Source organism: Streptomyces sp. NPDC007905, assembly GCF_042959345.1.
GTDB lineage: Bacteria > Actinomycetota > Actinomycetes > Streptomycetales > Streptomycetaceae > Streptomyces.
Window position 1 is genome coordinate 1 of sequence record NZ_JBIBKS010000039.1, and the last position, 52,847, is coordinate 52,847.

44 protein-coding genes and 7 pseudogenes are annotated in these 52,847 nt (G+C 69.8%); 25 read left to right on the forward strand and 26 right to left on the reverse strand.

Annotated elements, in window-relative coordinates:
* Positions 1–142: 142 nt before the first annotated feature.
* Positions 143–237: pseudogene (locus tag ACFZDC_RS39005) on the reverse strand (SAM-dependent methyltransferase); the annotation flags it as partial.
* Positions 238–547: 310 nt separating this feature from the next.
* Here ACFZDC_RS39005 and ACFZDC_RS39010 point away from each other — a divergent pair.
* A complete protein-coding gene (locus ACFZDC_RS39010) occupies positions 548–2,713 on the forward strand; it encodes an NACHT domain-containing protein (RefSeq protein ID WP_391331474.1) in 2,166 nt (721 codons plus the stop codon).
* 85 nt (positions 2,714–2,798) lie between these two features.
* Here ACFZDC_RS39010 and ACFZDC_RS39015 read toward each other — a convergent pair.
* Positions 2,799–2,942, reverse strand: a pseudogene (locus ACFZDC_RS39015) (low temperature requirement protein A); the annotation flags it as partial.
* 372 nt (positions 2,943–3,314) lie between these two features.
* Positions 3,315–5,284, reverse strand: a pseudogene (locus ACFZDC_RS39020) (acyl-CoA dehydrogenase).
* Positions 5,285–5,540: 256 nt separating this feature from the next.
* On the opposite strand from ACFZDC_RS39020, the gene ACFZDC_RS39025 reads away from it, so the two are divergent.
* Complete coding sequence (locus ACFZDC_RS39025; protein WP_391331475.1) at positions 5,541–5,903, forward strand: PRC-barrel domain containing protein; 363 nt, start codon at positions 5,541–5,543, stop codon at positions 5,901–5,903.
* 456 nt (positions 5,904–6,359) lie between these two features.
* Here the strand turns inward: ACFZDC_RS39025 and ACFZDC_RS39030 are convergent, their stop codons facing one another.
* The 4 genes and pseudogenes from ACFZDC_RS39030 to ACFZDC_RS39045 form a co-directional block, all read right to left on the reverse strand.
* Positions 6,360–6,809, reverse strand: coding sequence for a lamin tail domain-containing protein (locus ACFZDC_RS39030; protein WP_391331477.1), 450 nt, complete (start codon positions 6,807–6,809; stop codon positions 6,360–6,362).
* A 430-nt stretch (positions 6,810–7,239) separates the two neighbouring features.
* A pseudogene (locus ACFZDC_RS39035) lies at positions 7,240–7,334 on the reverse strand.
* A gap of 304 nt (positions 7,335–7,638) precedes the next feature.
* Positions 7,639–8,154 carry a hypothetical protein gene (locus ACFZDC_RS39040; protein WP_391331479.1) on the reverse strand — a complete coding sequence of 172 codons (516 nt, stop codon included), beginning with the start codon at positions 8,152–8,154 and terminating at the stop codon, positions 7,639–7,641.
* A 1,137-nt stretch (positions 8,155–9,291) separates the two neighbouring features.
* Complete coding sequence (locus ACFZDC_RS39045) at positions 9,292–9,492, reverse strand: hypothetical protein (RefSeq protein ID WP_391331481.1); 201 nt, start codon at positions 9,490–9,492, stop codon at positions 9,292–9,294.
* A gap of 96 nt (positions 9,493–9,588) precedes the next feature.
* Between ACFZDC_RS39045 and ACFZDC_RS39050 the strand changes: the two genes are divergently transcribed.
* The 4 genes and pseudogenes from ACFZDC_RS39050 to ACFZDC_RS39065 all read left to right on the forward strand — a co-directional run.
* Positions 9,589–10,575 (forward strand): ATP-dependent DNA ligase, encoded by a 987-nt coding sequence (locus ACFZDC_RS39050; RefSeq protein WP_391331483.1) that lies wholly within the window; start codon positions 9,589–9,591, stop codon positions 10,573–10,575.
* Positions 10,576–10,801: 226 nt separating this feature from the next.
* Positions 10,802–11,176: a hypothetical protein gene (locus ACFZDC_RS39055; protein WP_391331485.1), complete on the forward strand. Its 375-nt coding sequence runs from the start codon at positions 10,802–10,804 to the stop codon at positions 11,174–11,176.
* Positions 11,173–12,651, forward strand: a complete 1,479-nt coding sequence (locus ACFZDC_RS39060) for a hypothetical protein (protein ID WP_391331487.1) — start codon at positions 11,173–11,175, stop codon at positions 12,649–12,651. Before ACFZDC_RS39055 ends, ACFZDC_RS39060 begins: the two co-directional genes overlap by 4 nt.
* Before the next feature lie 112 nt (positions 12,652–12,763).
* Positions 12,764–12,922 (forward strand): annotated as a pseudogene (locus ACFZDC_RS39065) (IS701 family transposase); the annotation flags it as partial.
* 111 nt (positions 12,923–13,033) lie between these two features.
* On the opposite strand, the gene msrA reads toward ACFZDC_RS39065, so the two are convergent.
* The 3 genes from msrA to ACFZDC_RS39080 all read right to left on the reverse strand — a co-directional run bounded on the left by msrA (position 13,034) and on the right by ACFZDC_RS39080 (position 15,002).
* Positions 13,034–13,540 (reverse strand): peptide-methionine (S)-S-oxide reductase MsrA, encoded by a 507-nt coding sequence (gene msrA, locus ACFZDC_RS39070; RefSeq protein WP_391331488.1) that lies wholly within the window; start codon positions 13,538–13,540, stop codon positions 13,034–13,036.
* A 126-nt stretch (positions 13,541–13,666) separates the two neighbouring features.
* A complete protein-coding gene (locus ACFZDC_RS39075; protein WP_391331490.1) occupies positions 13,667–14,593 on the reverse strand; it encodes a hypothetical protein in 927 nt (308 codons plus the stop codon).
* 4 nt (positions 14,594–14,597) lie between these two features.
* A complete protein-coding gene (locus tag ACFZDC_RS39080; protein WP_391331491.1) occupies positions 14,598–15,002 on the reverse strand; it encodes a hypothetical protein in 405 nt (134 codons plus the stop codon).
* 63 nt (positions 15,003–15,065) lie between these two features.
* Between ACFZDC_RS39080 and ACFZDC_RS39085 the strand changes: the two genes are divergently transcribed.
* Positions 15,066–18,533, forward strand: a complete 3,468-nt coding sequence (locus ACFZDC_RS39085) for a CHAT domain-containing protein (RefSeq protein ID WP_391331493.1) — start codon at positions 15,066–15,068, stop codon at positions 18,531–18,533.
* A 5-nt stretch (positions 18,534–18,538) separates the two neighbouring features.
* Entirely contained in the window at positions 18,539–19,984 is a 1,446-nt protein-coding gene (locus tag ACFZDC_RS39090; RefSeq protein WP_391331495.1) for a tetratricopeptide repeat protein, read from the forward strand.
* 497 nt (positions 19,985–20,481) lie between these two features.
* On the opposite strand, the gene ACFZDC_RS39095 is transcribed toward ACFZDC_RS39090, so the two are convergent.
* Positions 20,482–20,829 carry a group II intron maturase-specific domain-containing protein gene (locus ACFZDC_RS39095; protein WP_391331497.1) on the reverse strand — a complete coding sequence of 116 codons (348 nt, stop codon included), beginning with the start codon at positions 20,827–20,829 and terminating at the stop codon, positions 20,482–20,484.
* An 88-nt stretch (positions 20,830–20,917) separates the two neighbouring features.
* Positions 20,918–21,283, reverse strand: a pseudogene (locus ACFZDC_RS39100) (reverse transcriptase domain-containing protein); the annotation flags it as partial.
* Between the two features lie 777 nt (positions 21,284–22,060).
* On the opposite strand from ACFZDC_RS39100, the gene ACFZDC_RS39105 reads away from it, so the two are divergent.
* The 3 genes from ACFZDC_RS39105 to ACFZDC_RS39115 all read left to right on the forward strand — a co-directional run bounded on the left by ACFZDC_RS39105 (position 22,061) and on the right by ACFZDC_RS39115 (position 23,594).
* Positions 22,061–22,585, forward strand: a complete 525-nt coding sequence (locus ACFZDC_RS39105; RefSeq protein ID WP_391331498.1) for a sigma factor-like helix-turn-helix DNA-binding protein — start codon at positions 22,061–22,063, stop codon at positions 22,583–22,585.
* Positions 22,582–23,292, forward strand: coding sequence for a hypothetical protein (locus ACFZDC_RS39110; protein ID WP_363269206.1), 711 nt, complete (start codon positions 22,582–22,584; stop codon positions 23,290–23,292). Before ACFZDC_RS39105 ends, ACFZDC_RS39110 begins: the two co-directional genes overlap by 4 nt.
* A gap of 89 nt (positions 23,293–23,381) precedes the next feature.
* Complete coding sequence (locus ACFZDC_RS39115) at positions 23,382–23,594, forward strand: hypothetical protein (RefSeq protein ID WP_391331500.1); 213 nt, start codon at positions 23,382–23,384, stop codon at positions 23,592–23,594.
* A 70-nt stretch (positions 23,595–23,664) separates the two neighbouring features.
* Here ACFZDC_RS39115 and ACFZDC_RS39120 read toward each other — a convergent pair whose 3' ends face one another.
* Entirely contained in the window at positions 23,665–23,844 is a 180-nt protein-coding gene (locus tag ACFZDC_RS39120; RefSeq protein WP_391331502.1) for a hypothetical protein, read from the reverse strand.
* A gap of 179 nt (positions 23,845–24,023) precedes the next feature.
* On the opposite strand from ACFZDC_RS39120, the gene ACFZDC_RS39125 reads away from it, so the two are divergent.
* The 6 genes from ACFZDC_RS39125 (at position 24,024) to ACFZDC_RS39150 (ending at position 29,969) form a co-directional block, all read left to right on the forward strand.
* On the forward strand, positions 24,024–24,476 hold the full coding sequence (locus ACFZDC_RS39125; protein ID WP_391331503.1) for a hypothetical protein: 453 nt from the start codon (positions 24,024–24,026) through the stop codon (positions 24,474–24,476).
* Positions 24,477–24,534: 58 nt separating this feature from the next.
* A complete protein-coding gene (locus ACFZDC_RS39130) occupies positions 24,535–24,870 on the forward strand; it encodes a hypothetical protein (protein ID WP_391331505.1) in 336 nt (111 codons plus the stop codon).
* A 295-nt stretch (positions 24,871–25,165) separates the two neighbouring features.
* The gene (locus ACFZDC_RS39135) at positions 25,166–25,450 is read left to right on the forward strand and encodes a hypothetical protein (protein ID WP_391331507.1); all 285 of its coding nucleotides are present in this window, start codon (positions 25,166–25,168) and stop codon (positions 25,448–25,450) included.
* A 193-nt stretch (positions 25,451–25,643) separates the two neighbouring features.
* Positions 25,644–25,943, forward strand: a complete 300-nt coding sequence (locus tag ACFZDC_RS39140; RefSeq protein WP_391331509.1) for a DUF1778 domain-containing protein — start codon at positions 25,644–25,646, stop codon at positions 25,941–25,943.
* Positions 25,940–26,326, forward strand: a complete 387-nt coding sequence (locus tag ACFZDC_RS39145; RefSeq protein WP_391331511.1) for a fic family toxin-antitoxin system, toxin component — start codon at positions 25,940–25,942, stop codon at positions 26,324–26,326. The genes ACFZDC_RS39140 and ACFZDC_RS39145 overlap by 4 nt, the downstream gene beginning before the upstream one ends.
* A 628-nt stretch (positions 26,327–26,954) precedes the next feature.
* A complete protein-coding gene (locus tag ACFZDC_RS39150; protein WP_391331513.1) occupies positions 26,955–29,969 on the forward strand; it encodes a sel1 repeat family protein in 3,015 nt (1,004 codons plus the stop codon).
* Here ACFZDC_RS39150 and ACFZDC_RS39155 read toward each other — a convergent pair.
* Positions 29,876–30,220 (reverse strand): hypothetical protein, encoded by a 345-nt coding sequence (locus tag ACFZDC_RS39155; RefSeq protein ID WP_391331514.1) that lies wholly within the window; start codon positions 30,218–30,220, stop codon positions 29,876–29,878. The two genes, ACFZDC_RS39150 and ACFZDC_RS39155, sit on opposite strands and share 94 nt — an antisense overlap.
* Positions 30,220–31,461, reverse strand: a complete 1,242-nt coding sequence (locus tag ACFZDC_RS39160; RefSeq protein WP_391331544.1) for a protein kinase — start codon at positions 31,459–31,461, stop codon at positions 30,220–30,222. The genes ACFZDC_RS39155 and ACFZDC_RS39160 overlap by 1 nt, the downstream gene beginning before the upstream one ends.
* A 286-nt stretch (positions 31,462–31,747) precedes the next feature.
* On the opposite strand from ACFZDC_RS39160, the gene ACFZDC_RS39165 reads away from it, so the two are divergent.
* Complete coding sequence (locus ACFZDC_RS39165; RefSeq protein WP_391331516.1) at positions 31,748–32,506, forward strand: TIGR02391 family protein; 759 nt, start codon at positions 31,748–31,750, stop codon at positions 32,504–32,506.
* Positions 32,507–32,615: 109 nt separating this feature from the next.
* On the opposite strand, the gene ACFZDC_RS39170 is transcribed toward ACFZDC_RS39165, so the two are convergent.
* From ACFZDC_RS39170 to ACFZDC_RS39185, 4 genes are read right to left on the reverse strand one after another with little or no spacing between them, the layout of a single operon-like run.
* Positions 32,616–33,083, reverse strand: a complete 468-nt coding sequence (locus ACFZDC_RS39170; protein WP_391331517.1) for a hypothetical protein — start codon at positions 33,081–33,083, stop codon at positions 32,616–32,618.
* Positions 33,065–34,021, reverse strand: coding sequence for a hypothetical protein (locus ACFZDC_RS39175; RefSeq protein WP_391331518.1), 957 nt, complete (start codon positions 34,019–34,021; stop codon positions 33,065–33,067). The genes ACFZDC_RS39170 and ACFZDC_RS39175 overlap by 19 nt, the downstream gene beginning before the upstream one ends.
* A complete protein-coding gene (locus ACFZDC_RS39180; protein ID WP_391331520.1) occupies positions 33,982–35,073 on the reverse strand; it encodes a hypothetical protein in 1,092 nt (363 codons plus the stop codon). The genes ACFZDC_RS39175 and ACFZDC_RS39180 overlap by 40 nt, the downstream gene beginning before the upstream one ends.
* A complete protein-coding gene (locus ACFZDC_RS39185; protein WP_391331521.1) occupies positions 35,070–35,945 on the reverse strand; it encodes a hypothetical protein in 876 nt (291 codons plus the stop codon). The genes ACFZDC_RS39180 and ACFZDC_RS39185 overlap by 4 nt, the downstream gene beginning before the upstream one ends.
* Before the next feature lie 440 nt (positions 35,946–36,385).
* On the opposite strand from ACFZDC_RS39185, the gene ACFZDC_RS39190 reads away from it, so the two are divergent.
* Complete coding sequence (locus ACFZDC_RS39190; protein ID WP_391331522.1) at positions 36,386–37,213, forward strand: hypothetical protein; 828 nt, start codon at positions 36,386–36,388, stop codon at positions 37,211–37,213.
* 525 nt (positions 37,214–37,738) lie between these two features.
* Complete coding sequence (locus tag ACFZDC_RS39195; RefSeq protein WP_391331524.1) at positions 37,739–38,260, forward strand: hypothetical protein; 522 nt, start codon at positions 37,739–37,741, stop codon at positions 38,258–38,260.
* 280 nt (positions 38,261–38,540) lie between these two features.
* On the opposite strand, the gene ACFZDC_RS39200 is transcribed toward ACFZDC_RS39195, so the two are convergent.
* From ACFZDC_RS39200 to ACFZDC_RS39210, 3 genes are all read right to left on the reverse strand, one after another.
* Positions 38,541–39,305, reverse strand: a complete 765-nt coding sequence (locus ACFZDC_RS39200; protein ID WP_391331525.1) for a hypothetical protein — start codon at positions 39,303–39,305, stop codon at positions 38,541–38,543.
* A gap of 60 nt (positions 39,306–39,365) precedes the next feature.
* The gene (locus tag ACFZDC_RS39205) at positions 39,366–40,808 is read right to left on the reverse strand and encodes a selenium-binding protein SBP56-related protein (RefSeq protein ID WP_391331527.1); all 1,443 of its coding nucleotides are present in this window, start codon (positions 40,806–40,808) and stop codon (positions 39,366–39,368) included.
* 125 nt (positions 40,809–40,933) lie between these two features.
* Positions 40,934–41,062: a hypothetical protein gene (locus tag ACFZDC_RS39210; protein WP_391331529.1), complete on the reverse strand. Its 129-nt coding sequence runs from the start codon at positions 41,060–41,062 to the stop codon at positions 40,934–40,936.
* Positions 41,063–41,243: 181 nt separating this feature from the next.
* Between ACFZDC_RS39210 and ACFZDC_RS39215 the strand changes: the two genes are divergently transcribed.
* Both ACFZDC_RS39215 and ACFZDC_RS39220 read left to right on the forward strand, forming a co-directional pair.
* Entirely contained in the window at positions 41,244–41,555 is a 312-nt protein-coding gene (locus ACFZDC_RS39215; RefSeq protein WP_391331531.1) for a HAMP domain-containing protein, read from the forward strand.
* Between the two features lie 156 nt (positions 41,556–41,711).
* The gene (locus ACFZDC_RS39220; protein ID WP_391331533.1) at positions 41,712–41,909 is read left to right on the forward strand and encodes a hypothetical protein; all 198 of its coding nucleotides are present in this window, start codon (positions 41,712–41,714) and stop codon (positions 41,907–41,909) included.
* Between the two features lie 398 nt (positions 41,910–42,307).
* Here the strand turns inward: ACFZDC_RS39220 and ACFZDC_RS39225 are convergent, their stop codons facing one another.
* Both ACFZDC_RS39225 and ACFZDC_RS39230 read right to left on the reverse strand, forming a co-directional pair.
* The gene (locus ACFZDC_RS39225) at positions 42,308–43,438 is read right to left on the reverse strand and encodes a DUF6236 family protein (protein WP_391331535.1); all 1,131 of its coding nucleotides are present in this window, start codon (positions 43,436–43,438) and stop codon (positions 42,308–42,310) included.
* A 296-nt stretch (positions 43,439–43,734) separates the two neighbouring features.
* Positions 43,735–44,136, reverse strand: a complete 402-nt coding sequence (locus ACFZDC_RS39230) for a 2'-5' RNA ligase family protein (RefSeq protein ID WP_391331546.1) — start codon at positions 44,134–44,136, stop codon at positions 43,735–43,737.
* Between the two features lie 134 nt (positions 44,137–44,270).
* Here ACFZDC_RS39230 and ACFZDC_RS39235 point away from each other — a divergent pair.
* Positions 44,271–44,414 (forward strand): annotated as a pseudogene (locus tag ACFZDC_RS39235) (transposase); the annotation flags it as partial.
* A gap of 755 nt (positions 44,415–45,169) precedes the next feature.
* Positions 45,170–45,853, forward strand: a complete 684-nt coding sequence (locus ACFZDC_RS39240; protein WP_391331537.1) for a DUF6766 family protein — start codon at positions 45,170–45,172, stop codon at positions 45,851–45,853.
* A gap of 602 nt (positions 45,854–46,455) precedes the next feature.
* Here ACFZDC_RS39240 and ACFZDC_RS39245 read toward each other — a convergent pair.
* On the reverse strand, positions 46,456–46,890 hold the full coding sequence (locus ACFZDC_RS39245; protein ID WP_391331539.1) for a hypothetical protein: 435 nt from the start codon (positions 46,888–46,890) through the stop codon (positions 46,456–46,458).
* A gap of 265 nt (positions 46,891–47,155) precedes the next feature.
* Between ACFZDC_RS39245 and ACFZDC_RS39250 the strand changes: the two genes are divergently transcribed.
* Positions 47,156–49,237, forward strand: coding sequence for a hypothetical protein (locus tag ACFZDC_RS39250; protein ID WP_391331541.1), 2,082 nt, complete (start codon positions 47,156–47,158; stop codon positions 49,235–49,237).
* Between the two features lie 563 nt (positions 49,238–49,800).
* Here ACFZDC_RS39250 and ACFZDC_RS39255 read toward each other — a convergent pair.
* Complete coding sequence (locus ACFZDC_RS39255) at positions 49,801–51,924, reverse strand: SpoIIE family protein phosphatase (RefSeq protein WP_391331542.1); 2,124 nt, start codon at positions 51,922–51,924, stop codon at positions 49,801–49,803.
* Positions 51,925–52,847 lie beyond the last annotated feature (923 nt).

A 52,847-nucleotide genomic window follows, 5' to 3' on the forward strand; every position in this document is an offset into this window, starting at 1 on the left:
GACTGGTACAACCACCGAAGACTCCACGGTGAGATAGGCCACGTCCCGCCCGTCGAATACGAAGCCAACTACTACACCGAACTCACGAAACCCCAAGTCACAACCACAGTCTGAGATCTCTACCGAACCCGGGGCGGTTCAGTGTGTAAGCGAGACCGCCCTGCAACTAGCGCGTTCACGGTAGAGGTCTGCGTCGGCGAGTTCCGAACCCATTCCGCCCTCGCCGGCGGCGAAGCAGAAGTCGCAGCTGCCCATGTGGCGTGAGGGGCTTCACTGGTCGGCGCTGTCGGTGGACTACCAGCCCAATCACGCTACTGAGCAACCGATTTGGACACCACGAGCACAACCGCAATCCTGCGACACGGGCCTCCCAGGGCCAGCTCGTTCGGATTTCGACAATCCCGAGCTGGGCAGGAGGCCCCGCCTTCATACCGAGCCACCGCACTCGAGCCGGCGTCCAACAAGATCGGTACGACAACGGCTGCTCAATGCAGAGAATTGGTAACATCCCTGCGATTAACGGGTGGGGCAGGCGATGATCCCGGCCATGGAGACGAGGAGAGCGGTCGGCTGGTACTGCCTGGGAGCCATCGGCGGGCTGGTGTGCGTGGCCGCTGCGTTCTGGACGCTGCGGGCGCTGACCAAGGGACACTTGCAGTACGGCGACGCCGCAGGGGTGCTGTCCTTATTGCCGGGCGTGTTGGGCACCGTCATGGGCGTGTGGGGTGTGCGGCTGGCAGTGGTCGCGCTACGCGAGGCCCGCACAGGTCCAGTGATCGCCGCTGACCTGGCCACGCGCGTGCTGACCACCGAGGGCGCACAGTACAGGCAGCTCTTGGGCGGGGACCGGCAGGCGCTGAACGGCCCAATCGACCTCGCCTTCACCTGTACGGATGCCTATGGCGTGGAGGGCGCCGCCGGCCACGGCACCTTGAAAGACATCGCCGGATATTACCGGCCGGTTCGGCCGGCACGCCTGGTCATCACCGGCCCGCCCGGCAGCCGCGGCAGCCGTGGACGGCGCCGCGAAGCAGGCGACGCAGGAGCAGGAAAGACCGTCCTGGCCATCGCCCTGGTGCTCGGTCTCATCCGCGACCGCGGCGAGAGTGACCCGGTACCGGTTCGGCTCGCAGCCACCGCGTGGCCGGGCACGCCGATCCGTGACTGGCTCACCCATCACCTGGTGCGTACCTATCGTCTCACCCCGAAGGACGCCCGCCGCCTGGTCCGCGAGAACCTGGTGCTCCCGGTAATCGACGGCCTGGACGAAATGGACACCGCTCCCACACCCGGCGGCACCTCCCGCGCCGCGCGACTGCTGCGTGCCGTCGAACTCCACGACCACGCCGGTGAGAAGGCTCCTGTGGTGCTGACCTGTCGTCACGTTGCCTACAATGCTCTCGTCGCCGCGGAGGCCCAGCCGCAGAAGACGGCCCGGGTGCAGATCGCCCGGATCGACCCCGAGCGGATCGTGGAGTATCTCCAAACACGGGTCGGGTACTCCGCACGAAATCTGGCCCGCTGGCAGCCCGTCCTCGACGCGGTCACCCCGCCCACCGGTCAGCCGTCGGCGCGGTCGCCGCTGGCAAGGAAGCTCGACAGCCCCTGGCGCCTGACGTTGGCAGCCGTCGTCTACGAGGAACGCGGCGACGACGGCGGTTTCCTGCGCAACCCGGCTGACCTCCTTACCCTCGCCTGCAGCAGAGATTTCTACTGCCATCTGCTCGACCGGTACATCAAAGCCGCCGTCAATGCGCCCCTCAGCGGCGACGGCGAGCAGGCGGCTCCCCGCGCCCGGACGGTCCGGCTGGACCCGGAGAGGACCTGGCGTCATCTGGCGGCTCTCGCCCACTACCTGCACACCAACGCCCTGCACACTCCCCGTCGGGTGGCTGGCCGGGAGCTGTCCGGCAGCGACATCGTCCTGCACGAACTGTGGCCCTTGGCCGGTGACCGGGCCCGTATCGTCGGCGCCATCGTCACCCACGTCATGGTGTTTCCGTTCTGCATCACGTTCGGCACGCTCTGCGTGCTGCTGCACTGGTCGTTGGTCATTCCCTGTGTCGTCGCCATGCTCGCCCCCTTCGCGGGGATGATGTCTCACAGACGTTCCTGGCCGGTGCCCCGAAGGCTTGACTTCCAGCGACTGCGCAGCCGCCGTGGCCTCGTGGCGTTGTTTCCCGCTGTCACGGCGGGCACCGGCCTTGGAATTGCCATCGGCATCCGTGACGGGGACGCGCCGGGGATCGCCTACGGTGCTGTGACCACGGTCGTCCTCGGCACCATCCTGGGCAGTGGCTTCCAGCAAAGGGGCAGCAGTTCTGTGATCGATCCGCGGGCGCCCCTAAGGGCTGACCTGACCGGCATGCTCATCATGGTGCTCGGGTTCGGCCTCCTGAATGGACTCGCCAGCTCGTTCGGGTTCGGGTTCGCTGGCGGGCTCGGTGTCGCGGTCGGCGCCGTGTGCGGCGTCGCGTGGGGGCTCGCTCTCGCGGTCGCCTTCGGACTCATCGGCGGCCCGGGGGCGGTCGCCATCCGCTACATGGCCTTCCTGGTCTGCGCGCGCCGCCACTTGCCCTGGCGGCTCGGCAGATTCCTGGACCGCTGCCACCAGCTCGGACTGCTCCGCATGGCGGGCATCGCCTATCAGTTCCGCCAGCGCGAACTACAGGACCACCTCGCCAACCGCCCCACGGCACCCATCGGTATCTGAGTCCCCGACCCGGTTGTCTCCCGCTCCGGGACGACCCGGTAGAAGGCAGAAGAGAGACGACAGACGGCGAAGTTCCCTTGACCTGCGCTTGCTCGGGGATGCCCGCGACGCAGACGAGCACGCCGACCATCTGCAGGAAGGTAAGCAGCCGGTAAGGCAGATCGTCGGTGTCGTAGGAGGCGAACCAGGGGAACATCATCCACGACCACCAGATCCCTAAGAACACCATCAGATACGTCGGCGAAGGTGCAGGATGTGGACCGAAAGGCAGCAATGATCACGCCGTCGGTCCGGGCGCTGCAGCGCTAGCTAGGCGAAAGGCGTGGACGCACCCCGCCGCGCGCGTCCCGGCCGGCCCGTGGCTGCTCCCGGTGATAGCGCTCGGCGCCCTCTCCTGGTGCGAGGCCCGCTGGCACAAGCCCTGGTATCAGCTGACCACGGCGTAGCTGCGTGTGTCTCACGCGGTCCGGTGGCTGTCGACTCGCTCGTCCGAATGCACAGCGGCGGACCCGTTCGTGATCTCCGCGAGGATTCCGTCCTGTGCGCTTCGTCCGCACCGCCTCCGCAGCCGTCGTCGTCGCCGCGCTGCTCGTCCCTGCCGTCAGTCGGCGGGGCCGACCAGGTCCGGTGCTCGCAGGACAGGAGCCGGGATGCCCCAGGCGTCGACGAGGTCGACGGCGAGGGGGCGCACCTTGCGGCAGAGGTCGTTCACCTCGCGACTGATCGCTTTGGACCGCTGGACGGTCAGCCGGCCGTGTTCCATGAACCAGGCACGGTCGGCTTCGATGGTCGAGAGCGCGAACAGGTCGCACAGCAGGCCCAGGGCATCCTTCTCTGTGCCTTCAGGAAGAGCCCGCACCTTGTCGACGAAGGCTTCGGTGACCAGCCGTTCGACGTGGGCCCGGGCGAGGGCGATGACGTGGTCCTGGATCAGCGAGAAGACCGCGCCGGGCTCGTCCTGCTGGATGCCGCGCTTCATGCGGCGGGCGAGGCCGGCGAGCATGTGCTCCCTCGCGGAAGCGAACCATGGCGAGGTGGTACTCCGAGTCGAGGAGTCCAGCTTCCCGGTCCCATGCGTCACCGCCGGGCAGCAGGTCACGGACACGTTCGAGGAGTTTGTGCGCCGAGGTCCGCTCGATGACGGTCTCGACGGCGAGGCCGGTGACGTAGCGGACCATACCGAGCTGGTCGAGGTCCTCGAACTCGGTCGCGTGATCGGTGAGCCGGCCCTTGGCCACGAGCTGGAGGAGCACGTGGTTGTCGCCCTCGAAGGTGGTGAAGACGTCGCTGTCCCGTTTGAGGGCGGCGAAACGGTTCCGGGCAAGGTATCCCGCGCCACCGCACGCCTCGCGGCACTCCTGGACGACGCGGGTGGCGTGCCAGGTGGCGAGTGCCTTGATGCCGGCGGCTCGCGACTCAAGGCGGCGCCGTGCCTGCGGGTCGTTTTCGATGCTGGAGAAGACCTCGTGCAGCTGGGCTCGTACGACGTCCTGGGCGAAGTGCAGCGCGTAGGTGCGGGCGAGGAGGGGGAGCAGCCGGCGCTGGTGGAGGCCGTAGTCGAGGAGTACCTGTTCCTCGGTGTCCCGGGACGATTTGAACTGGCGCCGCCGGTCGGCATACTTGGTGGCGACCACTAGTGCGACCTTGGCGACGCTGACTCCGGCTCCGGCAACGCTGACTCGGCCCTGCACGAGGGTGCCGAGCATGGTGAAGAAGCGTCGGTCGGGGCTCTCGATGGCGCCCTCATAGCGACCTTCGGGGGTGACCTGGGCGAAGCGGTCGAGGAGCGCCTCCCGGGGGGACGCGTACCCCGTCGAAGCGGATGCGTCCGTTGTCGACGCCGTTGAGGCCCATCTTCCGGCCGTCGTCCTCTATGGCGACACCGGGCAGGACCCGGCCGTCCGACCGTAGAGGAACGACGAAGGCGTGGACTCCCTCGGTCCGGCCGTCCACCTCCAGCTGGGCGAAGACGACGGCGAGTTCGGCGTGGCGCGCGGCGTTGCCTATGTAGTCCTTGCGACCTTGCTCGTCGGGAGTGGTGAGGACAAACTCCCGGTTCTCGGGGTCGTAGCGGGCGATGGTGCCGAGCGCCTGGACGTTGGAACCGTGACCCACCTCGGTCATGGCGAAGCAGCCCATCAGCTCTCCGGTGACCAGGCGGGGCAGGTATGTCTTGTGGTGGTGGTCGGTGCCGAGATGCAGGATGGCTCCGCCGAAGAGCCCGAACTGGACGCCAACCTTCACGAGGACGGAGAGGTCGCCGAATGCCAGGGTCTCGAAGGCGGCGATCGACGCGCCGACGTCGTCGCCGCCGCCGTACGCGCCGGGGAAGCCCATGCCGGTCTGACCTGTCGCGGCCAACTGGACGACGACATCGCGGACCCTCTCGCGGAACGCGTCGATGCCGAGCGCGTCGGCCTCGTCGAGGACGGCGGCATGGGTGACCAGGTTAGTCCGGACGAGGTCCCGGATCCCGGCGTACTCGCCGTCGAGAACGGCGGTTAGGGCCGGGACGTCGATCTCGAGCTGGAACCGGCCGCCGGCGAAGACGGAGCTGTTCTCGGTTGCCATGCCGCTTCGCTACCCCGAGCCGCGACTATCAACCGACGCGACCCCGGCGCCAAGCGTGGTCGGCGCGGGGCGCGGGACCGGTGCGCGGTTCCGAACGGCTGACGAACGCTGCCGCCGTTGGCCGAGGTGGCCGGCCAGGTAGCGGTGGCAGGCGTCGACAGCCTTGACGGTGTTTACAAGCCCGCTTCACGGACATTTGGAGCCCCCGAGACGGAAACCGAGATGCGCAGGGATCTCTCTAGCGCATCTGTGGAGGATGAGCGTGACTGAGAACATGTGGAACTACGCCCCGACGGCCGGCCACACTCCTGACGCCGATCTGACCGGTTATGCGGTGGAAGCGACGGACGGACACATCGGCAAGGTCGACAAGCACTCCAACGACGTCGGATCGCAGTACATGGTCGTCGACACCGGAAAGTGGATCTTCGGCAAGGAGGTCCTGCTCCCAGCCGCTACGATCACCCTCATCGACCACAATGCGAGCACCATCACTGTCGCTCGCTCCAAAGAGCAGATCAAGCGCGCACCGGAGTTCGACAAGGACAAGCACTTGGGCGACCCCGCCTACCGCGACCAGATCAGCGGCCACTACGGGGCCGGTGGCGCCGGCCACTGATCCCGCCGATTCCCCAACAAGGCGGTCGACCACAACTCCGCTACGCGCTATGGCCTTGAAGCAGACGGAGCGCTGGCGAAGCCGTAGGTGCCTCCGGGCGATGTGACACCTCCCCAACCTGCCTACGAAGCGGTGGGCGGCTCTCGAGGGGCTGGCGCGGGTCCGGCTCCGCCCGCTCATCCCGCCAGGCGGACGTGGTGGTAGCCGCCACCGACTCTGTAGCGTGCCATGGGCCGGTCAACGGCATGCGTGCGCTTCCCGTACGCATGCCGTACGGGAAGCGCACGAGCCCGGCATCGCGCGGCGGCATCGGCATCCGCCTCCAGCCGGGCGCGGGCGGCAGCCAGGATGGGTGTCCTGGGAACGGCAGATGGGCCTCCCCGCGGTACGGGAAAGCCCATCATCGGGCGCCGGCTCACCGGCTGGCGTCACCTACCGCCACTGGCAAAGGGGGGATCAGTGGCGGTGTCCGCGGTGGCAACCCCAGGAGACCTCGTCGACGTACCGGCCGCGGTCGTTGCGCAGCGTCGCGATGTCGTGGTCGTCGTTCCACACGTAGGCGCGGCGGTCCTGGAAGAGGTCAGTGCGGGTGTCGCGGCCGATGCCGGTGTGGACGCGGACCGTGGAGCGGCCGTCGAGGCGGACGTGGCGGAACGTGTAGGAGTGGCCGTCCTCGTCGGCGAGGGTCCAGCTGTCCAGGTTCACCGCCCGGCGGGTGGAGTTGGTGATGTCCACCCACTCCTTGTTCAGCGACCAGTTGGAGCGGTTGTCACGGCCCGGGGAGTCGTACTGCACACCCGAGATGTACACCGCGGCGTGCGCGCGGCCCGGGTGGTGGTCGGCGGCCGAAGCCGGCAGCGCCACCGCGCCCACGGCGGCGGCCGCAACAGCAGCGACGGCGGTCATACGACGGACGGAAGAAGCAACGGACACCAGGGTCCCCCTTAGTGCGCACACCCCGACTCCGGCCCGTGGCGCCAGAAACCCCAGGCCAGCGGAGTGCGTTGTGCTGGTGCGCAGCCAGCCGGCCGCACACCCACACCCTGCAACCCAAACCCCCGCAAGGTGAGGGAAATGCGCACGGCATTACAGATTCACCAGATCTTCGTGACACTCGCATGCAACAACCATCTATGCCGTGAATGCGGCAGATTGACGCTCTGCCAGGCATGGTCACCGTGGAATTGCAGGCCTGAGGCAACCATCCGCCAGGACACGCCACCCCAATTCAGCAGACGCATTCACCCAAAAGTGAGTAACAGACCCAACGGGGACCGCCGGCTCAAGGACCTATGCACCGGGCCTGGCGCACGCAGCCCCCGGAAGGGGGTTACGGCGGAGAGGGCAGGATTCGAACCTGCGTGGGCCCCGAAGGGCCCGACCGTGAGGCGAGCTCGCTGGTCCCCGATCAACCACTCCGGGCACCTCTCCCCGTGTCCGGCCCGGGTGTTGCCCGCTGCCGTTCACAGGACCTACTGTCGCAGGGTCGGCTGACAGCGTGCTGACATGCCCGTCCGGTCCCTCCGGGGACCCATGCCATGCGCGAGCACACGAGGATGGGCGCGGGCTCGTGCCCGTCAGTCCCACCCGTTCCAGCTCATGCCCGGGAGAAGTTCGCCATCCGGGCTGCTCAGCCCCGGATGAACCGGGCAGCCTGATGCTGGGGCAGGCGCCGCTAGGTGTCGGCGCCGGGACGTCCAGCAGGGCCGTCTGGAGGTCCCGGCGGTCATCTCGATCAGCCGATTCCGGTGACCTGCAGGGCTGTGGTCCAGTTGTTCTTGATGGCGCTGCGGGCGGCGGACAGGGTGATGGTGCCGGCGCAGACGGCGTTCTTCAGTTTGGTCTCTACTCCGTCCTTGGAGTGTGCGGTCTGGGAGCCGGAGTAGGGCTCGGGCCACAGGTTGTGGGGGTCGCGGGGTGCGCCGCCGAGTTCGAGGGGGACGAGGTGGTCTTCCTCGTAGTCGGCCCTGTTGGTGTCGGTGTAGCCGTAGTCGGTGATGCCCTGGGCTTTGAGGGGGTTGGTGTAGGAGGTCGGGGGGCGGACGGTGGCGGTCCAGCCGGAGACGCAGATGGTGCTGTGGATGTTCGACTGGGTGACGTCGGGGTTGTAGGCGCCGGGCGTGCACGAGGAGTCGGGTAGCGGGAGGTAGGCGTGGGAGCAGGTCGATGCCTGGGCGGTGCTGGCCGTGGCGGCGATCAGGCCTGCGGACCCGAGGGCCAGGGCGGTGAGGGTGGCGGTGAAGCGACGCATGTGGGGTTCTCCTGCAGGATCGGCCCGGAGGGTGGGGTGCCGGGCGACTGACGGCATGACACCACCGCTCGCTCTATGCGAGTAGATCCTGCGGAGTGAACAAGAAGCGACCTGCGTAACCTTTGCCTCTACCGAACCAAGCCTTTCCGAACCTCTCTGTTTAGTCGCCGAGTTGCGCCGTTAGGACACCGTCAGCCGGTCAGCGGACAGGCCGGTGACTCCCGGAACGGTCCCGCCCAGGCCCTGCGAGAGGCGGCACGGCGCCGTGGTGCTGAAGCGCGCGGGCAGCTTGAGGATGGCCGGCTGCTCCCGGGGCCGGTACGGCGCGCGGCCGCTGATGCAGGCCTAGGACGCCACCCGGGACCAAGCCGTGGACGCCAACGGCAGAACATTCCGCAGTGCACGCAATGTCGGCCGCACACGGAACTGGGCGTGCTCGGCTGACCGCTGGCGGCTCCGCTGCGGCGTCAGCCGCCTGCCGAGGCATCCCTCCTTGCGGTGACCGGCCGCGTGGTGCCACTCGCGGATGCCCCTGGTGCAGCACAGTGATCCGGTGCTCCCCCGCCGGTCATCGTTGGCCCTTCTCCTCTTGGCGCTGCTGGCCGTCACGGGCTGTACCACCGTGACGCCCAGCCTCTCGCCGGACGACGGCCGTACCCTGGGCCTACGGGCTCCCCTCGTACAGGACGGGCCAGCGTCCACGGTGCCGATGGGATCGTTGCCCCCGGCGCGCTCCGCGCTGGTGCGCACCGGGCCCACTCAGGCGCGGCACACAGCTAAGGCACGGCACCTGCGCCGCCACCGGAGCCAGCCACCAGTGACTCACGCGCAGCCGGCGCATAGAACTGCTCCCCGATCTCATCCCGCGCCACGCCGTCGGCCTGCCCCTCCTCCGCGTCCTGGGACGCGGCATCCTGTCGTGCAGGTGCCCCGGGCCCGACCGGTGCCCCGGACGCGGACCTATCCCCAGCGCATGCGACAGCTGTGCCGCAGCGCCGAGAAAGTGGCGGCCCCCGACATCGTGAGCCTGTGCCGGCAGGCCTGGGGGTAGCCCTCCAGGCGCGGCGTGAACCTGCTGATCACGGGCCCGCGGGGGTCACTCTCAACTGGCTCCTCGTCCGTGAGCCGGACCGCCTTCTACGCGGCGTGCTCCAGCTCGTACCGGTTGTCCCCCGCCGCCGCAGCGTGCGCGGTGACGGCCGACTGAGCGGTGTCGATCGCCTCGCGCCAATGGCGCCACTGGGCGTCGTATTCCGTCCCGGTGTGACCCGCGAGCTTCACGCGTTTCTGCTCGGCGGATCGTTCCAGTTCGATCAGTTCCTCGATGGCCTCTGCCACAGGCACGGACCCTAAGCGGCACGTGCCGCGCCTCGCCGATCGGGCCCGCCGACCAACCGGGTAGAGCCACACAGCAACTTGTGGAAGGCATCGCCCATGACCTGGACGCTGCCGGAGCCCATGCTCGCCGCCCCTGTGTCCGACCCCGCCCTGCCCCCGGGGCACGCGGCGGAGCCGAAATGGGACGGCTGGAGAGCACTCCTGTCCTGGGACGCTCACCGCCTGATCCTGCGCTCCCGCAGGGGCACCGACCTCGAACCCTCCTTTCCGGAGCTGCGGGCCGGTGCTGCGCAGCTCCCCGATGCGACCGCCTTGGACGGGGAGCTGGTCGTGTGGGATGCCGCGGGCCGTCTGGCGTTCGAGCGGCTGCAGGGCCGCCTTCAGTGCCGCGGCGCGGGTGCGCTGCGGCTCGCCGAGCAGTGGCCGGCGCACTTCGTGGCCTTCGACCTGCTCCGGCTCTCCGGCACCGACACGGTCGGGTGGACCTACCGCCGCCGCAGGGCCGCCCTGGAAGCCCTCTTCGCCGACCACCGGCTCACCGCACCGTGGGTGCTGTGCCCGTCGACCACCGATCCGGACACCGTGCGCGAGTGGCTGACCAGCTGGACGGCGGTCGGGCTCGAAGGCGTGGTCTACAAGAGGCTGGAGGGAAAGTACGAGCCGTCCGTCCGAGGCTGGAGAAAGTACAAGGCCCGGGAGACCGAGGACGCCATTGTCGGCGCGTTCACCGGCTCCCCGGCGGCTCCCCGCACGCTGCTGCTGGGCCGGTACGACGCCGACGGGCGACTGCGTTACGTCGGACGCAGCACCACTCTCCCGCAGACCGCGGGCCGGGCGGTCGCCGGGCTCCTCACCTCGGCCGGAGACGATCATCCCTGGACGGGCTGGACGTTCAGCGCCGGGTGGGGCTCGCGCGAGAGGCTGCACGTCACTCTCGTGGCGCCGGAGCTGGTGGTGGAGGTCGGTGTCGACGTCGCCCGTGACGGTGCAGGCCGGTGGCGTCACCCCGCGAGCTGGCACCGGGCACGTCCGGACCTGTTCCCGGCCGACGTTCCGGCCTTCGAGCCCGGCCCGGCACGCTGAGCGCGCGTGAGGTTAGACCGCGTGCCCCGCGCGGAGCTCATGCCGGCTGCCCGGCGAGCGCGGCCAGGCGCTCCATCTCGTCCAGGCCGTCGTTGCAGCACCGCCCGCACACCAGGCGGAGCTTGTTCATCTGGGCGAATACGAGGTTTCCGGCTCCTGCTGACGGCGCGTATGCCTACGATTCAAACGTTCGGCGTACTGGAGAGAACAGCACAATAGGAGAGACATGTCCGAAGGACAGATGTCGTCCGACCGCGCGGAGCTGGAGAAGCTGCTCGGCAAGGACATCGACGAACTGCTCGTGCTCCTGGCGCAGTCCGACCCGGAGCATGCCGAGACGATGTTCTCGTCCGACGAGGCGAGGGACGCCGGACGACGCCGCTTCGAACAGTTGTCGGCCCCTCTGCGCCGACGCATCTGCGACGAGTGGCGCTACTGCGAGAAGAAGGCGAATGGCGACCTCACGGACCACGTCGAGATCGCGGTGGCGGTCGCCGACCTCATCACCACGGTGGTGGGCGGTCTGCCGGTGGCGCTCGTCACTGCCCTCGTGATGAAGCGGGGCCTGAACCAGCTCTGCGGATGCGGCGCCTCCAGTTGACCGTTCCCCCCAACCTGAGTGGCAGTTACCAACCGCGTACGGACAATCTGTGCTTCAACGTCCGCATTCCCGATGAGTTCCCCTTCATCGACTACGAGGTGCGGCGGGCCGAGGACCTTTCCGGGCTCGCCGTCATCGTCGAGGAGTTCCTGCATCGGTGCCAATGGGCGGCGACGCCGTTCGGCCTGGTCTACCGGACCGCCGCGCTGGTACAGGCACGTTTGGGACTGCGCCTGCTGTGCACGCTCGCGGCTGATCCCTCGCTCCGCCTGCCCACCCCCTGGACCAAAGTCCGTGTGAAGGACGTCGCGGCGCCGCTCGCCGAGGATCTGCACACCGTCAGTGCTCTGGAAACGCTGATACGTTTCCTGTTCGGCGCGCCGCTGGGCCGTCCGCTGAACGAACTGAATGCCGCACTGGACACGGCCAGGGAGGCACTGACCCACTTCTCCCCGCTGTTGTTCGGAACGTTCCAGTCATGGAACCCACGAGACGTCGTCTACCGGCCGGACGGAACACCCATCACCAACCGCACCACCCGCGAGGTGATGGAGAGCCATGCCTCCGCGTTCGCCGTCGAGTTGCTGAGGTCGCGCTCCGCGGCAGCGGCAGGACCATGGTTCGACGAGCACACTCGGCGCAAGAGGATCGGCATGTACGCCGCGCTCGAAGAGCTGACGAACACGGCCCGGCTGTCGCTGGAGTCCCTTCCGCACCTCGGCACGCAGTGCCTTCTGCAGCTCGCCGACCTCGCGATCGGCGAACAGATCGCCGATGTACCGGGACTGCCACCACCTGCCGACTACATCGAGTCCATGCTGCCGTACGTCCGGTACGGGACGGCGCTGAAGGACGTGGCCCAGTCCGCGGACGCCCTGGCCCTGCTGGAGAGGCAGAGCCCCGAGGAGCACGCCGATCTCGACGACGCCCTGCGGCTGCGCGTGATCATGCGCAACGCACTGACGATCAGGGGCCAGGCGTCGCCAGCGTTCGGTCTTCCGGTCATGTCACGGCGTCCGGTCATGCTCCGCAACGCCGCCGCCGCCCGACAGTGGTGCGTCGAGGAGGTGAGCGCGCTGCAGACGGATGGCGATGTCGGGCTCGTCGAGGAAGCCCTCGTCGGTGCCACTGCCCACGCGGCGATCCGCTTCTTCATGGTTCAGGGAGAAATGCAGACGGACGCGGTCCTGTTCGAACCGACCGTGGAGCGCTTCCTGCTCCTGACCCGCCTCTGCGACTGGCCCGTCGTCGAGTATGACGACGGGCTGGAAGTCTTCCTGTGCGACGCGATGGACGATCCCGGTCCCGTGGTGATCGGCCAGGCGACGGTGTTCGAGGTCTCCAAGACCATCCATGCGCTGTTGAAGCAGTCGTGTACGGGTTTCGACGGCGACGCGTGGCGGATCGGCATCCACCAGCGCTCTCTGACCGAGGTGGTCGGCGTCCGCGCCGGGCAGCTCGTGGGTACGCCCTGACCCGGCCGGCCGGTGCCAGACCGGCCGGGCGTCGGGCTCAGGGCACGAACACCGCTTCCAGGAACGGTTCGATCGCGGCGCGCCAGGCCTCCGGCTGGTCGTAGTGGACTAGCACGACTACCGCGAGATGAAACAGGCCCTGGGACTGGCCCACTTCGAAGGCCGCACCTGGAACGGCTGGCACCACCACGTCACCCTCGTCTCCGCCGCCCACGCCTTCTGCACCCTGCAACGACTGGCACGAGACCCAAAAGACGCGGCGCAGGACTGAGCCTCTACCAAGTCGTCCGAGAACTCCAGACACTCCTCGCCGCCTGGGCCGGCGCCTGCCCCACCTGCCACCGCGACATACCTACACCGATACGCACCTGACCAAGCCCTACTAGGCGTCGGCGCTGCGGGGCAGCTTCCAGCCCGGGCGGGGGAAGTGGCAGGTGTACCCGTTCGGGAACTTCTGCAGGTAGTCCTGGTGCTCGGGCTCGGCCTCCCAGAAGTCTCCGGCGGGGGTGACCTCGGTGACGACCTTGCCCGGCCACAGGCCCGAGGCGTCGACGTCGGCGATGGTGTCCTCGGCGACCCGCTTCTGCTCGTCGGTGAGGTAGAAGATCCCCGAGCGGTAGCTGGTGCCGATGTCGTTGCCCTGGCGGTCCTTGGTGGACGGGTCGTGGACCTGGAAGAAGAACTCCAGCAGGGCTCGGAAGTCCGTCCGGGCGGGGTCGTAGACCACCTCGATGGCCTCGGCGTGGTCGCCGTGGTTGCGGTAGGTGGCGTTCGGCACCTCGCCGCCGGTGTAGCCCACGCGGGTGGACACCACTCCGGGCTGGCGGCGGAAGAGCTCCTCCATACCCCAGAAACAACCCCCGGCGAGGATGGCCTTCTCGGTCGCCATGGTTCCATTCCCTCAGTGACGGACATCGGCTTTCGCTGCTACTGACAACCTACGAGGCCGCCGTATTCCTGTGCACGCGCCGGCCGCTCCTCGTCCGGGTTCCGTAAGGACGCAGGACCGGCCGGTTCAGGGCGTGATCGACGGTCGCGGGCGCAGGACGGCGTTGAGGGAGGTTGCCGCCGTCGCGTCAAACCCGGCCTGGCACGCGACTCCCAGCTGCTCCGCGACCTTGCGGATGTTGAGGTCGACCGTGCTCTCGGCCAGGGTGGCGAGTGCGTCGATCGCGGCGCGTGCCCGCAGGACGGCCGTGCCGACGAGGACGGCGCCGATGAGGGAGGCCGGCCACCAGCCGGTGGAGACGGTGACGAGCAGGTAGGCCGTTCCCCAGGCGGCGAGTCGGCTGGCGTCGGCATAGCTATCCCGAACGCCCTGGATGTCCTTGCGGGCCTCGCCGTCGGCGACCGCCCAGATGTGCGGCCAGATCTCTGCGAGTTCGACGCCGTAGCGTTGCCGGACCCGACCGGTGGCGGTGGCCATGCGCTGGGCCGTCCAGGTCGGCCGGTCCGGTGGGCCGTCCGGGAAGAGCCGCTCCTGCTTCGCGCGAAGTCGGGCTTCGGTCGGACGACGGCGGTTCGGCGGCGTCCCGTGGAGGCGGTCGTGAACGCGCTGGTCACGAGCCTCCTGGAGGGTGCGGGTGAGGGTGGTCCAGCGACGGATGCGCCGATGGGTGAGCACCGTGACGTACCAGTGCGGCCGGTCCGGGATCCAGGCCCGCTCGAAGGTTCGGCCCACAGAGGCCGCAGCTGCCCCGGCGGCAGTTGCGAGGGCGGTCACGAGCAGCAGGGCGGCGAGGAGTTCGGCCGGCTGCTTGTGTGCCTGCGAGCCGGCGAACGCGTTCAGGTAGGTGCGGAGGTACCGGAGGTCCACCGCGTGCCGGAAGCCCGAGTGCCGCGCGATCGCCAGGCACATGACGAAGAGCAGGCCGGGGCCGAGCAGCAGCGCGGCCCAGCGCTCGGCGGCCTTCTTGGAGATTCCCAGGAGCAGTGTGGTCACGGTGTCACGGCAGGAGGGTGAGAGGGCGGTCGACCAGGGCGCAGCTGGCCGCGCTCTCCTCGGCGCGGGTGCACCAGCGGACCGGGCAAACCCGCAGGGGCGGTGCCTCACGAGGGGTTCGGACTCCCGGCAGCGGGCTCCACGTCCGGTCCGGCCGGGTCAGACCGTGAAGACCGCAGGGGGTCGCCGCCGCGTCGAGCCGGTCGAGGAGGTCCGTCATCCTGTCCAACGGGCGGTCGCCCGAGGCCATCAGTTCGATCATTTGTCGGAGGAGGTCGTCTGCGCCAGCCGCCGTCAGCAGGTCGGCTAGTTGATCATTGCGGCCGTACTCCCGGCAGAGCTTCTCCACCCGCTCGGCGAGTTCGGTCACCGCGTCGTTCGAGCGTCGGCCCGTCGGGGTACCTGGCATACCATCAGTTTAGGCTAAAACAGCGGTAGTTGGTGCCCGCTGTGAGGGGCGGGGGGCGGTCGGATGCGTGACGAGTTGGTGGCGAAGGTCTTCGCGAGACTGGGCGCTGCCCGGGGCGGTTCGGGCCGGGAGATACTGCTGTCGATGGACGCGTTGGCTGAGGTGGTGGCACTTCTGGGGCATCGTCGAAAGGGGCAGTTCGATCTGCAGGCCATCGGGCTCTCCGCCGGAATGTTCCTGGAGCGCAGCCTGGTCGGACCTCCCGGACAGGACATGCTGGAGTTGGAGATAGCGGGCCAGTTGTTCGGACCGGTCTACGCCGTGACGCCGGATCTCGTCCCCGAGCAGATGAGCCGCGTCTACCGGGCCGGTCACGACCCCCTAGCCACCTTCTCCCCCCAGACCGGGTTCGTCACCGACCCCACGGTCTGGCTGGAGCTGCACGGCGGGCCGCTCCTGAGCTACACCGACACGGGTGACCTCGCCACCCTGAGGCTCGCCGTCGACATTCTCGAGCTGGCCCTCGTGGCTGCCACTCCGGATCATCCCGAGCTGACCAGGGTGCTCAAGCAACTCCTCGTCGTCCTGAGTGTCCTGCGCGCGGCCACTCACGAGCGGGACGTCTGCATGCGGGCCGTCGACGTGGGCGGCCTCGTACACGTTCGCATGCGCCCCGAGGAGGCCGACCGTCCCTTGATGGACCACCACCATGACACGGCCCTGTATGACTTGGCGGGGCGCGACAGGCTACGCGCGATGGCTTCGGCAGAGGTGGACCATCGCTTCGCCCTGATGAATGCGTTGATGCAGCTCGGCCTGCTGATTGATGAGGTCCAGCCACTGCTCAAGGCACTCGACCTGTACGGAGAGCTTCCGGAGGAGTTGAAGAGCCTGGCGGTCGGGCATCTGTCGGCCGTGCTGACGAGACTTCTGGCCTCCGGGCCGGGCGAGCGGGCCACCGCCGTGGCCCGCTGCCACGACCTCCTGGCCTCGTCGCCGCCGCACCGCCCGACCGAGACCGCGGTGCTCGTGGTCCTCTGCGAGGCGGCACTGGAGGATCTGGCCGAGGAGAGTGACATCGACGGACTCCGACGGGCCGTCGGACTGAGCCGGCGCCTGCTGACCGTGGCGCAGGACGGCGGTACACAGACTTTGGCAAGGATCTACCTGGCGGCCAAGCTGGGCAGGCTCGCCCAGCAGACCCATGACCCGGACCCGGCGCGGGAGGCGGTCGCGCTGGCACGCACCACTGTCGAGTCCCTTCAGCAATCGGATCCGGCGAAGGCGAGACTCGTCAGGACCGCACTTTCGGAGGCTCACCGGATCGTCTACGAGCTGACCGACGACCTGGAAGCACTGCACGAGGCGGTCCATGAGAGCAGGCTCGCGATCGAGGTCGTCAACGACGCCGATGCCGTTGTCGCCTCGGGGGCCTACCTGAGCCATGCGAAGGCCGTTCATTACGACGGCGGCCGCCGCCAGAGCCTGGAGCTGCTGGAGGAAGCACTCACCTCCCTCAAGCGGGCCAATGAGTTCCCGGACCTCCCGGCGGCGCAGCGAATGGCGATCCTGCATCTGCTGACCAGGGTTCTGGGCGACATCTTCCGCCGCTCCCCGCACCGGTCGGTGGCGACGATCGACGAGGCCGTCGAGTACGGCGAACAGGCGCGTGCGCTGGTACCACCCGGGGGCCCGGAGGAGCCGATGGTGCTGTGCGAGCTGGCTCGTGTCCAGGTCCTGCGGGGCGTGGCCACGGGCGACGTCGAGCGGCTCCGGGCGGCGATCGGACTCGCCGAGCAGGTGCTGGCCCGCGCCGACGTCGCCATGCGCGGGACCCTGGTCGCCGCGGAACTGGAACGCGCCACGGCGCTGGGAAACTTGGCAAGGGTCACCAAAGACCCGAGCCATGCCCTGGAGGCGCGCGCCGGGTTCGACCGGGTGATCGACTCGCCGTACGCCCGGCTCGACGTCAGGACGATCGCGGCGGTGCTGCGCAGCCAGCTGCCGGCGCCGACAGCCGGCCGGACCCTGGACGACCTGGCGGAGATGATCGACCTCCGTCGGCTGAACGTCGCTTCCGGCCCGCTTCGGGCCGACCGTGAAAACGTCCTGCGCCGCTACCGCGGGTTCACCGGGCAGCTCATCGAGGCCGGGATCGCGGCCGAGGACCCGGTGCGGACAGTCGAGTTGATCGAGCGAAGCCGCGGCCTGCTGTCGCAGGACGTCATGACCGTCCACCCGGGTGCATCCGTCACAGACTCGTCACAGACCGCCGAACTTCTGCAGCTGACCGCCGCGTTGCGGGCCCTCGATCTCCGCGACAGTGCGACAGGGACGAGTTCCCTGCGTCGCCAGCTAGAACGGGACATTGCGCAGGAACGGCGAAGGCTGATGGACCGCTGGCGGAACCTGCACGCCACGGCCGCACCGGACGCGCAGCACTCGCTCGCCGATACGGCGGCACAGGGCCCGATCGCCCTGATCGCTACCGGCGACGAAAAGGGGTACGCCGTCCTGGTCACCGCCGACGCCGACCGGCCCGTCCGCATTCTAGAACTGCCCGAACTGGCCCACAAGGGGGCCCAGGAACGGGTGCTGACCTTTCTGACGGCCCGGCACTACGCGCTGACGGCCACCTACACCCTGCGGGTTCGCCTCCAGGCACAGGCAGCGGTGCGTGACACGTTGGCCTGGCTCTGGACGGCCGCCGCCGAGCCGATCCTCGCCGAGCTCGGGCTGGAACCCGTGTCCCAGGGCGGCGACTGGCCGCGCATGTGGTGGTGTCCGCTCGGATTCCTGAGCCACCTGCCCTGGCACGCCGCCGGCGACGGGACTGCGGACGGCGTGCTCGACCGAGTGGTCTCCTCCTACACGACGAGTCTGCGCGCCTTGCACTTCGTGCGGCAGATGCCGGAGGGCACCGGCCCGAGCCGGACGGTGATCGTCGCGCAGGTGCAGGCCCCCGCGACCGTCCCGCTGCGCGGCGTCGACACGGAGGTCGCCGCGATCCGGCACTGGCTGCCCAACGCGAGCCTGCTGACTGGGACCGAGGCGACGAAGCAGGCCTTCCTGGCGGCGCTGGAAAGCCACGCGAACGTCCACCTGGCCTGCCACGCGGTGACCGACATCCACTCTCCGGGCATGAGCCGACTCCTGCTCGCCGACCACGGGGAGACCCCGCTGACGATGGCCGAGCTCGCCGCGCTCCAGCTGGCCGGCCGTGAGCTGGCGGTGTTGTCGGCCTGCAGTACCGCCGAGACCGGCTCGGACCTGACCGACGAAGGACTGCACCTGACCGGCGCCCTCCAACTCGCCGGATTCCGCCACGTCATCGGTGCGCTCTGGCCGGTCAGCGATGCGACGGCCGGGGAGATCTTCGACACCTTCTACTCCCACCTCACGGATGCGGGGAGTCGGGAACTCCGGGTCGAGACCTCCGCCCACGCTCTGCACCTCGCCGTCCGCCGGTTGCGCGAGCACTGTCCCGCGACGCCGACGGTCTGGGCCTCGTTCGTGCACACCGGAGCGTAATCGGTATGGGCGACTTCGATTTCGGATCTCTCCCCGGGACGGCGCTCGCCGTCCTCGCGACCACCGCCTGGTTGGCCCCCGACCGCACTCCGGTCGAGCTGCTCCCGTCGACGCCGGATCGCGATGCGGACCTGGCAGCGCTCGTCAGGGCCGGGCTGTTGACGCGAGGTTCGGACGGCACCTGCTCCGTCGCGCCCCGGGTCCAGCAGAAATTCCGCCGATTTCTCGGTGAGCGGTGGCAGTTCACCGCGATCGCAGGCATCGCCGGCTACCTCGGCGCCCCCGGGGCTCCGGGCGAGACCGCGCGCTGCATCACACTCACCCCGCACCTGTCCGCCTGGCTGGGCTTCACCAGGGCCGAGGATCACGGCACGGACATCGCCCTTCTCCTCGAACGCGTGATCGACATGCTGTTCGAAAGCGGGCTGTGGCGTGCAGCCTTGCCCTTGTGCGAGCGCGTCAACGAGGTGATCGAGCTGTGGTTCCCACCGGACTCACCGGCCAGCCGGCAGAGCAGGAGCAGGCTCGCGCGCGCCTGTTGTGAGGTGGGGCAGTACCGGCGTGCCGCCCGGATCTGGGAGGACCTCATCGCCGTCCAGGTGGAGATCAGCGGCGCAGGGCATCAGATGGTGTCGGACCTGGAGACCGGGCTCGGCGAGACCCTCCTGGAGGCAGGTGACCACCAACGGGCACTGGAGGTCGTCGAACGGGTCGTCGCCGACCGGACGGCGAGCCTGGGAGCAGCGCACCGCGACACCCTGAGAGCCCGGAACAACATCGGCGTCGTCCACGACAGAGCGGGTCTCCGGGACGAGGCCGCGCGCGTGTGGACCGCGCTCCTCCCGGAGTTCGAGTCGGCCCTGGGACCGGACGACCCCGACACCGTCCTGTTGAGGACGCGGTTGAAGAGCGCTCAGAGCGCTCAGGGAGGTGCGGACGGTCCGGCGGTCGAACCGGAGGAGCCGGCGCAGGCCCGGTCGGAGGAGGAGCTCACTGCGGAGGCGATCTACGACGAGCTGGGTCGATGGCACGCACTGCTGGTCGAGCGAGACCCGGAACCGGACTCGGACGCGGTCGAACCAGAGGTCCGGCATCTGCTCGAATGCGGCGAGGCCGCCCTCGGCGCCGGCCATCCTGCCGTTGTCGCAACTCGGCGGCTGCTGGCGATCGTCTACTTTCGGCAGGAACGGTGGGACGACGCGGTCGAGGAGGCCAGGGAGACGCTGGACGCAGCAGACCGGTATCTGGGCCGGTCCGACGACCGCACCAAGAAGTCGGTGGCCCTCCTCATGGAGGTGCTGGTCCTGGCCGGGCGCTTCGACGCTCTCGAGCCCCTGCTGGAGGAGAGGCTCGAGGACGTGATCGAGCTCCTCGGCTTCGGCGATCCGCTGGTGCGCGCACTCGCCGCTCGCCGGGCGTTGGGCGACCTGAAGCAGCCGCGGCTGTGGTGACCGCGAGCACCTCCTCGCCGTGCATCGGGGCCGACGCTCAGTAGGGTCGGGGACTGGCGCGGTGGCTACCGCTCCGTTTCCAGCCCCCGCCGCTTCAAACCGTGCATGCAGTTCTCCCGCACACGGCTTTCCGACATCGTTCACCGACTGGCATGCGCCGTCGCCCTGTGCACGTTTCCGGTGAGGCGATAGACCCCGATCCGGGTGATCCATCCGTACGTGAATCGGGTGGTCCAGTTCCGGCCTCGGAGTCTGTGTTTCCGGCTGGCGAAGATGGCCAGCCGTTCGTGGACGTAGACGTCGACCGCGTTGAACTTGATGGCGTCCCGCCGAGTGGTGTAGCCGATCAAGCTGGCGGAATCCGCAGGTCGCGGCCCAAATCGCCTCGCCGGAGGCCCTGTTGGGGATCGCCGAGCTGGGACCAGCGGTGATCGCACGACGGACCGCGGCGGCACGTGCGAGACGCTTCCGAAGCGGAGGCGACGGACCGTGATCGGCTACACCACGACGGGGGACACGACCTTGAACTTCCGCCCGGAGTTCCCGTTGCGGAAGTACGCTGCCCAGCCCCGCAGTACGGGGTTGACGTCGGCGACCACGGCGGACACCGGCCGTTCGGTCTTCGAGCGGGCGGTGGCTGTGCGGACCTTGTCCCGCAGCACCCGCATCGCTCGGGCCGAGGGCCAGCGTTGCAGGTAGAACCTGCCTCGCCATTTCCACGATTCCACTTTCCGGTGGTGGAAGCCGAGAAAATCGAAGCCCTGCCCGCCCCGGGTGAGGCAGGTGATACCGGACTTCTCGGGGTGCAGTCGCATCCCGAGCCGTTCCAGCACTCTCGCCGCCAACTGCTGGACCTGCTCGGTCCGTTGTCTGAATCGGCGACAGGACCACGAAGTCGTCGCAGTACCTCACCAACGCCCCCAGCCGGCGACCCTCGTCCTGCCATGCCTCGTCGAGGACGTGCAGGGCGATGTTGGCCAGCAGCGGGGAAATCGGTGAGCCCTGTGGGGTTCCTGCCCCGGTCGGGGAGATCACCCCGCCCTCCAGGACTCCCATCCGCAGCCAGGTCCGGATCAACTTCAGCATCGGCCGGTCCACGACATGCCGGGCCACCTGGGACATGAGCGCGTCGTGGTCGATCGTGCCGAAGCAGTCCCGGATGTCGGCCTCGAAGACCCACTCCCGCCGCTGGTTTGCCGCGACGCGCACGGCTTCGCACGCGTCGATCGCGGACCGCTTGGGCCGGAATCCGTAGCTCGCCTCGGTGAACTGGGCCTCGAAGACCGCCCCGTCCTTCAAGCCACGCGGGCACCGGCAGCACTGCCCGGATGACCTGCCATTCCGCGTCCGTCATGTCCCAGCCGTAACTCCGGACGCGCTCCGGCCCGTCGCCCGCGTTGCCGAACCTGTGCGCGAGACAGTCACACGACAGGGACGGCGAGTTGGACTCCACACAGGTGAGCGCGAAAGACTGCGGCAACAGGGCCTCCTGGTGATCGGTTTGGTTCGCACCCCCGACCTACCAAGAGGCCCTGCTGTCATGCGTCGGCCCTCGCGCGATCACCCGAACAGGAACCCTGTTCGACCGGACCAGCCCCGTCATCGATAAGCGGATGGCGTCTAAGGCCAGCCGCCAGGTCGTGCCGACGCGCCTGGAGCAGACGGCGTGACCGCGGGGCGGAGCTGGCTGCTCGCGCCGCGACGGCGTCGGGTTCGGAGGGCCGCCGGGCCGAAGAGCGGGGGCGGACCTCCCGAACTTAACTTGTCCATCAGCGTGCGGAGTTTGGCGAGATTCACTCGATGGTGGCAGGAAGTCACTAACGCGTCGGGAGCGTCCTTCTGTGATGTCGATCACGCAACGCGCATGCGCCGCGCCTTTGAGCGACTGTCGGTGCAGGTCAGAGAGGGGCCTCAAGCACCCCACTGATCACATTGAGCACCGAGTCGACCGCACCGCGTGAAATTCGTGAGGCCGCGCATGCGTGTTCGGCCGATTGGGCCGCTTGAGTGATCCCCAGCGGTGCCCCGGGAGCCGCTCTTTCCATCAGCCCTCAACGAAGAGGACCGAAACACCCCATGACTGACGACGTTCGTGAGGACGGCCGCATGCCGGTGGCCGAGGAGGCCCCGCTCCAGCTCCCTCTGGAGTTCGAGGCCCACTACCTCACCAACCAGGAGGCGTTCCACGACTTCGCGCTGAAGATCCTGCTGACCAACGAACGGGCCGAGAAGGCCGTCCACCTCGCCTACGTGGAGGTCCGCACCCGCTGGGACACCCTGCTTACCGAGCCGGACCTGCAGGCGCAGACCTGGCAGATCCTGCGCCGTGCCATCATCGACGAACTGATCGGCGGCTGCCGCGAGGAACTCGCCGCGCGCGACAGCGGCATCGGCCTGTACCCCGCCCTCGCCAAGCTCCCTCCGCGCCAGTTCGACGCGATCGTCCTGCGCTTCATCGGCCGGTACGACACCAAGCAGATCGCCTGGTACATGGGCCTCACTCCCGGCACCGTCACTCACCACATCCGCAAGGCCCAGGAGCGCCTCGCCCCCATCCACCGCCGCGCCACGCGGCCGATCAAGAAGGAGGACGCCCAGTGAGCGACACCTGGGAACAGCTCTTCGCCGACGCCGACAACGCCGTCTGCGAGCCCCGCCGCGCCTTCGACGTCGGCGCCGGACTGCGCCGCATCGCCCGCGACACCGCCCACCTCCCGTCTCCCGACCCGGCACCCATCGGCGGCCACCCCAGCGCCCGGCGCCGGCTCGGCGTCATGACCCGGGTGGTGGTGACCCAGGCCGGGGCGGCCGCCCACATGGAGGAGCTGACCGCGCTGCTCGGCGGCGACGACACCGTCGCACAGTTCGACGGCTGGACCGACGGCGTCGACATCGAGGGCGTCCAGGTCTTCGCCTGCATGCTTTACCTCGCCCACCACCCCGAAAGCGCCCGCTTCTGGTGGCGCTTCGCCGCCGGCGCCGGATCCAGCGGCGCAGCGTACTGCCTCTACCTCGACCACCTTGCTCTCGGCGACGAGCGTGAGGCGAAGTTCTGGAAGCGGCAGGTGACCGCTCTGTTCTGCCCGGACACGCCCCGAGATCGCGAAGTCGACACCCAGGCGTTCCTCAAGGCACTGGAGCACTTCACCAACGACTCCGCCCGCCGCGACGCCAGCCGGGCAGTCCTGACCGGCGGACTGGAAGCCGACGTCGACCAACTGGCCGACCATCACACCGCCGACGGCCTGGTCTGCCGCCCCGACGCCCGCCTGGCCGACCGCATCCACGAACTCGCCGGCCGCCCCTGAAACGCAGGAGTCCGGCGTGGGGCCGAAGGTTCCTAGGCCGCCAAGCCCCCGCCGGACCACACAGCGCCCCGAAGAACGGAGCACCTACCGTGAAGACTAGCCGCCACACCCGCACCGCGGACGAGGCCCCGCGAATCCGCCGCACCCGCACCACGCGGAAGCCCTCCCGAATCCGCCGCGGCCGCCGCTGGATCGCCCGCCGACGCACCGCCCTCCTCTACAACGCCCTGCGCGGCGCCGCCTACGCCACCGGCGCCGGCATCGTCGGTCTCGGCTTCTACCTGATCCAGCAGCACATCTGACTGCAGTGAACCAGGCACTCGGCGGGCCGCAACCTCTCGGTGCGGCCCGCCGCCCGTCTGCAGGCGTCTACTACGGTGCTGCGACGCCGCGCATCTTCTTCGCGATCGTCGTCAACGCGCTGGGCGCGGACGACGCAGCGCAGTGGTTCGAGGCGAGGCCGAGATGCCGTACGGCGGTCTGGCTGCGCGCCGGGCCGAGGCCGAGCGGCTTCTGCGCGAGGAGACTGGCCTCAAGGAGCAGCGAGCGCACGTCCGCCGGGCCCGGCCGAGTGTGAGGTTAAGCAGCGTCGACGGGCGATCGCGCGGCGCCATGTCCTCGAGGAGGAAGTGGAGCTAGCCCGTAGGCAGGCACCGTGTGCGGACTGCGGGCTGCCCGAATCCGCCGGTCTGTGCCCTGTGTGCTCCTACCGGCGGCGTACCGAGGAACTGGTGCGGGAGGCCGTCGACCTGGCCGTCGCCGTTCGGGCCGACCTGTCGGACGCGGCCGCGGTTGCCGCGCTCACCCAGCAGTGCGAGACGGACACCCGCGCCCTGCTAGCGGAGGCGTGCGAGCGATCCTGCGGTCGGGACGCCGATCCGGCCTGGGCAGCGTTCACTGCGCCCCAGGTCGCGCAGCGGATTCGAGACGAGCGGCGCGCGGCCGCGCTGCGTCGGCTACTCGGGGCGCAGGAGGTGGTGGCGGAGGCCGACGCCGCGTATGACGTGTGCCTTCGGCGTCGCGGCCGCGGTGCCGAAGGGGCTGCTGAGCAGGCTGCGGAGGAGGCTGGCCGCCGTACCGCCGAGTTCCTCCTCCGCCGGCGCCTGAGCGAATTGCACGCTGTCCGCCAGCGCACGGACGTGACGCATTCGGTCGCATGCGGGGTGGCGGTGGACGCTGCGTGACCGAGGTCGCTGCGTCGATGACTGACGACGAGAGGCATCAACTTCAGTGGAGCGTGAGATGACCACCCGAGTCGGCGAGTACGGCCTGCCACTGGCCTTCGACGCGACAGCGATCGACGTGTCCCAGACGTACTGGGGCCTGCGGGAGCGACTGTTCAACACCGCCACCCCGGCCGGCGCCCGGGAGCTCCACGGCAGGGGCCACCCCGGTTACTCCTACGAGCTGGACGAGCGCACCCGCGACGGCGACACCGACAACGTTATGCACTTCAAGCCCAGCGAATCGGGGCTGACCCTCACATCGACCCGCGCCTGTCTGAAGGGCAAGTACCGGGCACCGGGCGGCCAGGTATACACCTATCTGGGCTGCGACTCCGTGAGGGTGGTGAACTGATGCCCGGCGCGGACCGGACATGACGCAGGGCCCCACCTCCTGGTGGCGGCCCTGCGGCCGGTCGCCGACGGCCCCGCCACCGGACACCATCACCCCGGCCCGGGTCGCTGGCCGGGCAACGCGTTCTGCCGCGCCGACTGAACCGTTCCCGGTTCGGTAGGGACTCCCAGTCGGCACGTCGCTGCGCCCGCACTGGGGCCGTCGGGGGCCGCTGGGCGGTGCCGCGCAGCTCCCGGACGACCCATCGGCTGGTGCACTGTCCGCACAGGACATCGCCGGCCGGGCCGGGCTGTCCGTGACCCTGGTCCGCCGCGTCCTGCGCACCCCGCCCGACGGCCAGACCGTCCGGGACATCGCCCGCACCTCCGCCGACGCCATCCTCGGCATCCCGCTCCCCCACCGCTACACCCCCGACGCCCCCGGCCTGACCGACTCCACCGAGGCATCACGGCTGCTGGCCGGCCTGGCACGCGCCGGATGGCCCGCCACCACACGCCCCCGTACCGTCCCGTCGTCGCCGCTGCTGGCGAGCCAGGCGCCTTCCGGGGCGATCACCACCGATTGCCCCCAGTCGGTGTAGACGGCGCCTGTGATCCATCCACCAGATTCGCGTTGACTCGTCGCTCCTCCCCGTGGCAAACCATTTGCTGTCCGGGGCGATCCCCATCGCTCGGGGCCGGCGCAGAGTCTGGGGGTCCGGCGCCGGGGAGGTCCGCGCTGCGGGTTGGGCGTGGGGCTGCCGGGCCCACGGTATCAGCGGTACCATTGGTACCATGACTCATCCGAAAGCCATGAACCTGCGTTTTCCCGATCCGGCCCAGCGGGCCGCGATCGAGGCCGCCGCGCGGCAGGAGGGCGTCAGCCTGCAGGAGTACATCCTCTCCGCGGCCTACGCCCGTGCCACCGCGGTCGAAGAGCGCTTCCTGGAGGCGTTCAAGGCGTCGGTGGCCCGCAGCGGTGACGCGTTCGCAGAGGACGGCGACGCGGCCGATCCCAATGCGGAGCAGCGAGCGGCGGAGTTTGAGGCGCGCCGTGATCTTGAGGAGCAACAGGATCGGGGTCACGCCGCGTGACCCAGAACGATCCGCTGCACCCGCTCGATGTGACCTTCCTTCTGCACGCGGCCGAGCTGCTGCCCGGTGACCCCCAGGTGGACGACTACGGCCCGCTCTACGCGGCGGTCGCCCGGGTCAACGCCAGGGCGTTGGAGCGGGACATCTACGGCTCCGTGTATCTCAAGGCGGCAGCCCTGCTCCAGACGCTGGCGAAGCTGCCGTCCCTGGAGCACTCGAACGAGGCCTTCGCCTGGCACTCGACCGAGGCATACCTCGCCCTGAACGGACACCAGCTCGACTACCCGCCCAAAGAGGCGGTCACTCTGGTGCGCGACGCTGCCTCCGGCGCCTTGGGAGTCGGCCTGATCGGCCGTCAACTACGTGCATGGAGCGTCTCGTGACGCGGCTTCAAGCCAACCGCCCGCAGCCACAGCGACGCGGTCGCCTTGGAGCGTGCGCACCGGCGGACCCACATGCGAGGCGGGTATGGACGACGTCACCCTCGCAGCCGGCACTCGTACCCCTACCCTGGAGCGCCATCGAACAGTTGCTGTCCACCGAGGACTGTGACCCCTTGATCACACCGCCGAGCGGGGCGGGCTCGGGCTCGACACGTCGTTGCGGCATGTGTGGGCCCGGTGTGGTCAGTGGTAGGCGCTGACGGCCGTCAGGTACAGGGCGCAGGCGGTGCCGGTGGCGCTGGCGCCAATCAGGAGGGCGGTGGCGGGGTGGGTGTCGGCGCGCCAGGCGGTGAAGGCGGCGGCGCTGCCGATGTGCAGGGCCGCCGACAGTGCCAGCAGCAGGCTCAGCGTCTGGAGCGTAGACGTCGCGGTCTCCTTGGATGAGTGGTCCCTCCGTTGTGGGGACCAGATGGGAGCGACGCTGCCTGTCCGGGGGTATGTCCTGCCGCTATCTGCCCCAGAGTTGGACAGATCCGCTGCCCGGCTGCTGGTAGCGGGCCTTGGGTTTTCAGTGTCCGGCGGTGTCCTGAACGGACACCACCGGACACCGGCACGTACGGGGCGGGGGATGGGCAGGACGCCGAACTTCTTCGAGGACCTGCGGCGGGTGGGCGCACTCAAGCGGGATCGGCTGGGCGGGCACCCGGCGGACAATGCCCTGTCGAAGGTCCCGCAGCCGGCCGTGTCCCGGGACACGGTCGGCGCGTGGCTGCGCGGGGAACGCTTCCCGCAGCAGGTGGAATCGCTGCTCGCCGTCTTGAGGGAGATCCGCGCGGAGGCGTCCCGCCGCGGCTTCCTGGGCACCCCGGCCGACGGATTCTCGGGTGAGAGCGTTGCCGACCTGCTGGCTGAGGACCGCTGGCTGCGGTCGTGGAGAGCCGAGCAACTGCGCCGGACGCAGTCGAACCAGGAGGGTGTGGAACGCCGGCAGGCCCGCCGAGCCTTGGAGGACGAGGAGCGGCGGGCTCGTCAAGCAGCGCTGGCGGACCGTCCCCGACCGGTTCGGTCCTGGACCCCGAAGCGGCTCGGGGTCCACCCGGCCATCCCCGGGTACCCCGCCACCCCGGACGGCGCCGACTTCGTGCTGCCCGTGTACGTGCCCCGTCCCCACGACGACCTGCTGCGGACACGTCTGGCCGCCGCAGTGACGGACAGCGCCTCGCTGCTGGTGGTGGTGCGCGGGGAGTCGTGCACGGGTAAGACCCGCACCGCTGTTGAGGCCCTCAAGGCGGTTCCGGACGACTTCCAGTTGCTCTTTCCCGCGGACGCCGACAGCCTCCTGGCCATGCTGGCCGCAGATGCCCTTGGCCCGCGCACCGTGCTGTGGCTGAACGAGGCGCAGCACTACCTGGGCGGCCCCGCCGGTGATGCCGTCGCGGCCGCACTGCTGCGCCGCCTCGACGCGGACGGCCCGTTCATCGCACTCGCCACCCTGTGGCCCGACCACGACACGGCCCTCACCACCGCTTCCGCCTCCAGCCAGGACGGCTCCCACCGGCAGGCCCGGGCGCTGCTGGCCCAGGCCCACTACGTCCACCTTCCCGCCTCCTTCACCGAACACCTGGACTCCGTCCGCCGCGCCGCCGGTCATGACGCATCCCTGGCCACCGCGCTGGAAGCCGGGGGAACCGACATCACCCAGACCTTGACTGCCGGACCGGACCTGGTCGCCCACTACGAACGCCCAGGCGGCCCGCACGGCGTCTACGGCAAGGCGCTCATCAGCGCGGTCATGGACGCCCACCGCCTCGGCGTCACCGGGCCGCTGCCACTGGCCTTTCTTCACGATGCGGCGCCCGGCTACCTCACCCGCAGCGAACGTGCCACCGCCGACCCCGACACCTGGTTCACCGCCGCCCTCACCCACGCCCGAACCCTGATCAAGCAGACCATCAGGCCCTTTCAGGACGCGCCCCGTTCCTCCGGAATCGGGGCGCTGCCCGGCGTGGTCGCTCTCGCGGACTACCTCCAGCAGCACGGCCGCCGCACCCGCCGGCTCCTCTGCCCACCCGCCACCTTCTGGAACGCCGCGACCCACCATCTCACCAACCCGGACGACCTCACCCACCTCGCCGACGCTGCCCACGGCCGGTACCGCCTGCGCCACGCCGCGCACCTGTATCGCGCCGCCGCCGACGCCGGAGGCAGCTACGCCCTGGCGCGGCTGGCCGACATGCGGAAGGAGGCCGGAGACCGGGAGGAGGCCGAACGGCTGTATCGCGCCGCCGTCAACGCCGGAAACACTTTCGCCCTGAAGTGGCTGGCGGACATGCGGGAGGAGGCCGGAGACCAGGAGGGAGCCGAACGGCTTGCCCGCCAGGCCTTCGACGCCGGAGAGCGCTATGCCCTGACGCGGCTGGCGGACATGCGGGAAAGGGCCGGAGACCAGGAGGGAGCCGAACGGCTCGCCCACGAGGCCGCCGACGCCGGAGACACCGAGGCCCTGACGCGGCTGGCGGAACTGCGGGAGAAGGCCGGAGACCAGGAGGGAGCCGAACGGCTGTATCGCGCCGCCACCGACGCCGGAGACACTCTCGCCCTGACGTGGCTGGCGCAGATGCGGGAGAAGGCCGGAGACCAGGCAGGAGCCGAACGGATTGCCAACGAGGCCGCCAGCGCCGGAATGACCTACCCCCTGACGCGGCTGGCGGACATGCGAAAGAAGGCCGGGGACCAGGCGGGAGCCGAACGGCTGTATCGCGCCGCCGCCGACGCTGGAGACACCGACGCCCTGACGTTGCTGGCGGACATGCAGGAGGAGGCCGGAGACAAGGAGGGAGCCGAACGCATTGTGCGCCAGGCCCTCGGTGCCGGGGAGCTCCACGCCCTGAGGTGGCTGACGCACATGCGGGAGAAGGCCGGAGACCGGGAGGGAGCCGAACGGCTCGCCCGTCAGGCCGCCGACGCCGGAGACACCGACGTCCTGACGCGGCTGGCGGAACTGCGGGAGAAGGCCGGAGACCAGGAGGGAGCCGAACGGCTCGCCCGTCAGGCCGCCGACGCCGAAGACACCGACGCTCTGACACAGCTGGCGGAACTGCGGGAAGTGGCCGGGAACCCGGAGGAGGCCGAACGGCTGTATCGCGCCGCCGTCGACGCCGGAGACACTTTCGCCCTGATGTGGCTGGCGGCGCGGAAGAACTGGCGCTACGGCCTTGAAGCAGATGGAACGGCGGCTGGGCCATGGCTATGGCCAGAACCGCGCACGGCTGCCAGCGACTCGCCGTATGGGCGCACTCCGCGCTATCTCGGGCTACGTGTGGCCCTGCGCCGCGCTCTCCGGACTCGGCATGTTGCACAACCTGTGCCGCCTTGCCCTCGACCACCACCAGCGCCGTCCCTGACCAGGCCGCCGGGGCCCAAACTCACGTACGAGCTCCGGCCCCCAGCAACCCGGGCCCAGGACAGCATTCCCATTCCGCCCGCGCTCGCCGAGGACCGGTGCGGACGGGAGCCGCAGCTCCGCGGGGGACCAGGGCGGTCGGGACGTCACTCCTTGCGGTTGCGCACCGCGAGCACGGCACCCGCGAGCGCGGCGATCCCGCCGCCGATCATCGGCACCACCTGCATCGACGCCTTGTGATCCACGGCATAGAACCCCAGCCAGACGAAGGCCACACCGAACCCCACCACGATCGCGTGCTCGAGCAGCCGGAACCCGTACCCCATCCACTGGTCGAGGCGCTCGAGGCGCAACTGCCGCTCGACAAGCTCCCGCCGCCACGCGAGGTGGTCCGGGTCGATCTCCTGCCACTTGCGCGCCTCGTCGGCCGCGGGGAAGGACGGCACCAACTGGACGGTCGCCTCGGCGGGCGGTGTCTCCTGGTCAGACATCACTCGCCCCCCTGCCTGTCCTGCGATGCGGCCGCCAGCCGCCGGTCGACCATCAGCAGTGCCTCGTCCACGGCCCGTTCGGCGGCATCACGACGCCCCTCCCGCTCCCCGTCCGTCCACGGCGCGGGTGGCGCAAGCGACCGGACGCACCCCCGCCATAAGGGCTCCTCGGGTGAGTTCCGCCGTGCGAGGGCGGCGCGCGCTTGTACGGCGAGGACGAAGACCCCGAGGGCGAAGACCGCCCAGGGCAGCAGGGTGACGAGGAAGTCCGGGATGCCGACCGCGCTGAAGTGAGCCTGCGTCAAGGCCATTGTCACCGTGAGAACCAGCAAGAAGACCGCCGAGAGGAGCCCCCAACCGGCCGTGCCGACGGCGTGGTTGGCCGTCGTGCTGCGCGCCGCCGTGGGGGCTGGTTGCACCGGGCCAGCGATGTCCGCCACCTGTGGCTTCCCCCCAGCTCCGCCGAGCGCCCGCCGCGCATCGGCCACCGTCAGTCGCCTCTCGGGGTCTTTGTCCAGCAGCCCTTCGATGAGCGCGCCCAGCCCACCGATACGGCCCAGTGGCGGCGGCTCCTCCCGCTCCACGGCCGACAGGGTCGCCATGACGCTGTCCCGGTGGAACGGCGCCCGCCCCGCGACGAGGTGGTAGAGCGTCGCCCCCAGCGAGAACAGGTCGCTGCTCGGCCTGCGGGAACGGCCGTGCAGGAGCTCGGGGGCGATGTAGTCGGCCTCGGCGGCGTTCTCCACGCCGTCCCAGGTGGTCTCGGAGTCCGTCCCTGCCAGGGCTCCGACTCTTGGAAGCAGGGTCCAGCCTCCCTGGCCGTGGTACGAGCGGATGTTGGCGGGCCGTACATCGCCGTGGACGACCCCGGCCGCGTGCATCGCCTCCAGCGCGCCGAGCATCGCCCTTGCGACCTCCCACACCTGTACGACGGGCAGCCGGCCGTAGGCCAGGAGGTCTGCGAGAGAGGGGCCGGGAACAACCGGCACGACGGCCCACACCGCACCGTCCGCCTCAACGACATCCTCCACGGCGACGACGTTCGGATGGCTCCGCAGCGCTGCGGTCGCGCGGAGCGTCCTCGCCACCCGCGCCGTCCCGGGTGCCTCCGCCGCCCCCACCTCCTCGACCGTCACCTCGCGCCGGACCTCGTCGTACGCTCTCCACACGCGCCCGTGTCGGCCGGATCCCACCAGGCTGGTGAGCCGATATCGCCCACCGAGCACCCGCCCCGGCTCCATCCTCTCCACAACGGTGCCCCCTCCCCCTACGGCTGAAAGCGCCGTACCCACCGTCCCGCGCCGGCAAGCCCCAGCCACCGGTTTCGCCGTCTCCGGTATGAAGTGGGGGCGCGGCGCAGCGCTGCAGGCGCGTCGAAGCAGGTGAATCCCCGAGCGCCGCCGTGCGTGGGCATGCCATTCTGGTCGGCTGGCCTGCACACGGAGCAGGCCCAGGAAAGGGCATGCCCATGGGACCTCCACCACGTACCCGCTCTGGTCTCCGGCGACGGTCACCGCAGTTGCCGACGTGCTCGCGGCCACAGACGACGGTCTGAGCGGCCGGGAGATCGGTCATCTGCTGGCCCAGGCAGGCGTTGCGGACGCCGCGGGCTCGAACAAGCGCGAGAGGCTGGCCCGTGCGCTGCTGATACGGCAGGCACGTGACCAGGCGTCCAACTGCGTGATCAGGTTCATCAGCGAGGCGATGGCGCCCGTGCGCTACACGCAGCAGCCCGCGGTGTTCTCCCGGCGCCGCGACGACCTCAACGAGGTCCTGGTCCACATCGGCCTGCGGGTCAACGAGGAAGGCAAGGTGGCCAGCGGACCGGCCGCGAGCCCCCTGGACCAGGCGGCGCGGCACGCCAACTCCCTGCGGGCGGAGCTGCGCCGCCGGGGAACGCATCCGCAGGTCCTGGCCTACTGCACCCGGGAGATCCTGGCGAAGAACGCCTTCCACGCCAGCTTGGAGGCCGCGAAGTCCGTCTTCGACCGGCTCAGGCAGCTCACCGGCGAGCAGTTCGACGGCTCCCAGCTCATCGATGCCGTGCTCATGCCCGGCGCTATCGGCCGACCGCGGGTGGCCATCAACACCGGCACCACGCCGACCGAGACCGGTGAGCAGAAGGGCTTCGCGATGCTGCTCAAGGGGCTGGCCGGCATGTACCGCAACCCCACGGCACACGATCCCCGGCTGAACCGGCACGTCACCGACGAGGAGCTGCTGGAACTGCTGACCACCCTGTCGATGGTCCACCGCCGTCTCGACCACGCCCGCGTGCAGCCCTGACCGGCGACCGGCCAATGATGACGGACGGTCACGGACCGTGCGAGGTCAGGATTGTGCTGCTCGCTCCAGGAGCGGCGCAGCACGCTGAACTCCTTCAGCGCGGCATGCATCATGCACCCGGGCCCGGTGGATGCAATGGAGGGTTCGGATCTGATGGCGCGGCCCGGTACGGCGCAAAGGCCGCGTCTGCAGCATCCCGGTAGGGTCGCCGGGACATGCGGGTAACGAGTTGCCACATGGCACGTTCCTCGGACAGTTGCTGCGGCAGTACGAGTCCAAGCGCGTCGGCCAACGGTTTGCGGCCCACGTTCACCATGGCCCGCACTGCGGCGGCCCACTCATCGGTGGCATACACAGCGCAGCGGTACCACAGCGGAATAAGCGCACACAGCGCGACGGCGGTGACGACCAGCAGGGGCCGCTCGGCTCCGGCTGGCGGCAGGGCCAGAAGGGCAAGCGCCGCCACTACCCCATGCCCGTATAGCAAGGCCACGAAGAAATCCACGCTGGTACGTGCCGTTTCCACCTGACGGCGCGCCTGCTCGGGCGCAGCGGCGCTCAGCTCGTTCCACAGCACCTGGGTATCAAGGCGGAAGCGGTTGTGGCCGTACTCCTCGAAGCGACGGATGGCATTGCCGAGCCGGGTCGGGGCGAGCTGATCGTCGTCCGTGGGGTAGCGGGCCAGCTGCTCGTTGAGGAGCGCACACTGTACCGGAGGCGGGGGTTGGCGACCAGCGCCCGTAGTTCCCGCTTGCCGAGGTAGGTTCCGGCGAAGCGGTTGGAGAACTCGGCGGCCGCGGCGCGGTAGCGGTCGGCGGCCGGGCCGGAGACCTTCTCGCCGGCGTCGATGCGTTCGCCGGCCTCGGTGAGGGTCTCGGCCAGGGCATGGCCCTTCTCTTGGTCCAGGACCTCGAGCATGTCGGCCTTCGAGCGGCCGGCGTAGGACTCCGACATGGCGGTGGCCGCGTGGCCGTACTGCACCGCGAGCGCGATCCGGCCGCCGGGCTGGCGGTAGATGAACCAGGCGATGGTGCGGCGGAAGCGGCGGAGGGTGACGGCGCCGTCGGGATCGGGCGGGATCAGCTCGTGGGGCCGGTCGTGGGCGGCGGCGAGCTGGTTGGCCCAGGCGGTGAAGGCGCGGATGCGTTCCACGGCGGTGTCGGAGGACAGGCCTGTGCGGGGCATGCAGGTGCCCTTGGCGTACCGGTAGAGGGTGCGGGTGAACAGTTGCTCGCCGTCTTCGAGTTCCTCGGCGACGGCGATGGCGCGGGCGACTGGTTCCAGCACGATCCACGGGTCCGCTCGTTCCTCTCCTTCGCCGATCGCGTTGCCGTCCTCGTCCAGCACTCCCTTGAAGTGCCGGCCGCGGACCTCGAACCGTATGGTGCCGTTCTCGCGCTCCACGCGGGTGCAGCAGCCGCGGCGCAGGGCCAGAACCTCCTCGGGCCGCATGCCGGAGAGGTAGGCGCAGCAGATCAGGGCGGCGGTGGACAGGTGCAGCACCAGAACGTCCACGTCGTCGAAGCCGATCTGCTCTCGCCACCGGGCGGCGCCGATCCGGGCGGCGAGCGGAAGGTCGAGGAGTGGGGCGGGGCCGAAGCTGGCCGGGGTGAGCTCGTCGGACAGGATGCGGCGGGCGCGGGCGACCTGGGAGGTGGTGATGCCGAGGGTGCCGGCCAGGAAGTGTTGGCCATCGGCGGCAGCGCTCCGCCGTAGCGGGCGCGCACGGCGGTGGCGCCGGGCGCACCGCTGGAGGGCAGCTTCTCGCCGGCCGCGAGCAGGCCGCGCAGGTGGGCCACCGCGGCCTCGGCGCCGCCGAGTGGGGCGCGGGCGGGGATGGCGGCGAGCAGCCGGCGGTGCTTGCGGGCGGCGGCCAGGATGTCTGGGGACAGGTCCAGGACCGTGCGCAACGCCCACACCAGCAGCGGGGCCATGACGGCCGGGTGCACGATCGCGACGCTGTTCTCGCCGTTGGGGGTGTCGTCGTTGGTGCCGAGGAAGTCGGACATGACCGCGGCCGGGTCCTCCCACGGCGGCATGACCAGCCGGTCGCTCTCGGGCAGGTAGGGGGCGTAGGCCCACAGCCGCGAGATCACCCACAGGGCCTTGGCGTCGGTGCGCCACCGGCGGCCGAGCGGGCGCAAGTACTCGACGTAGGCCTCCAGATCATTGGTCGTGACCTGGGAGAGGTCGGTGATGCCGCGTCCGTCGAGCCAGGAGGCGAAGCGGATCCAGATCTGGAAGTTGTGTCGCAGCGTGCCCGGTTGAGTGGTGGAGCGCGCGGCCCGCTGCTGGAGCAGCACGGCCGGAGTGGGGATATTCAGCTCGGCGAAGGCCGCGCGCATCATGCCGGGCCGCAGCCCGGCGGGGCAGCGGCTCCAGTCGATGACCAGCGAGCGGTTCGACTCCCTGGGGCTGATCAGCGCCAGGCGCCAGGCCAGATCACGGAAACGCGGCACCTGTTCCGGGTCGAAGCCGGGCCGCAGTCGGTTGAACGGGAGGACGAAGGCGTCCGGGGCCGGGTCGACGACGTCCGGGCCTGCGGGGACGGGCGAGGACGCGCTCACGGGTCAAGCCTCCGTTCCAGCATCGCGTGGATCAGCTCCCGCTCGCTGTCGGCCACGGCGGCGACCAGCTCGGGCCGCGCGTCGGTGGTGGTGTAGGTGGTCAGGAAGTCGCCGATCCGCGCGTGGTGCCTCGCCCAGTCCGCAACCCACACCGCCGACGTCACGGCCGACCGTAGGGACTCCAGCGCCTGGTGCAGGTAGGCGATGCGGGGCAGGTCGCGGCCGGTGGCCACCGCGTTGCGGCAGGCGAAGCACAACAGGAACGACACCGCACACGGCATCCCCGCCTGGCTGTGGTCGGAGTTGAGGAAGTCCGCGCACGAGGCGACCGGGGTGCGCAACCGGCCGGCCACGATCCGGCGCGCCACCTCCACGTCGATCCCGGCCTCCTTGGCCACGAGCTCGGCACTCACCTCGCCCTCGGCGTCGGCCTCCGCGACCAGGCGCATGGCGACCGTCTGCCGGGCGGAGACAAGAGCCTGAGCCAGCCCGAGCTCCACCGCGCCGCGCGAGGCGGCGCGGACGTCTTCGTCCTGGAGCTGATAGTCGCGCTCGTGGGTGGCCTGGGTGTTGTTGCGGGCCCGGCCGTGGTGCGCCTGCGCGCTGTGGCGCAGTGCCTGGGCGTGCACCCGGGCGGGCAAGTCGACGCCGCTGGCGCGGACCTGCTGCTGCCAGCGCCGGATCGCCCCGTCCAGAGCGGCACCGAGCGCGTGGTCGCGCAGATTCTCGCTTCCGCCGAGGCCTCGATGGCCGACCAGGAGCTTCGTCGTGGGACGGCCCAGCGTCTCCAGGGTGGTCCTGGCTGGCGCGGTCAGCCTCAGCACGTGCCGCAGGGCCCGGCCGCTGGAGCCCTCGCCGATGTCGACGAGCATCCTCCCTCGGCCTGGCCGAAGCCTCAGCTTCCCGAGTGCCGGCCTGTCCCCTCAGAATTCGCAGGGCGGGAGTAGCAGGAATGTTTCCCCTCGGCATGGGGTGATCTCCAATCTGTTGTGATCTGTGAGGGACCGTGGCCATCGGGCGCGGTCCGGTGTGGCTGTGCCTTTCTCGACGCTCACCACACGCACTCGAAAAGAGGGAAAGACGGCGGGTGCCCAGAAAGCCCTCCTCAGAGTTCCAGACCCCCCGTGAGCCCAACCATCAAGGTGGTTTGGCAGGTTTGCTGTGCTGTGTGTCCAGAGGCCCCGAGCTATGTGGGTTGGCGGACGCGACGGTCTGGTCAATCTTGATGTGCTGAGCTTGGCCAACTTGCCCCCGAACGGGCCGCCATGCACTTAGGCTTGGGCCTCCAGGTGGACACACGTCGGGGGCGAGAGTGATCAAAAGCGACGCGAAGGCGACCTTTATGGCCGCATCCCTTCTCGAATCAGCAACGTTCTGGACCATCTTTGTTGGCGCCGCAACGACCCTGCTAGGTGCCATTCTTGGGGCGTGGCTACCTCACAGATACGCAAATCCCAAACAGCAGCTCGAGTTTCAATGGCGCAAGAACACGGCACTCCTCGATGCGGCATCCGGAGCAAGCGCCCTCGCCGTTTCTCACAGCGGAAGCGCGCTTACAGAGCCTCGCATCATCGACTTCTTGATTCGAAACGTCGGCAAAAAAGATATAACCGCCGATTCGTTCCATGGGGGCGCGTCGATTGAGGTAGAACTTGACTCAAGGATTATCGAGGTCAAGGGAGTAGACAACGCGCCCACTACTAGCGCCCCACCTACCTGGGCTATCTCACCAAGCGGGGATCGGCTGCTAATTGCCCCAAGCCTTTTGCTCGGAAGGCAAGAGGTGTCTTTTTCGATCATTGTTGACGGCCCCGGGGACGAGTCCAAGTTCCGCTTCATCGCTCCCCTTACTGGGGTTTCCCCACGGAACGTGCCCACGGCAAATCCAACGAAGGGCGTTCGAGTTCCCCAGGCTCTAATGATCACTATGGGAGTCATGCTGTTCGCCCTGATTATCGGCGAGGGGAAGACGATGAATGATAACACGTCATTGCGTGAGCAAGTGGACAATCTCACGTCAACGCTGCAGTCTCAGCAAGACAGTGCACAGAAACTAGCTGCTTGCTTTGGTGAACAGAAGAACGCGCAAAAACTGGATCCTGACTGCGCTGCAGTGGAGGAAAAGTTCGGCGTAGGGTAAGTAGCTACGTGTGCAAAACCAGATCATCTAGCTATAGGCACCCTCCGAGAGGTGCCTGTAGCTGTCTCCTAGTCCTGGCATTGATCGGCCAGGGGAAAGCTACGGAGCGGCGAAGTAGCTAACGGACTCCCGAAGGGGGGTCCTTACTAAGTACATAAGTTCTCGGCTCTTACTCTGTACATAAGTTCTCACGCAGCCTCAGCGATCCAGTCGCCTTCGACGGCCCAGTCAATCCACTCCATAGACCGTTCGCCAGGGAGTAGACGGAACGTCGTCTTCGCTCCGCGCTTACTGCCGACCGTCTCAACTTCGAGCCATCCGGCCTCGACCAAAATGTCTACTCCGCGTTGCGCGTAGGCGATTTCTCGACCTGCCCTGTCACGGACGCCGACAGCATCGGCAAGCGACCGCCACGGGATCGTAACTTCGGAGTCCTCACCGCACAGTCGAGCTATCTGCCGGCCTACGTCCCGGCCGCGGGACTGTACGGTCACTGGTGTAACTCCGATCATGGAAAATGCATCGATGACCAGTGAGAACGTGGCCGAGGACGAGGCTGTCGAGTCGGCAGCGGAGGTGTCGACGAAGGCCGTGGACGACCAGCTGATCGCCGAGCTGGTGAGCCGGGTTCAGGCCGAGGGCCTGCGGCTGACGGGTGAGGGCGGGCTGCTGCAGCAGCTGACCAAGCGGCTGCTGGAGTCCGCTCTCGAAGACGAGATCACCGATCACCTCGGCTATGGCAAGCACGATCCGGCGGGCAAGGACGGCTGCAACTCCCCCGCCCGGCAGGACAGCGGCGGTGTACGGGCCGATGCCGAGATCGTGCTCAACGAAGCCGGGCGCGGTGTGCTCGCCAGTACAGTCGTGAGGAAGGGGCTCAGTCCGCCGGCTCGGGCGGGACAACACACCTGCAGTGCAAGCTGTAGGCCCGAGACCAAGTATCACGGGGGGATTGTGGGAGCTGGGGCATTGCGGACCCTGCCGCTGGCCGGGGAGCTGATCGTCACTGATCAACCGGGCCGCGGACCGCTACGGACCCGCACCTGACGATCACCCCGGACCCCGCCCGCGCCTGACTGATGACCGCCGGTGCGGGGTCCGGTGCCCACGCCCGCCTGACCGCCTGACCTGGCGACGGCCTGTGTGCGGCCCGGTGCCCACCCGTGCCTGGCCTGGCGACCGCTTACGCACCTGGCGACCACCCCCGGCCCCCGCCTGGGGCCGGCACACGCCAGGCGGGGCCGGGGCCGGCGTGCCGCCGCCGGTGTTCGCGGCGCCGACCACCGCGGCGAGTGGCGTCGGGACGGCGCGGCCGGTCACCCGCCCCTCAGCGGCCGGCGCCGACCAGCAGGACGAGCGCGGTGACGACGGCCGCGAGCGTCATCGCCGCCGTGACCGGGACCGCGCCAACGCGCCGGTTGGCGGGCCGCTGGCGGCGGGCGAGCCCGAGCGCCACCCACGCCGCCTGCGCGAGGACGCCGGCGACGACGGCGAGGAGTAAGGGCAGGAGGCTGTCCGGAACGGGAGCGGCGCCGGCCACGAAGACTCCCGCGACCGGGCTCAGGCAGGCCAGCGCGATCCACGGCGCCACGCGCCGCCCCGGCTGCGTTCCCAGTAGGGCGGCCAGCGCCAGCCCCTCGCCGGCCGCGTGCACGAGGAGCGCCGCCACCACGGCGATGGAGGAGGTCAGGGCGAGGGCTGCCCCCTCCACGAAACGGTGCACGGCGAGCCCCGATGCCGCGCCGATGCCGCCCGCACGCCCCCGCGTACACGGGCAGCCGAGACGGGTGACGGCACCCGTCACAGCGAACGAGGCGAGCGCGGTGAACGGCACCGCCCACTGCGGCAGGCCGGCCTCCCGGGCCTCGTCCCACGCGTCGGGCAGCAGGTCGAGGACGGCGATGGCCAGCAGGATCCCGGACGCGGCGGCCGGCACGAGCACGGAGCGGCCCGATGCCCGCCGCGTCGACCAGGCCCCCGCCACCGTGGCCAGGGCCACCAGGACCACGGCCACCAGCGATTCGGTGGGGGGCAGCTGCCATCCGGTTCCGCTGGCGGTGTGCGCGCCCACCGCCTCGGACACGCAGAGCATGGTCCCTCCTGCGGGGAGCGGCGGGCCTCGTGCGCGGCGCCCGGGCGCACCGGATATGGGTCAGCGGCGGTAGCAGTAGGAGTCCGAGGAGGCGTCGCCGCCGTGCAGGCGCGTCTGGTGCACGCGCAGGCCGCCGAAGTCCTCGCCGTGTGGGAAGAAGCGGCTGTCGGCGACGAGGCCTCCGTGTGAGGTGTCGGCGTCGAGTCTGACCATCCACGGCTCGATGCCCGCGGGATAGAACTGTTCGTCCCAGGCGGCGTACAGCGAGTTCGTCAGGTACACGCGCCGCCCGTCGCGGCTGAGTTCGACCATTTGTGCCCCGCCGGTCAGCGGCACGTCAGGTGCGGCGGGGTGCGGCCGGCGGGCGGTGATGCCGCCGAGGCGCACGGCCGCGGTCCGCCGCGGACGCAGCGGGTCGCTCACGTCGTACTGGAGCAGGTCGCCGGTGCCCCACGCCGAGACGTACAGCCACCGGTCGTCCACCGAGAGGTCGATGTCGGTGATCAACGGGGGCACGGCGCCGAACGGCTTCAGCGCCGGCGGCAGGTCCCCGGCCGGGGCGGGCTCGGCCGGAAGGGTGATCACCTTGGTGACGTGGAAGTCCTCGCCGTCCCGCTGCCACAGCCACACCGACGCGGACAGGTCCTGGACGTCGACGACGGTGTTGGTGAACCCCCACGTGGCCTCGGGGTCGTGCGCGGGCCGCAGTTCCAGCACCATCTGGTTCTCATCGCCCAGGTCGACGTCCTGCAGGTGCCGGCCGGTGTCGAGCTCCCAGAAGTGCAGGCAGTGGCCGTAGCGGCGCTCCAGCAGCAGCTCGGGGACGAGACCGTCCTCGATCATGGAAGGGGTTCCCCACTCGCTGGTCACGGCGATGTTCTGGGCGAGGTGCCACCAGACGTCGTAGGCGAGGTGCTGCGGCCCGCGGTCGCTCTCCCAGCCGCGCAGCACCTCGAAGCTCTCGTGGTCCAGGAGCGCCACGCCGCCGGGCCCGTCCGCACCGTCCGCGCCGCCCAGGCAGGACAGGAAGACGCCGTCGGGGCCGCAGTGCAGGGTGTGGGGGCGCGAATAGCCGGCCTTGGCGGCCAGCTCCCCAGGCTCGACCGTCTTGACCAGGCGGGGGCGGGCGGGATCGGGGACGGTGTCGAAGACGTGCAGCCGGGAGGAGCGCAGCCCCGGGACGATGAGGTAGCGACGCGCGGCGTGGTGGTGGCCGGCATGGGCCAGCGCGCTCGAGCAGGCGTTCCAGCCGAAGTGGTGCAGCTCATTGCCCACGCCGGGCACCTCGGCGTGGGAGATCACGCGGCCGTACGCGGGGGAGCCGGGGTCGGCGTCGACGGTGAACAACGCGTCCGCGCGCGCTCCGGCCGGGTCGAACCCGACGACGTAGGCGAGCTTCTCCCCGGGCGCGGCGACGGCGTCCGCCGGGGAGCGGTACAAGGTCGGGTCGGTCGGGTTTTCGTGGCCGCCATCGCGGTCGTGCAGGTGATCGGTCGTCATCATCGCTGTTCCCCACTTGGCGAACGGAAGCCAGGATCCGGTGAACTCCCACTCCGGCAGACAGGCCGGCTTCCTCATTCACCGTCGACGTGCGGTGAAGGACGGATATGCCCCTGGATTCGAGCGTTTCACAAGTCCGGGAGCCCTGCCACGCCGGCAACCGCGACGGCGACATCCGCCCGGACAGCCCGCTTCACGGTCTGCTCCAGCTCGTACCGGTTCTCTCCCGCCGTCTCGGCGTGCGCGGTGATCGCCATCTGCGTGGCCTCGGCCGCCTGGCGCCGGCTTCATAGCCGGCACCGGCCTGACCCTCGACGATCCAACATCACCCTGATCAGCTGAAGTCAGTATGTGACCTGTACGGGTGTCTCAGCCAGCCGGTGTCTCATCCAGCCGGTCCTGGCTGTCGGTGAGCGATGACTGCACAGGAGGCATGGGTTGCCGGGCTCCTCCGGCACCACGATCCGCGGCGGGCTGCGGGTGACCTACCCGATGACCACGGTCACCGACCGGGAACACCGCATCTGGGCCGCTCTCACCCTGGCAGGCGCATGCGTCCTGGCCGCCGTGGCCCTCGTGACGTTCACCCTGGCCCGCTGGATCGCCCGGCCCCTGCGCACTCTGGAACGCGCCACCACCCAACTCGCCGCCGGCCGTCTGGACAACCCGCCCGACGCCGACAGCGGACCGCCCGAACTGCGCCGCCTGGCCGCCGCGTTCACCACACCGCCACCCGCCTGCAGCACCTGATCCAAGCCCAGCACGGTTTCGCCTCCGAAGCCTCTCACCAGCTCAAGACCCCGCTGACCTCGCTGCGGCTGCGCCTGGAGAACTTCGAGCCCTACCTCGACCCGCGCCCATCCCAGCCTGGAAGAGACCATCGGAGAGGTCGAACGCCTCAGCCGCATGGTCCACGGCCTGCTCGCCCTGGCCCGCCTGGAAAACACCGCCACCACCCCCGAACCCGTCGACGCGGACGCCGTCCTCGCCGAGCGGGCGGCCATGTGGGAGCCACTCGCCGCCGAGCAATACGTCACCATCACGGTCTCCGGACCGGCAGCCGGCCCGGTGTGGGCGATCCCTGGAGCACGCGTGCGCAGCTGAGGGGCCCGGACCCTTGCCCGGCTTACGGGCCCCTCCTGGCGCGCGGCGGCCCCCGCCAGGAAGCCCACGAACGTCAGGGCTGCCCAAACGACGAACACCGCCAGCTCAGCCAGCCACATCGGCAGCGGCGGGCATGCGCCCGGGTCCGTTCTCTACCCGGCCATGGGAATCGACCTGGCGTTGTCCGGTAGCCAGGAGTCCGAGGCCACTCGTCTCGCCGCGCTGCGCCGTGCCCGCCGGGAGCGGGCCGGACGGACGGCGGCAGCTGCGGAGCTCGGGCAGACGGCCTGTGTCCTGTCGCGGCGAACCTTGAGCATTCTCAGCGAAGGCTGTTGCACTCCTGGCGTTGTGGACGGGTGACCGTGCCGCGTGAGCAGCAGGCGAGTTGGGTGTGGCAGTCAGATGGGAAAGCCCAGTCGCGACCGCTTCGACATCTGTTCCGCGGCGAGCAGGTAGGCAACGGGAGAGTCCGTTCTCTGTTGCTGGCGGACTTTCAGGCGGCCCGCGATGTACGGGACGACGGTGAGTGCGACTGCCCCGGCTCCCATAGCCGGGTGGCCTCCGGAAACGGCCAGGGTGCCAAGCGCCGTGCCGGAGACAGCCCCAAGGTCCACCTTCAAGCCCAACGTGCTCAGCGTCGACTCGACACCGAATGCGCGCAGCCCACGGCGTAGTTCGTCCAGTTGCGGTTTGGTGGTCCGCTCGTAGAGCGTCTGCAGGTGGGCTTGGGCAATTTCGGCGTTTTCGACAGCGGTGATCTGTTCGAGTTCGGTTGCCAGGGAATCGATGTGCGCGTGAAAGGCCGCGAGCTCGGGCGCGTACCTCTGCCGGAAGGCCACCAGCCGGGACACGGGCACGGCGGCGATCCTATCGGGTCGGATCACCGCGCGGAGCGAGAGATGGGCGTAGGCGGCCCGGGTGTCCTGGAGGGCTGGGGTGACAGGCAGGTCGAGCAGATCGGCGAGGCGGTCGAGGGCGCCCACCGCCTGGTGCATCCGCGGGTCGTCGGTCACGGGTGACAGTGCGTTGTGACGGGCGACGGTATCGGCCAGGGCGGTGAGGTAGACGGTGCCCAGCCTGGGTTGGAGGCCGATCCATGGATCTCGCCTGTCGACTTGGACGGCCAGGCCGGCCTCGATCAATCGGTGCCGCAACAGGTAGGACATTTTGGTGCCGATTCCGCCGCAGTAGATCCACAGCAGGGCCGGATGGTGCCCGGTCTCTGTCATCCGTTGGCTGAGCGGTGGGAACAGGTCCGCAGAGACACCGAGCGTGAGATCCGCCGCTCCTAAGTGCAGAGCGTTCAGCTCACAGACCAAGTCCTCGTGCCCGAGGAGTTCGAAGAAGGCATCGGCCACTGTCTCCAGATCGTGCCTGCTCGGAGTGACCTCCTGCAGCAGATCACTCTCCCCGCGGATCTCCCGGACCACCTCGCTGTCGCGATCACCGACCGTGCGAGGACGGAGCCTGACGATCCTCTCCCACGACAGCAGCGAGAGCTTGAGCCAGTCAGTGTCCTGGAAGTGCATCCACGGGTAGTACAGAGCGATCGATGCCATTTCCCCTCCGGCTGCTCAACACGCCTTCCCACGTCCAGTCTGGCTCACATTTACGGCGGAAGAGCCGGTCACCAGACTTCGGTGGAGATCGTCGGAAAGTCGTACGTTGCCAGGGCCCAACAGTAGTTCGACGCGGCGGCCGCGCAGCCGATACGGCTGGTGCCCCGGCGCCCCTGGGCATCCGGCTCAGGGTTGGTCGGCCGGCAGCCCTCCCCTGTCGCCCTGCTTGCAGAGGTGGTGGGACGCGGGGCCGCTCTGCGCCCCACTCAGGGGCGGGGCTCCAGCACCTCAAGGGCGCCGGTCTCGGTGTCGTAGGTGCTCAGGGTGATGAGCCGGACTGACAGCGGCGGCGCCGGCAGCAACTCCCGGACCCGCCGGCCGGCGAAGGCACCGGCCCGCCGGGTACGGCCGAGGGTGATGTGCGGGCTCCAGCGCCCAGGTGCGTGGAAGGGGTTGAGGGTCGCGGGCGGGCTGTCCGAGGCCACCGCCTCCCACACCCGGCGGTGCAAACCGGTCAGCGCGGAGTCGAGGTCCAGCGCCCAGGCCAGCACCGATGTGGGCCGCTCGAAACGGATCACACCGGTGAACCGCACCGGCAGCGGCAGAGCGGCGGCCACCTCGGCGAGCTCCCAGCGGATCGGAGCGGTCAGCTCCGGGCAGGCAGCCAGGGTGAGGTGCGGGCTGTTCGTCGGTGAGCGGTGGTGCGCCTGAGCATCGGGATGGTGCCCGCATAGACGAACGGCCCCGGCTGATCTTCGAGTTGTCGAAGCTCGAAGGAGATCAGCACGATGACCGCACCAGTCTGCCCCTGCACGCCCTCGCCGAGGACAACTTCGCCACGGCGAGTCCCGATCTGCTGCGCGCGATGGTCAAGACGTTCGCCGACGCACTCATGTCCGCCGAGGCCGACGCCCTCTGCGGCGCCGAATACGGGCAGGTCAGCGACGAAGGGCCTTCTGGGACCGGCCCTGGCCAGCCTGGCCGACAGCCCCGCGCAGCCCCCCTCCTTTGGGGCAGGCCCGCGGCACAGGCAGGCCCCGGTCGGCTCGACGGACACGACGGACCCGGCCGAGCGGAAACCCGTGGCCCTGGCCGCATAGCCCGAACGCTCTGCGTTCGCCGCACCCACGGCGCGGCGACGGTCCATGACGATCGCCGCCGCATCAGCATGGAGCGACAGTCCTGATGGGCAAGCGGAGGTCTTATTGTCGCGCTGGATGAGTACGGGCCTGATGGCGGTCGTCTGTGCTGCCTGCCTGACTGGCTGCAGCACACTTGGCGAACGGGAAACGGCTGCGTCCCAGGCAGCCCTGCACTTCGAGCAGAGCGTTCGGCAGGGCGAGGGCGCCCGCGCCTGTGCGGCGCTGGCTCCCGAAACCCGGCAGGAGCTCGAGCAGTCCGCCAAGGCCCCTGTGCGCCCAAGCCCTCCCCGAAGAGCAGTTGTCCTACGGCGGCTCGGTCCGCAAGGTCCGGGTCTACGGGCAGCAGGCACAGGTGGTCCTCAACGCCGACACCCTGTTCCTCTCGGCCTTTCCGGCCGGTTGGAAGATCACCGCGGCAGGCTGTGTGCCGCGCCCCCACCAACCGTATCAGTGTCAGATCAAAGGGGGTTGAGCGAAGGATGCGCACCCTGTTCACGCTGCTGCTGCTCACAGTCGGTGCCGGTCTCAGCTACTTCACCGCCATTGGGCTGATGAACCGATGAGCCGCCTGACCCGGTTCGTGAAGCACAACAGCCTTACCCTGGCCTTCGGCACGGGCTTCCTGCTCACCCTCGCCGGCCAGGCCGTGTCCGGCCACGCCGACTTCAACAACAAGCTCGTCACCGACGGGCTACAACCGGTCGGCTTCCTGAAGTACCTCACAACCTCCGACTTCGCCGTGGACGTCACCGAGAACTGGCAGTCGGAATACCTGCAGTTCTTCCTCTACATCTTCGGCACCGTCTGGCTGCTCCAACACGGTTCACCCGAGTCCAAGGCGCTCCACAAGGCCGGTGTGGAAAGTGACCGGGAGCAAAAGGTCGGCGACCACGCCGCCCCCTCCTCACCCGGCTGGGCAGCCGACAAGGGATGGCGGCAGAAGCTGTACTCACGCTCCCTGGGCATCGTCATGGGCGCCATCTTCGTGTGGTCCTGGCTCGCCCAATCCGTCACCGGCGCAGCCGCCTACAACGAGGAACACCTTCGGCAACTCCAGGCACCCATCTCCTGGCCCCAGTACCTGGGCTCCGCCGACTTCTGGAACCGCACCCTGCAGAACTGGCAGTCCGAACTCCTCGCCGTCGCCTCGATGGCCATCCTCTCCGTCTACCTGCGCCAACGCGGATCCCCCGAATCCAAACCCGTCGGCGCCGCCCACACCTCCACCGGAATCGAGGGCTGAGGCCAGCCGCACCACACGCACCCAGCCCGCAACAGCAGACACCCGAACGGGTCGATCGCCTTTTCCCGTCAGCCTCTCGAGCTCCACGTCCGAGAGCGGGTGCTGAGCGTTCAAGAAATGGCGCAGGCCGGGTTCGTCCAGGGTCTGGCTGTGATGACGCGGTTCCCGCCGGGGACAACGCGGACCGTACGCGTCTCGCCGTGCCCGTCACCGTGCAGGTAACGTCCTTTTCCACCAGTCTGGAGTATTGGGGTTTCGGTGTGAGCGGCGAGCGCACAGTGAGGGCCACGTACGCGTCCTGCCGAACGGAGGGGTACTCAACGCCAACGGAGGCGGGACCCACCTCGGCTACGGGCTGACCGCAATCCGGACGGCGTAACGATCACATACAGCAGTTCCGGATACTCCCGGTACCACGCGACCACGCTGCCTGTTGGCGTTGTCGCGACTGCACCGGGCCGATGAAACCTCCGTAGGCCACCCCGGCGGCGAGGCCAGCCATCGCCCCCAGCCGTACCCACCCGCTCGGCACGAACACGTACAGGTCCCCGCGCCCGGACGGCGCGGGGACCTGTACGTTTCGCAAGAGGCAGGGCTTACGGTCAGATGACCTCGCCGTCCGTCTTCAGTTCCAGGCGGACGTTGGTGTCCGCGGTGCCGTTGTTGGTGGCGCAAGCCGTGTAGTAGCCGGCGCCGGGGAACGTGCCCCACACCGTGCGCAGGTCGGCGGCCCAGTTGGTGACCAGGCCCGGGGAGCCGGTGCCGGGGACCGTCACGCCGTTGTACTGCAGCTTGAACTTCGCGCCCTGGCCGGTGGCCTTGCCGTCGGCGCGGACCTGGTACGAGGCGTACTGCTGGATGCAGCGCTGCTCGCCCGGGTGCAGGGTGCCGCCGAAGAACTGGCTGGCGGAGGCAGGGCCGGCGGTGGAGAGCAGCGCGGCGGCGCAGGCCGCCGCGACCGACGCAGCGGCGGTGAGCCGGACGCCGATGCGCCGGCGGGGGGCAGTGGGCGTGGTGGAGGCGGCAGACGTGGACATGGAAATCTCCTCCCGGTTGTGTGTGGCTTGGCCCGGTCGGTGCGTGCGTACCGACGGCCGGATGAGCGTGCCCGTACGACCGGCCCGGAAGCGGTGGCTGCGGCCGACGCCGCGGTCCCCCTCGCCGTCCGGGTCGTGTCCTCCCCGGGCACTGCCCACGGTAGGAGCGGTCATCGTCCGTTCGACACGTCGGAAAATGACCGACTTCCGCTCAATTCCCGCTCGTTCCGCCCGCTCCCCGTCCGGCCGGTGGTATCACCGTCCCGTGGGGGGACAGCAGGCACCGCAGAGGATGGCCGACCGCTTTGCCGCGGCACGGGCCAGGGGGTTCGTGGGACGCCAGGCGGAGGTGGAGGCGTTCCGCCGGATCCTGGCCGATGGGCGCGGCGCGGTGGTCCACGTGCACGGTTCGGCGGGGATCGGGAAGTCGACGCTGCTGCACCAGTTCGCATGGTTGGCGGACGGTGTCGGCCGGCCGGTGACCGTGATCGCGCAGGAGCCGGCCGCGGGCGACGGGGCGGCGGATGCGTCGCTTCCGCACGTGGCCCCCAGCAGTCTCGTCGTGGTCGACGTCCCCGGCGCCGTCCCGGCCGCCGAACGGCTGCTCGCCCACGTGCCCGACGACGCCGTGCTGGCCCTCGCCGACCGCGAGCCGCCGCCGCTCGCCTGGCGGACCGACCCCGCCTGGCTCGGCCTCCTGCGTCCGATGCCGCTCGCCCCGCTCGATCCCGCCGACAGTGCCGAACTCCTGACCCGGCGCGGCGTACCCGAGGCCGAGCACCCACACGTCCTGGCCTTCACGCGCGGCCACCCGCTGGCGCTCGCCCTCATGGCCGACGTACACGTCCACGGCTCACGCGGCGACACCAGCCCGGCGTCGCCGCCCCGCGTGGTGAACACCCTGCTCGCAGCCCTGCTCGACGTGGTGCCGAGCCCGCAGCACCGGGCGGCCCTGGAGGCGTACGCGCAGGTGCTCGTCACGACCGAGCCGCTGCTCGCGGCGCTCGTCGGCGTGCCGGACGCGAGCGACCTGTTCGAGTGGCTGTGCACCCTGTCGATCACCGAGTACGGCAGCCGCGGGATCCGCCCCCACGACCTGGCCCGGTCCGTACTCGACGCCGAACTCAGCTGGCGCCACCCGGCCCGCCGGGCGGAGCTGCGCCGCCGCGCGAGTACGTATTACCAGCAGCTGTTCACCGACGGTGACCGGGCACGGCAGCGGACGGTACTTGCCGACTTCGCCTACCTGCACCGCGACAGTCCGCTGGTGGGGCCGCTCCTGGCGCCGGTCACCACCGGGGCGGCCGCCGGCTCCGCGGATCTGGACGCCCTGTCCATCGCCCCGGCGGAGGCGGCCGACCTGCCGGGGCTCCTCGCGATGGCCGAGCGGTACGAGGGGCCCGAATCCGCCCGGATGCTGGGCACCTGGTGGGGGCATCCGGCCGCCACCTGGGCCACCGTACGGGCGGCAGCGGATGTGGAGGAGGCCTCCCCCGCCGGCTTCTACCTCCTCCTCGCCCTCGGCCCCGACGACCTCGACGACCCGGTCGTCACCGCGGACCCGGCGGGCGCGGCCGCCGCCGGCTGGCTCGCCCGTCACGGCGGGCTGCGCGCGGGGGAACGGACCCTGCTGGTGCGCGCCTGGCTGGCCCGGGACACGTACCAGGACGTGTCCGCCGTCCAGACCCTCATCACCCTGCGCCTGACCCACCACTACCTGACGGCGGAGCAGCGGCCCGCGCTCACCCTGCTGCCGTTCGCCGACCCGGAGTTCTGGGCCGGCGGCTGCGCGTACACGGACTTCGACCGCTTGCCGGAGGCCGACTTCACCGTGGGCGGCCGCGCGTACGGGACGTACGTCCACGACTGGCGCCGTACGCCCCCGCTGGCCTGGCTGGGCCTGCTGTGCGAACGGGAGTCCGCGGCCGACCCTCTGGCGGTGGCGGCGCCCTCCGAACCGGGCGGCGGACTGCGCGTCCTCGACGCCGAGACCTTCGCCGCCGGGGTACGTGAGGCCCTGCGCGGGCTGGGGCGGGCCGGCGGGCTGCGCGGCTGCGTCCTTCTCCGCTCCCGGGCGGTCGCGTCCCGGGCGGGCGAGGGCACTGGCCCGGACGAGCTGGCAAGCGCCCTGGCCACCCTGTTGAAGGAGACGGCCGCCGCGCTCCAGGCGGCCCCGCGCGACCGGCGTGCCCATCGGGCGCTCCACCACACGTACCTCCAGCCGGCGGGCACCCAGCAGCGCGCCGCGGACCTCCTCGGCCTGCCGATGTCGACGTACCGGCGCCACCTCGCGGCAGGCGTGGAGCGGCTGACGGAGGAACTGTGGCGGCGGGAGTTGGACAGCTGACGGAGGAACTGATGCGGCAGGCCGATGTTCACGGGATGCACCAGTGTGCCCAGACTCCAGTGGCCGCGCATCGTGGACCGCGCCGCCAAGATCGTCGTCGGCTACGATGAGGTCGGCGGCTGCACCCTCCGCCAGGCTTACTACCGGCTCGTCTCGGAAGGCCTGATCCCGCACACCGCTCCCATCCGGCGGTATTGGTGGATCTCGTCAGGGAGTACCAAGCCCTTCAGACCGTGCGCGCTGGCGAGGCGGACAGCGCGCAGGTGATCGCCCCGATCCGCCCCCGCCCGGGCCGCACGGGACCACCCCGCCGGCGAACAAGCTCCTCGTCCCCGGCGCTGGCCCTGGTCGGCCGCGTACGCGACATGCTCACCGGCCGCGGCCGATAGAGCTGATCTCGGACCCCCGGCTGACGCCCGTCCCCGCAGTTACTCCCGCTCACCGCGGCTGTCACCGTCCAGCCGGTGCTGATGGCCTGCGGGACCTGTCACAGTCGACCAGCAGCGTCGGCAGCTGACACGTCCTTGCGCCTCGATCCGGCGCGTCCGCTGCGGCGATGGGCGTCAGCCGCGGTCCGTCGTCGGGCGGATGAGCAGGAGGGCGATGTCGTCATGGCGGGCGGCGCCCCGTTCGGCGTGGTGGATGAGGGTGTCGGCAAGGTCGTCCAGATCCCGGCCCGGGGCCTGCGCGAGGTGCGTGGCAAGGTCGTGGGTGGTGTGGTCGATGTCGGTGCCGGGAGTTTCCACGAGTCCGTCGGTGTACAGGGCGAGGACGCAACCCGGTTCGAGGGGGAATTCGGTGGTGAGGTAGTCGGCGGAGGGGTCGATGCCGAGCAGCAGCCCGGGTGGCAGGCGGAGGACTTCGGTCCGTCCGTCAGGATGGCGGAGTAGGGGTGGCGGATGCCCGGCGTTGGCCAGCCGGGCGCGGTGGCGAACCACATCCAGGTGGGCGATCAGGCAGCTGGTGAACAGCCCCGGGTCAAGGTCGGTCAGAAGGCGGTTGGTTCGGGCGAGGACGTCGCTGGGTGGTGTTCCGTCGGTGGCGTGGGCGTGGACGGCGGTGCGGACCTGCCCCATCAGGGCGGCGGCGGTGGTGTCGTGGCCCTGGACGTCGCCGATCGCCGCGGCGGCGGTGGTGTCGTCACAGCGGATGAGGTCGTAGAAGTCGCCGCCGACGTCCACGCCGTGCCCGGCGGGGACGTAGCGGGCAGCGACGTCCAGGCCTTCGATGCGGGGCAGGGCCTGGGGCAGAAGGCCGGTCTGCAAGGTGTGGGCGAGGGTGTGCTTGGCGTCGTAGAGGCGGGCGCGGTCCAGGGCCTGCGCGATCAGTCCGGCAAGAGAGGTGAGGATGGCGCGTTCTGCCGGCGGGAAGGGGCGGGGCTGGTCATAGGTGAGGACGAGAGAGCCGATGGGACGCCCGGAGACGGTCAGAGGCAAGAAGGCCCAGGCGTTGGTCTTCTCGTAACGGGGAGCGTCGGGATAGGCACGCTGGAAGTCGGCGAGGGCGGGGAAGAAGGCGGCGTCGCCGCTGGTCAGGACATGTGCGACGGGGGTTGCGGAGGTCAGAGAGGTGCCGTCGAAGCGGTGGACGAAGTCGGTGCGGTAGCCGCGGTGGCCGACGATGTGCAGCCGGCCTTCCTCCTGGGTCATCAGGATCAGGCGCTGGGGGCCGAAGGCGGGCACGATCTGGTCGGCGACCCGTTCGGCCACGTCGCGCACGCCCGTGGCTTCGGTGAGAGCGGCCGCCAGATGCGTCAGGAGGTACAAGGCGGTCGCGCTCACCGGTTCACTCGGAGACCGGGGCATTTTCCCCGGGCCGGTGGTGGCTGGCTGCGCGGCGGGGGTGATGTGGATGCTGATGCCGCTGTCGCCGGGGTAGAGCTGGAAGAGCAGCGGTGTGTTCGGAGGGCGCACGACGGTGAAGGAGGTGCTCTGGCGGCTGATCAGCGCCTCCCGGTAGCGGTCTTCGAAGAGCGGCCCATTCAGCCACAGCAGCACTTCCCACGGGCGTTTGCCCACCAGACAGGCGGCGCCGGCGTCCACCAGGTCGGCGGCGGCGGGGTTGATGAAGGTGAGCCGGCCCTCGATGTCGAGGGCGCAGCAGCCCACGGGAAGGCGTTCGGCAAAGCCGAGCGCAGCCATGGCCTGGGCGGGGTCGGACTCTCTGAGCTGCGCGCCAAGGAGCCGAGGTTCCTCAGGGGCTCGCAGCGGACGGCCGTGCTGTGCAGCTAGCTCAAAAAGGTCCGCCGCGCGTCGGCAGCAGGTGGTGACCGCCTGGCGTTCATCATCGTTGAGCTGCGGCGGGTGCCAGATGGGCCACAGCAGCACGATGCCGCCCCACACCGAGTCACCGCTGTTGACGGGGGCCGCGGCAAGCATGAAGTCGTACGGCAGCACGATCCCGAGCCGGGGGTAGCGGCGGGCCATCTCCTCCTGGCTGCCCAACCACACCAGGCGCCGCTGCCGCATCGCATCCGTGACGGGGATAGGAGCATCCAGAGGGATGCGGGTCCACGGAGCGGCGATCTGCCGGGAGACGCCGGACAGCAGTGCCAGCCGCAGCAGCTGTTCTCCGGGCTGCAGCAAGTACAGCATGGCTATCGACGCGCCGGTCTGCCGCACCCCATCGGCCAGGACCGAATCCAGCCGCTCCACAGAATCGGGCCTGTAGCCAGCAGGCTGCCGCATGACACTCACCCAGTCCCGGCGACGGACGTACGGCCCCCACGAGCACGGCCGAAACGGCTGCGGGCCGCCTCAGCACTGATGCCCAGGCCCGCGCCGATCTGGGCACAGCTGGCCCCTGCCTGACGATCCGCCCGCACCGCCGCCCGGACCAGCTGCCCAGCCAGATCCGGCACACGCGCCACCGCCGCAGAGTGCCACCCCGCGCACGCGCCTGGCCACGGCAGCTCATGAACCCTGAGGGCGACGGCCTGCACCTGAAAGAGCAGATCCACACCGGCCGCGGCCATCCCTTCCCGGGCCGTGGCCGCCCGACTCCAGCGGCGGCGTGCACGCCAGGCCGCCTGCCGGTGCGCCGCCCGACAGTACCGGCGGCCGTTTGCCGCCAGCTCTGGGTTCGGGGTCCCACACCAGCTGCATCGCATGTCACCCACATACGGACAATACGCCCACGCTGTCGTGACGACCTCCTCCCCGTGGCTGACGAGCCACCACCAGCGTTGGTCAGTCCCCGCCCCATCCCGTCCTCGCCCCCATCCGGTCCGGCCGCCTCTGGGGCGTGCAGCGGACGCAGACTCCGCCGGCCGGGACGCTTGCGAGGCGTAGCGGCCGAGCACGTTGAGGTTCTTGGAGTGCCAGGGGGCAGGCGGCGGAAGCCTCGGCGCTGGTGCAGGCTAGCAGTGAGGTGCGCCTCAGCCTGGTGTCCGGCCAGCGCGCGATGGTGACAGTGACGCGGCTACGGTGACTGGCCGAGGCGTGGGGTGGATTCGTACGACGCGGCCGAGCGGGGGGTGCCTCTATGTCTTCCGTCAAGGCACTCCTGTCGGGTTGGGGGTGGTTCGGGGTTGCTGAGGTTATGCGGCGAGCTCGACGTCTTTCGGTGTCCGGGATTCGTAGAAGGTGCCGTCGCGGAGCATGGCGAACAG

What these genes read in the sequence shown, in the direction of transcription:
- ACFZDC_RS39010 (WP_391331474.1), top strand. Translation starts at nt 548, where the DNA reads ATGGAGACGAGGAGAGCGGTCGGCTGGTACTGCCTGGGAGCCATCGGC.
- ACFZDC_RS39025 (WP_391331475.1), top strand. Translation starts at nt 5,541, where the DNA reads ATGAGCGTGACTGAGAACATGTGGAACTACGCCCCGACGGCCGGCCAC.
- ACFZDC_RS39030 (WP_391331477.1), bottom strand. Translation starts at nt 6,809, where the DNA reads ATGACCGCCGTCGCTGCTGTTGCGGCCGCCGCCGTGGGCGCGGTGGCG.
- ACFZDC_RS39040 (WP_391331479.1), bottom strand. Translation starts at nt 8,154, where the DNA reads ATGCGTCGCTTCACCGCCACCCTCACCGCCCTGGCCCTCGGGTCCGCA.
- ACFZDC_RS39050 (WP_391331483.1), top strand. Translation starts at nt 9,589, where the DNA reads ATGACCTGGACGCTGCCGGAGCCCATGCTCGCCGCCCCTGTGTCCGAC.
- ACFZDC_RS39055 (WP_391331485.1), top strand. Translation starts at nt 10,802, where the DNA reads ATGTCCGAAGGACAGATGTCGTCCGACCGCGCGGAGCTGGAGAAGCTG.
- msrA (WP_391331488.1), bottom strand. Translation starts at nt 13,540, where the DNA reads ATGGCGACCGAGAAGGCCATCCTCGCCGGGGGTTGTTTCTGGGGTATG.
- ACFZDC_RS39080 (WP_391331491.1), bottom strand. Translation starts at nt 15,002, where the DNA reads ATGCCAGGTACCCCGACGGGCCGACGCTCGAACGACGCGGTGACCGAA.
- ACFZDC_RS39085 (WP_391331493.1), top strand. Translation starts at nt 15,066, where the DNA reads ATGCGTGACGAGTTGGTGGCGAAGGTCTTCGCGAGACTGGGCGCTGCC.
- ACFZDC_RS39090 (WP_391331495.1), top strand. Translation starts at nt 18,539, where the DNA reads ATGGGCGACTTCGATTTCGGATCTCTCCCCGGGACGGCGCTCGCCGTC.
- ACFZDC_RS39105 (WP_391331498.1), top strand. Translation starts at nt 22,061, where the DNA reads ATGACTGACGACGTTCGTGAGGACGGCCGCATGCCGGTGGCCGAGGAG.
- ACFZDC_RS39130 (WP_391331505.1), top strand. Translation starts at nt 24,535, where the DNA reads ATGACCACCCGAGTCGGCGAGTACGGCCTGCCACTGGCCTTCGACGCG.
- ACFZDC_RS39140 (WP_391331509.1), top strand. Translation starts at nt 25,644, where the DNA reads ATGACTCATCCGAAAGCCATGAACCTGCGTTTTCCCGATCCGGCCCAG.
- ACFZDC_RS39150 (WP_391331513.1), top strand. Translation starts at nt 26,955, where the DNA reads ATGGGCAGGACGCCGAACTTCTTCGAGGACCTGCGGCGGGTGGGCGCA.
- ACFZDC_RS39155 (WP_391331514.1), bottom strand. Translation starts at nt 30,220, where the DNA reads ATGTCTGACCAGGAGACACCGCCCGCCGAGGCGACCGTCCAGTTGGTG.
- ACFZDC_RS39160 (WP_391331544.1), bottom strand. Translation starts at nt 31,461, where the DNA reads ATGGAGCCGGGGCGGGTGCTCGGTGGGCGATATCGGCTCACCAGCCTG.
- ACFZDC_RS39185 (WP_391331521.1), bottom strand. Translation starts at nt 35,945, where the DNA reads ATGCTCGTCGACATCGGCGAGGGCTCCAGCGGCCGGGCCCTGCGGCAC.
- ACFZDC_RS39195 (WP_391331524.1), top strand. Translation starts at nt 37,739, where the DNA reads ATGACCAGTGAGAACGTGGCCGAGGACGAGGCTGTCGAGTCGGCAGCG.
- ACFZDC_RS39200 (WP_391331525.1), bottom strand. Translation starts at nt 39,305, where the DNA reads ATGCTCTGCGTGTCCGAGGCGGTGGGCGCGCACACCGCCAGCGGAACC.
- ACFZDC_RS39205 (WP_391331527.1), bottom strand. Translation starts at nt 40,808, where the DNA reads ATGATGACGACCGATCACCTGCACGACCGCGATGGCGGCCACGAAAAC.
- ACFZDC_RS39210 (WP_391331529.1), bottom strand. Translation starts at nt 41,062, where the DNA reads ATGGCGATCACCGCGCACGCCGAGACGGCGGGAGAGAACCGGTACGAG.
- ACFZDC_RS39220 (WP_391331533.1), top strand. Translation starts at nt 41,712, where the DNA reads ATGGTCCACGGCCTGCTCGCCCTGGCCCGCCTGGAAAACACCGCCACC.
- ACFZDC_RS39225 (WP_391331535.1), bottom strand. Translation starts at nt 43,438, where the DNA reads ATGCACTTCCAGGACACTGACTGGCTCAAGCTCTCGCTGCTGTCGTGG.
- ACFZDC_RS39240 (WP_391331537.1), top strand. Translation starts at nt 45,170, where the DNA reads ATGAGCCGCCTGACCCGGTTCGTGAAGCACAACAGCCTTACCCTGGCC.
- ACFZDC_RS39245 (WP_391331539.1), bottom strand. Translation starts at nt 46,890, where the DNA reads ATGTCCACGTCTGCCGCCTCCACCACGCCCACTGCCCCCCGCCGGCGC.
- ACFZDC_RS39255 (WP_391331542.1), bottom strand. Translation starts at nt 51,924, where the DNA reads ATGCGGCAGCCTGCTGGCTACAGGCCCGATTCTGTGGAGCGGCTGGAT.